The sequence below is a fragment of the Cupriavidus lacunae genome (assembly GCF_003353055.1).
GTDB lineage: Bacteria > Pseudomonadota > Gammaproteobacteria > Burkholderiales > Burkholderiaceae > Cupriavidus > Cupriavidus lacunae.
Window position 1 is genome coordinate 226175 of record NZ_QKWJ01000003.1, and the last position, 55755, is coordinate 281929.

Below are 55755 nucleotides of genomic sequence, written 5' to 3' on the forward strand. Positions count from 1 at the left end.
ATTGGCTGCCGCCAGGGTATCGCCCCGGTATTGACCCCATTCCCCAATGTTTAGTTTCTGGAAGAAGCGCAAGGCCGAGCCCGCGCCCGTCGAGGCGCCAGCCCCTGCCCCCGCTCAGGTCGAGGTCCCCGCACCCGCTCCCGCGCCGGCCCCCACGCCTGTGCCAGTCCCGGCGCCCGTGGCGGCTCCGATCCCTGCGCCGGTGCCAGCCCCTGAGACGCTCGAACTGGTGCCGCCACCCGCCCCCACCGCGGAATCGAAGCTGGGCTGGATGCAGCGCCTGCGTACCGGCCTGTCCAAGACCAGCCGCAACATCGGCACGCTGTTTGTCGGCGTCAAGGTCGACGAGGACCTGTTCGAAGAGCTGGAAACCGCGCTGCTGATGGCCGATGCCGGCGTCGAAGCCACCGAGTACCTGCTGGGTGAACTGCGCAAGCGCGTCAAGGCCGAGCGCATCGAGACCGCTGAAGGCGTCAAGGCGGCGCTGCGCGAACTGCTGACCCAGTTGCTGCGCCCGCTGGAAAAGACCATGGCGCTGGGCCGCGAGCAGCCGCTGGTGATGATGATCGCGGGCGTCAACGGCGCCGGCAAGACCACCAGCATCGGCAAGCTGTGCAAGCACTTCCAGAGTTATGACGAGAAGGTGCTGCTGGCCGCCGGCGACACCTTCCGCGCCGCCGCGCGCGAGCAACTGACGATCTGGGGCGAGCGCAACAACGTCACCGTGGTGGCGCAGGAAAGCGGCGACCCGGCGGCGGTGATCTTCGACGCCGTCAACGCGGCCAAGGCGCGCGGCATCGACATCGTCATGGCCGACACCGCCGGGCGCCTGCCGACGCAGCTGCACCTGATGGAAGAGCTCAAGAAGGTCAAGCGCGTGATCAGCAAAGCCATGCCGAGCGCGCCGCACGAGGTGCTGCTGGTGATCGACGCCAATACCGGCCAGAACGCCCTGCAGCAAACCCGCGCCTTCGACGACGCGCTGGGCCTGACCGGGCTGATCGTGACCAAGCTCGACGGCACCGCCAAGGGCGGCATCCTGGCGGCGATCGCGCGCCAGCGCCCGGTGCCGGTCTACTTCATCGGCGTGGGCGAGAAGGTGGAAGACCTGCAGCCGTTCAAGGCGGATGAGTTCGCCGAGGCGCTGTTGGGGTAAGCTCCCCGCACCGCGACAATGCAAAACGCCCCGGCAATGCCGGGGCGTTTTGCGTTGCGGTCCTGCCTGCGGCTATTCCGCGTCGGGCTGCGACTTCGGCTGCGCCTTCTGGAACGCCGGCAGTTCCATGCAGGCCTCATAGATCTTCGCGATCGCCGGGAATCTGCTCAGGTCGATATTGAAGCGCTTCGCGTTGAACACCTGCGGCACCAGGCAGAGATCTGCCAGTGTGGGCGTGTCGCCAAAGCAGAAGCGCCCGGCCTTGCCGCCACGCTCCAGGTTGGCCTGCAGCGACGCGAAGCCCAGCTCGATCCAGTGGCGGTACCACGCGTCCTTGACCTCGTCGGTCACGCCCACGGTGTGCTTCAGGTACTTCAGCACGCGCAGGTTGTTCAGCGGGTGGATCTCGCACGCGATCTCCTGGGCCAGGCCGCGCACATAGGCGCGATCCAGCGCCGTGCCGGGCAGCAGCTTCGGCTCGGGGTGGATCTCGTCCAGGTACTCGACGATGGCCAGCGATTGCTGCAGCACGTGTTCACCGTCGACGAACGCCGGCACCAGGCCGTCAGGGTTCACGGCACGGAATTCCGGCTTGAGTTGCTGGCCGCCATCCTTGAGCAGGTGCACCGGCACGTAGTCATAGGTCAGCCCCTTGAGCTCCAGCGCGATGCGCACGCGGAACGAGGCCGAGCTGCGGAAATAGCTGTAAAGCTTGAGCATCGGTTCAGACTACCTTGATGATGAGGTCGCCCACGCCGCCGACGTGGCACTGCATGACATCGCCCTTGACCACCGGGCCCACGCCCTCGGGCGTGCCGCTGTAGATCAGGTCGCCCGGCTGCAGCTCGAACAGCTTCGACAGGTAGGACACCATCTCCGGCACCGACCAGATCAGGTCGGACAGGTCACCGCGCTGCTTTTCCACGCCGTTGACCGCCAGCGTCACCTCACCCTTCTCCGGATGGCCGACAGCCGACACCGGGACGATCGGGCCGATCGGCGCGGACTGGTCAAAGGCCTTGCCAGTCTCCCAGGGGCGGCCGGTCTTCTTCGATTCGTTCTGCAGGTCGCGGCGGGTCATGTCCAGGCCCACGGCATAGCCGAACACGTGGCCGGGGGCCTGGTCGACCGGGATATCGCGGCCGCCCTTGCCGATCGCCACCACCAGCTCCACTTCATAGTGGCAGTTGCTGGTGCCCGGCGGGTACGGGAAGGCGCCTTCGGTGCCGTCGGCGACATAGCTGACCGCATCCGACGGCTTGCAGAAGAAGAACGGCGGCTCGCGGTCCGGGTCCGAGCCCATTTCACGAGCGTGAGCAGCATAGTTGCGGCCGACGCAATACACGCGCCGGACCGGGAAGCTAGCGTTGCTGCCGCGCACCGGCACGCCAACGGGCGCGGGCGGGGCGAACACGAATTCGGTCATGCATCTCTCCAGATTTGTTCTGATTGGTGCTGCGGCGCGCGGGATGCGGGGTTGCGGCATGCAGCCACTCGCGACGTCGCCAGCAGACGCGCCCGGCGCAGCAGGGCAACAGGATACACCGCGGGGGTTGGCTCTGCGTACGACCGCATACAATGAATCCAGGCATCCTCGCAGCGCCACCGCACCGGACTGGCGCAGGTGATCCGATACTTACCCGGCGCGAATCTTGCGTGGCGCACTGCAACAGAGCCTAGCCATGACACGACGCCATCAGCCCCCCGCGCCCACGACACCCGCCACGCCCGCCACCGGAGGCCGGGTGTTGCGCATCCTGCTCGTGCGCGACCCGCTTGACGTGGACCCGCTGAACGTCGAGACCATCCGCAGCGGGCTGGTGAACGCGGGCTTTACCGAGATCCAGATCGTCGATGCCGACCTGCGCCTGCCGGATGTGATCACGGCCACCCAGCCCGACATGCTGATCATCGCGTCCGAGTCCGCCGCGCGCGACACCATCGAGCATGTCTGCGTCTCGACCCAGCACGCGCCGCGCCCGATCGTACTGTTCACCGACAACGACGACAGCCAGCGCATCAAGGCGGCGCTGACCGCCGGCATCACCGCCTATATCGTGGACGGCCTGCGCGCCGAACGCGTCAAGACCGTACTCGACGTGGCCTACGCGCGCTTCGAACTGGACCAGCAGCTGCGCGCCGAACTCGACGCCACGCGGCTGAAGCTGGCCGAGCGCAAGGTGGTCGAGCGCGCCAAGGGCCTGCTGATGCAGGCGCGCGGCCTCAGCGAGGAAGAGGCCTACAAGCGCCTGCGCGGCATGGCGATGGAGCGCGGCCTGAAGTTGGTGGACGCCGCCCAGCGCGTGATCGACGTGATGGGCTGAGCCGCCTTCGCCAGCCAGTCGCGGTGCGCTGCCGCACACGGCTGGTGCATTGCACACTCCTGGCGCTACCCGCCTGAGCCGCCCCGCCTCCCCTGCCTCCCGAATGCGGCGGCGGCCTCTCCGCGCGCACCGCATCCGCCCATTTCGCCCCGATCCGGCACATGGCCGCCCGTAAATGTTGCACCGCACAGGCTGGCACACGCCTTGCGTCATGCAGGTATCGGCCAACGGCGGCCGATCGACAATTCAGGCGGACACGGCCAACGCGGGCCGCGCCACGCCACGGACAACGGCGTCCCTGCACCGCAGCGGTCTTCTGGCGAAGCCGGCTGCGCAAGGGGACGCCTTTTTTCTTGGAGCCATGCAATGCCCTCTCGCCTCAGGTTTGCCAAGCCGCTGCATGCAGCCGTCCAGGTTTCCGACTCGGCTGCCGACGCCGTGCCGGCCAGCACCGGCCGCCGCCGCGCGCTGGCCACCATCGCCGGCGCCAGCGTGATGACGCTGGTCGACCCGCTGGTGCGCGCCGGCGCGTGGGCAGCGGGCTCTGACGCGCCGGAGAAGACCGACGTGCGCATCGGCTTTATCCCGCTGACCGACTGCGCCTCGGTGGTGATGGCGGCCACGCTCGGGCTCGACAAGAAATACGGCATCAAGATCACGCCGAGCAAGGAAGCCTCGTGGGCCGGCGTGCGCGACAAGCTGGTCAATGGCGAGCTGGATGCGGCCCACGTGCTGTACGGCCTGATCTACGGCGTGCAGCTGGGCATCGGCGGCCCGAAGAAGGACATGGCTGTGCTGATGAGCCTGAACAACAACGGCCAGGCCATCACGCTGTCGTCCAAGCTGGCCGAGAAAGGTGTCAAGGACGGTGCCAGCCTGAAGGCGCTGATGATGAAGGAAAAGCGCGACTACACCTTCGCCCAGACCTTCCCCACCGGCACGCACGCGATGTGGCTGTATTACTGGCTGGCGGCCAACGGCATCAACCCGATGCAGGACGCCAAGGCGATCACGGTGCCGCCGCCGCAGATGGTGGCCAACATGCGCGTGGGCAATATGGACGGCTTCTGCGTGGGCGAACCCTGGGGCGCGCGCGCCATTGCCGACAAGATCGGCTTTACCGCCGAGACCACGCAGGCGATCTGGAAGAACCACCCCGAGAAGACGCTGGGCACCACCGCTGAGTTCGTCCAAAAGCATCCCAACACCGCGCGCGCGATGGTAGCCGCGGTGCTGGAGGCATCGAAGTTCATCGATGCGTCGGCCTCGAACCGCCGCAAGACCGCTGAGACCATTGCCGCCAAGTCCTACGTCAATACCGACATGGACATCATCCTGGACCGCATGCTGGGCCGCTACACCAATGGCCTGGGCAAGACCTGGGACGATCCCGACGCGATGAAGTTCTACCAGGACGGCAGCGCCAACTACCCCTACCTGTCCGACGGCATGTGGTTCCTGACCCAGCACAAGCGCTGGGGCCTGCTGAAGGAACATCCGGACTATCTCGCCGTGGCAAAACAGGTCAACCGCATCGACGTCTACAAGCAGGCCGCCACCGCCGCCCAGGTGCCGCTGCCCAGAAGCGACATGCGCAGCGCCAGGCTGATCGACGGCGTGGTCTGGGACGGCAAGGACCCCAAGGCCTACGCCGATGGTTTCAAGATCAAGGCCTGATGCAAACCTTTTCCACTGATCCGCAGTGCCCCTGACGAAAGGAGCCAGACGTGAATGCCATAGCCCACCCTACGCCCGATGGTGCAACCGTAGCCGCCAGCGCCGACCCCGACACCAAGGAGCGGGCGCGCCGCCGCGAGCAGGAAATCGCCGCGCAGGCCCGGCGCGCCGAACGCCGCGAGGCAGTCGCCGCGCTGGTGCTCAAGACCGTGCCGCCGGTGCTGGGCTTTGCCCTGTTCGTGCTGGCCTGGCACGGCATCGCCACGATGATCCCGGCCATCCCCACACCGGGGGCGACATGGAACGCCGCGGTGCCGCTGTTTGCCGACCCGTTCTACCGCAACGGGCCCAATGACCAGGGCATCGGCTGGAACGTGCTGGCGTCGCTGGCGCGCGTGGCGGCGGGCTTCGGCCTGGCCGCGGTGGTCGGGATCCCGGCTGGCTTCCTGATCGGGCGCTTTACCTTCCTGAACGCGATGACCGCGCCGGTGATCAGCCTGCTGCGCCCGGTCTCGCCGCTGGCGTGGCTGCCGATCGGGCTGCTGCTGTTCAAGGCGGCCAACCCGGCCGCGATCTGGGCGATCTTTATCTGCTCGATCTGGCCGATGGTGATCAACACCGCGGTCGGCGTCACGCGCGTGCCGCAGGACTACCTGAACGTGGCGCGCGTGCTCGACCTGTCGGAATGGAAGGTGTTCACGCGGGTGCTGTTCCCCGCGGTGCTGCCCTACATGCTGACCGGCGTGCGGCTGTCGATCGGCACTGCGTGGCTGGTGATCGTCGCCGCCGAGATGCTGACCGGCGGCACCGGCATCGGCTTCTGGCTGTGGGACGAATGGAACAACCTGAAGGTCGAGCACATCGTGATCGCGATCTTCGTGATCGGCATCATCGGCCTGCTGCTGGAACACGCGCTGCTGGCGCTGGCCCGGCGCTTCAGCTACGGCACCAACTGATACGCGGGGAGCAACGCCATGGACAAGTTCGTCAGCATCGAAAACGTCGGCCAGACCTTCAAGACCCGCAAGGGCCCATTCGTCGCCCTGCGCGATATCAACCTGCAGATCGCCGAGGGTGAGTTCATCACGCTGATCGGCCACTCCGGCTGCGGCAAGTCCACGCTGCTGAACCTGGTCGCGGGGCTGGCCACGCCCACCGCCGGCGCGCTGATCTGCGCCGGGCGCGAGATCGCCGGCCCGGGGCCGGAGCGCGCGGTGGTGTTCCAGAACCACTCGCTGCTGCCGTGGCTGACCTGCTTCGAGAACGTCTACCTGGGCGTGGAGCGCGTGTTCGCGGCCAGCGAGAGCAAGGCGCAGCTCAAGGCGCGCACGCACGACACGCTGGCGCTGGTGGGCCTGACGCACGCCGAGAACAAGTACCCGCATGAGATCTCCGGCGGCATGAAGCAGCGCGTGGGCATTGCCCGCGCGCTGGCAATGGCGCCCAAGGTGCTGCTGATGGACGAGCCCTTCGGCGCGCTCGATGCGCTCACGCGCGCGCACCTGCAGGACGAGCTGATCAAGATCGTGGCGCGCACGCGCAGCACGGTGGTGATGGTGACCCACGATGTCGACGAGGCCGTGCTGCTGGCCGACCGCATCGTGATGATGACCAACGGCCCGGCCGCGACCATCGGCGAGATCCTGAAGGTGGACCTGCCGCGCCCGCGCGACCGCGTGGCGCTGGCCGACGACAAGGCCTACCACGCCTGCCGCACCGCGGTGCTGGACTTCCTCTACCGCAAGCAGCGCAACCCGGCGTTGCAGGAAGCCGCGTAGTGCTTGCCCGCCGCGCCCCGGTTGGCGGCAATGGGCGCGGCGGCCCTGCTCCGCTATCATGAACCCAGAACAGACCACCCCCACACCGCCATGACCACACCAGCCGCCCCATTTCCCGCCGCCCGCTATATCAAGGAGATTGGCCGCGGCGTCAACGGCGCCCGGGCGCTGCCGCGCGAGGACGCGCAGGCCTTGTTCGACGCCATGCTGGCCGGGCGCGTCTCCGACCTGGAGCTTGGCGCCATCCTGATGGCCTACCGCATCAAGGGCGAGGCGCCGCACGAACTGGCCGGCATGCTGGAAGCCGCCCATGCGCACTGCCAGCCAGTGCCGGCACCGCCTGACCGCCAGGTGGTGGTGATCCCAAGCTACAACGGCGCGCGCAAGCAACCCAACCTGGTGCCGCTGCTGGCGCTGCTGCTGGCGCGTGAGGATATCCCCGTGCTGGTGCACGGCACGCGCCTGTTCAACGGCCGCGTGACCAGCATGACGCTGTTCGAGGCGCTGGGCGTGCCCTTGTGCGCAACCACCGCCGAGGCCGCGGCACGGCTGCATGAAGGAAATGGCAGCGACCACGGGCCGCTGGCGGTGCTGCCCGTGGATGTGCTGTCGCCCGGGCTGTCGCAGCTGCTGGAGCGGCGCACCGTGATCGGCCTGCGCAATTCGGCGCATACGGTGGCCAAGATGCTGCAGCCGGTTGGCGAGCATTCGCCGGCGGAAGGGTTGCGGCTGTACAGCTACACTCACCCCGAATACCGCGAGACGCTGACCGATTATTTCTCGCACGAACCCGCCAACGTACTGCTGGCACGCGGCACCGAGGGCGAAGTGGTGTCCGATGCACGCCGCACCAGCCGCATCGACTGGCTGCATGAAGGCCACCAGCAGACCCTGGTCGATCCGGCCGTGGGTTCGCTGGCCGAAGTGCCGGAACTGCCACCCGGCAGCGACGCCGGCCTGACCGTAGCCTGGATCCGGCGCGTGCTGGACGGCGCGGTGCCGGTGCCGGCGCCGATCGCGATCCAGGTCGAGGCCATCCGCGAATGCCTGCGGCAAGGCACCCGCGTGACCTGGGCCAGCCCGGTCTGAGCCAGCCCCGGGACGGCTGTCAGGGCTTGCGCGGGGGCAGCGGGATGCGCTCGGTCTCGCCCGGCACGTGCGGGAACTGGTCGTCCTCCCAGCGCTGGGCGGCGGCTTCGATCGCCACCTTGCTGCTGGCCACGAAATTCCAGTAGATGAAGCGATGCCCGTCGGTCGGGTCGCCGCCCAGCAGCATCACGCGCGACGGCGCCGTGGCCGTCAGCGTCGCCGGCTGGCCCGGGGTGAGCACCACCATATGCTCGGCCGGCAGCGGCTCGCCGTCGAGCGCCACCGCGCCGTCGACAGGATAGATGCCGCGCTCGGCATGGTCGGCCGGGATCTCCACGCTGGCGCCCGCGTCCAGCTCGATCGCCACGTACAGCGTGCGGCTGAAGACCTTGACCGGCGAGGTCTCGCCGAAGGCATCGCCGGCGATCACCACCATGCACACGCCGGGCCGCTCGATGCGCGGCAGCGTGGCGGCGGGATGGTGGAAGAACGACGGCTCGGCGCCCTCATGCTCCTGCGGCAGCGCCAGCCAGGTCTGGATGCCATGCAGGCGGGCACCGTCGGGGCGCACATGCTCTGGCGAGCGCTCCGAGTGCACGATGCCGTGGCCGGCGGTCATCCAGTTGACGTCGCCCGGGCGGATCGCCTGGTCACTGCCAAGGCTGTCGCGGTGGATGATCTCGCCTTCGAACAGGTAGGTGACGGTAGCCAGCCCGATATGCGGATGCGGGCGCACATCCGCGCCCTGGCCGGGCGGCAGCTGCACCGGGCCCATATGGTCGAAGAAGATAAACGGCCCGACGGTCTGGGTCGCCGCGGCCGGCAGCAGCCGGCGCACGGTGAAATCGCCCAGGTCGCGCACATGCGGCTTGAGCAAGTGTTCGATAGCAGACATAACTCCTCCGGTGGAATGAGAGAGGCTCGCAAGCATGCCAGCGCGCCGTCGCTTGGTCGAGTGTAGCCGCTGGTGCAACAAATCATTCCAGCAGCAGGCAGAACCCGCGTGCCCCGCGCCGCTCTAATATCCATTACGCCGTACCGTAGGTATCGTTCCCGGCGCTCGATGTGACGAATAGCTATGCCATTAGCAAAGGTCATCGACGGGAACTATCACGGCCATCGGGACTCCAATTAGCACTCAGCCGGCCAGAGTGCTAAGATGCGTTGCAGTGCCGCCGACCATTCCCAAGAGGAGGCGCGGCGCACCGGCAACTGAAGCGCCGGATGCGAAAGGAGCCATTGCGTGAACGCAGTCTTGTCTGCTGATCAAACCCCGACGAACAACCGTCTGCCGACGGCGCCCCGGAACCCGGGCAGCTTTGCGCTGACCTTCCCGGCGACCGTAGGCAACCTCGACAGCTATATCCAGGCTGTGCACCGGATTCCGCTGTTGACCGCGGAGGAAGAGCAACGCCTGGCGCGCGACCTGCGCGACCACGATTCCGTTGATGCGGCCCGCCGCTTGGTGATGTCCCACCTGCGCCTGGTGGTGTCGATCGCCCGCCAGTACCTGGGCTACGGCCTGCCCCACGCCGACCTGATCCAGGAAGGCAATATCGGCCTGATGAAGGCCGTGAAGCGCTTCGACCCCGAACAGGGCGTGCGCCTGGTGTCGTACGCGATGCACTGGATCAAGGCCGAGATCCACGAGTACGTGCTGAAGAACTGGCGCATGGTCAAGGTGGCCACCACCAAGGCCCAGCGCAAGCTGTTCTTCAACCTGCGCAGCCACAAGCAGGGCCCGCACACGTTCACGCCGGAGCAGGTCGAGGCCGTGGCGCGCGAGCTGAACGTGAAGCCCGAAGAAGTGATGGAGATGGAAACCCGCCTGTCGGGCGGCGACCTCGCGCTGGAAGGCCAGGTCGACGACGGCGAAGAGGAATTCGCCCCCATCGCCTATCTGGCCGACAACCACAACGAGCCCACCCGCGTGATGGAAGCCAAGCGCCACGACCGCATGCAGGTCGAGGGGCTGGAAGAAGCGCTGGGCAAGCTGGACGAGCGCAGCCGCCGCATCATCGAGGCGCGCTGGCTCAATGTCGAGGACGACGGCTCGGGCGGCGCCACGCTGCATGAGCTGGCCGACGAGTTCGGCGTGTCGGCCGAGCGCATCCGCCAGATCGAAACCGCGGCGATGAAGAAGATGAAGGGCGCGCTGCAGGCCTTCGCCTGATCCGCTCCCAGCCATGCAAAAGGCCGGTCCACTGGACCGGCCTTTTTGTTGCCCGCGAGGGAGTGAGTGCGACGTTATGCCGCACCCCTTCCCTCTGATTTACGTCACGACAGCAGCTGTTTCAGGTCGTGGGCGATGGGCTCCGGCCCCTGGCCATGGCGGATGAACAGCCGAAGCTTGCCCTCCGGATCGAAGACATAGCTGCCGGCGGAGTGATCCACCGTGTAGTTGTTGGGCGAGCTGCCAGGCACCTTGGCGTAGAAGACCTTGAAGTCCTTGGTCACCTTCTGCAGCGCGGCCTCGTCGGCCGGGCGCAGCCCCACGAAGCGCGCGTCGAAGGCGGGCACGTACTGGGCCAGCAGCGCCTGCGTGTCGCGCTCCGGGTCGACCGTGACGAACAGCACCTGCACGCGGTCGGCGTCCGGGCCCAGTTGTTCCATCACGGCCTTCAGTTCGGCCATGGTGGTGGGACAGACGTCCGGGCAGTGGGTGTAGCCGAAGAACATCAACACCGCCTTGCCCTTGTAGTCGGCCAGGGTGCGCACCTTGCCGGTGTGGTCGGTCAGCGAGAAGTCCTTGCCGAAATCAGCGGCGCCGCTGATATCGACATTGCGGAACGAGGCCTTCTGCTGCCCGCAGGCGGCAACGGCCAGCGCAAGCACGGCCAGCAGGGCAAAGCGGCGGAAGGCGGCGAACAGGCCGGAGGCGGGGCTTAGGCGGGGCATGCGGAGGAAACCGGTCAGCGGTGGAGGGATACAGCACGCAGTATCGCCGATCGTGCTGCTGCGCCGTGCCGGCCGCGACAAGATGCCGCAGCCGGCACGGCCCGGTGGCGCAGGTCAGACCTGCGGCACGAACTTGAAGTAGTGATCGACCAGCAGCGCGGCGAACAGCAGCGACAGGTACAGGATCGAGAAACGGAAAGTGCGCTGCGCCAGTTCGTCGGAATAGTTGCGGTACATCTTCCAGGCGTAGGCCAGGAAGCCGGCGCCCAGCGCCAGCGCGGCGGCCAGGTAGATGTAGCCGCTCATGCCGTAGACAAAGGGCAGCAGCGTCGCCGCGATCATGATCAGCGTGTACAGCAGGATATGCAGCAGCGTGTAGCGCTCGCCGTGCGTGACCGGCAGCATTGGCAGGCCGGACTTGGCGTAGTCGGCGCGGCGGTACAGTGCCAGCGCCCAGAAGTGCGGCGGAGTCCAGGTGAAGATGATCAGCACCAGGAACCAGGCCTCGGCCGGCACCTCGCCCGCCACGGCGGCCCAGCCCAGCGCCGGCGGCATCGCCCCGGACAGCCCGCCGATAACGATGTTCTGCGGCGTGGCCGGCTTGAGCAGGATGGTGTAGACCACCGCGTAGCCCAGGAAGGTGGCAAAGGTCAGCCACATCGTCAGGTCGTTGGCGTAGACGTGCAGCAGCCACATGCCGGCGCCGCCCAGGATGGCGGAGAACACCAGGGTCTGCGGCGTGGTGATCTCGCCGGTGGCCGACGGCCGCCACGCGGTGCGGCGCATCAGCGCATCGATCTTCTGCTCGACCAGGCAATTGATGGCAAAGGCCGCGCCGGCCAGCAGCCAGATGCCGGCGGCGCCACCGATCAGCACGCGCCACGGCACCATGCCGGGCGTGGCCAGGAACATGCCGATGATGGCGCAGAAGACGGCCAGCTGCGTCACGCGCGGCTTGGTCAGGGCGGCATACTGCCGGGCAAGGTGCCGCATTCGGCTCAATTTGCCCAGGGAATGGGGGTGTGTAGCGGTAACCACGGAAGGGGTCTTGTCTTTCATGTGGCGCGGGCGGCGTTCGGCGCGGCAGCGGGGGTGCCGGCGGCCCGCACCGTAAGCCCAGCGAGCCCCGTATTGTAGTGGAGGCGGACCAGCAGCAGCAGGAGCACCGCCGCGCCGCCGTTGTGCGCGACCGCGGCCACCAGCGGCCAGTCGAACACGATATTGGACATCCCGGTCGCCAGCTGCAGCACCAGCGCGGCCAGCAGCCAGCCGGCGGCGCGCTCCAGCCCTTCCAGCCGGCGCGCGCGCAGGCCGAACCACGCCAGGTAGCCCAGCACGACAAAGGCAAAGCCGCGGTGCACCCAGTGGATCGCCACCAGCGCGGCGTGCGGGATGTAGTCGCCATCAGCGGTCATGCCCAGCTGGCGCCACAGCGTGAAGCCGTGGCGGAAGTCCATTTCCGGCACCAGCTGGCCGTTGCACAGCGGGAAGTCGGTACAGGCGAGCACCGCGTAGTTGGTACTGACCCAGCCCCCCAGGAAGATCTGGATCACCAGAAGCAGCAGGCCGATGCGCACCGGCCAGCGCAGTTGCGCCGCCTGCGGCGCGACCGGGTGCGGCGGATCGTTGCGCGAGCCCAGCTGGATCAGCACCGCCAGCAGGGCCATGCCCAGCATCAGGTGCGTGACCACGATGACGGGCTGCAGCTTCAGGGTCACGGTAAAGGCGCCGAACGCTCCCTGCACGCACACCAGCAGCAGCACCCCGGTAGCGAACCACGGCGACTGCTTCAGCTCGCGCCGCCTGACCCACGCCAGCACCATCAGCGTGATGATCAGCACGCCCACCGCCATGGCGAAATAGCGGTGGATCATCTCGATCCACGCCTTGGCCAGCGTCACCGGGCCGCTGGGCAGCGCGGTCTCGGCCGCGCGGATCGGCTCCATCGCGGCGTGCGGATTGGAATGCCCGTAGCAGCCGGGCCAGTCAGGGCAGCCCAGGCCGGAGTCGGTCAGCCGCGTGAAGCTGCCGAACATGATCAGGTCCAGTGTCAGGAACGCCGTGATCCAGGCGAGCTTGCGGTACTTGTTGCGGTCCCCTTTCACCAGCACGTAGGACAGCGGGAACAGCGCGATCAGGATGCCGATAATGGCCAGTTGCAGCAGCATGCCGTCCCCTTCACCCGATGCGCGAGACCTTGAGCAGCTTCTTCAGGTCGCCGCTCAGCTTCTTGGGGTCCGGGTCCTGCGGGAAACGCATCATCAGGTTGCCCAGCGGGTCGACCAGGTACAGCGTGTCCTCGGCGCGCTTGCCCGGCTCGGCCGGCAGCCACTGCTGCGCGGCCTGGCGGTCGATGCGCAGGAAGCGCACGCCGGCGTAGGGCTCGTTGTAGGCCGCGGTGAGGCGCTCGTCGATCTTGCCGTCGTCGGTCACCAGCCACACCGGCACGATGCGCTCGCGGTCCTGCCCCTGCCCGGCGCGGATCTGGCGGATAGTGAAGAGCTTCTTCGCGCAGGCCTCGTCGCAGGCGGACGGATCGGCGCTCACCAGCAGCCACTTGCCGCGGAACTGTTCCAGCGGCACAGCCTGGCCCCGCTCGTCGGCGACACGCACCGGCGGCATCGGCCGCTGCGGTTCGACCAGCGCACCATAGTTGGTGGCGCCGCCGCGCGGCTTGATCACGTAGTAGGTGAAGTAGGAGGCGATCACCGGCGAGGCGCACACCAGCAGCAGCATCAGCATCTGCAGGCGGCCGCGGTGCGTGCGCGCGTCGATGCGGGGGTCCTGCGGCGAGGCCGCGGTGGCCGGAGCGGAGTCTTGCTGTGCCATGGGGTAAGTCTGTCCTTTGTCTTCGGCGAGCGCATGCGCCCGTTCGGGGCGCATGCGGTCATGTCATTCGATTACGGTGCCGCCAGCCGCCGCGCGCGGCGCCAGCCCAGCACGATCACCAGCACCACCGTCAGCGCGGCCAGCCCGAACCATTGGAAGGCATAGCCATAGTGCCGCTCGGCGCCCAGGTCGGCCGGGGCCCAGTCGCGCGCCAGGCCATCGCCGGTATCGCTGCGCTGCTCGAGCACCAGCGGATGCAGCGCCAGGCCCGATTCGGCGGCATAGGCGGCGATATCCACGTTCTGGCGGATCTTGCTGCCGGCGGCGTCGTTGCCCAGGCTATAGACCCGCGGCACGGCCGCCAGTGCCGTGCCTTCGATGGTCACCTCTGCGTCGGGCGTCGGGAACGGCGCAATCCGGGTGCGGTCCTGGGCATCGCGCGGCAGCCAGCCGCGCAGCACCAGCACCGCCTGGATGGCGCCCGGGGCACCTGCCGGCCCGGCCGGGGAGGCTGAAATCCGCAGCGGCGTCAGCACCAGGAAGCCGGCGCGGCTGTCTCCGGGCTGAGTGCCATTGCCGTGGGGGCGATTATCCAGCAATACGGTGCGGGCCGTGTCGAAGCGCCCGGTCACGCGGACCGTGCGGTCGGTCACGACTTGTGACAGCGGCACCGTGCCCAGCACCACCGGCGGCTGCGCCGACAGCGCCTGCAGCCGCGCGGCCCGGGCTTCCTTCTCGTGCGCGCGGTTGAGCTGCCAGTTGCCGAGCGCGCAGGTCACGGCGATCACCACAAGCGCGGCGGCCAGCGGCAGCGGGCTGAAGAAGCGGCGCAAGCTCATCGTCCCGCCGGCACTGCGAACATCGGCCCGATGCGATAATGGCTTTTTCCGCCGCTCTTTCCGCCAACCCGCCCCGCCATGCGCATTGTCATCATCATTGCCTTCATCCTGATCATCGCCAGCCTGGCCTCGGCCCTGTTCTTCATGATGCGCGACCGCGGCAAGACGCCCAACATGATGCGCTCGCTGATGCTGCGCGTGGGCTTCTCGGTGGCGCTGTTCCTGTTCATCCTGTTCTCGAACTGGATGGGCTGGATCCACAGCACGGGCATCCGCATGGCGCCCTGAGTCCCTGGTCGCTCCGGGCTCGCAAAAGACAAACGCCGCAGGCTGGACAACCGCTGCGGCGTTTCTCTTTTGCGTTGGCGCCGGCGGCCCGGGTCAGTCCCCTGGGCCCGCCGGCGGGTACGGCAGCCGGCTTTACAGCCAGTACACCACGACGTAGAGGAACAGCCACACCACGTCAACGAAGTGCCAGTACCAGGCGGCGCCTTCGAACGCAAAGTGATGATCGGGCGTGAAGTGGCCCTTCAGCACGCGGATCAGCACCACGGTCAGCATGATCGCGCCCATGGTCACGTGGAAGCCGTGGAAGCCGGTCAGCAGGAAGAAGGTGGAGCCGTAGATGCCCGAGGTCAGCTTCAGGTTCAGTTCCGAGTAGGCGTGCATGTACTCGTACGCCTGGAAGCACATGAAGATGGCGCCCAGCAGGATGGTCAGCACCAGACCCTGGATCAGCTGGCTGCGCTTGCCGGCCAGCAGCGCGTGGTGCGCCCAGGTCAGCGTCAGGCCGGACATCAGCAGCAGCGCGGTGTTGATGGTCGGGATCGGCCACGGCCCCATGGTCTGGAAGGTATCCACCACGCCGGCCGGGCCGTTGTTGGGCCACACGGCGGCAAAGTCGGGCCACAGGATCTTGTTGTTCAGGTCGCCCAGCCACGGCATGGCGATGGTACGGGCATAGAACAGCGCGCCGAAGAAGGCCGCGAAGAACATCACCTCGGAAAAGATGAACCAGCCCATCGACCAGCGGAACGACAGGTCGATGTTCTTGCCGTACTGGCCCCCTTCCGATTCGCCGATGGCGTCGCCGAACCAGCTCTTGAGCACAAACAGGAACCACAGCAGGCCAAAGCCGCACAGGTACGGCGCCCAGCTTTGTCCGTTCACCCAGCCGGCTGCGCCGGCGCCGGTCATCAGCAGGCCGAAGGCTGCCGTGATCGGGTGACGCGACGGGCCCGGTACGAAGTAGTACGGAGCGTTTGCGCGGTTCGCACTCATTCTTTTATCTCCAGCTCAGAGTCTTTGATTCAGTAATCGTTGTCCCCGCATTGGCACTGCAGGCCACCCGCCTCCTCTGGGCCGGCCCCGCCGCTGCGGTTGCTTTGTTCTGCGACTGCTTTTGTTTTCTGCCCTTCCTGCCCTGCTACGCTGCCGCGTGGCTTACCACCATGCGCACGATCACCACCAGGATCGCGATGAAGGCGGCAGCTGCGATCACCCCGGCGATCACCACGTGCACCGGGTTCAGCCGCGCCATGTCGCGCTCGTGCTCCGCGCCCTTGCGCAGGCCGATGAACGACCACAGCACCGCGCGCATGGTCTGCGCAAACGACATCTTGCGCCTGACCGCGTCCTTCATCTCATCCATCGCCCGTCCTCCGCATCGCCGGCCTGTGCCGGCGGCCCGCTTCAGATGCCCTTGCCCACCGGCGCCGGCGCCAGCTGGCCTTCAGGCGCCTGCGCCACCGGCGCGCCCACCTCGAAGAAGGTGTACGACAGCGTAATGCTCTTTACATCCTTGGGCAGCGCGGGATCGATCACGAACACCACCGGCATCTCGCGCGCCTCTTTCGCCTTGAGCGTCTGCTGCTTGAAGCAGAAGCACTCCAGCTTCTTGAAAAACTCGGTCGCCTGCTTGGGCGCGTAGCTCGGGATGGCCTGCGCGGAGATATCGCGCGACTGTCCGTTGGCCACCTCGTAGACGATTGTCGTCATCTCGCCCGGGTGCACTTCCATGCTGTTCTTCACCGGCCGGAAGGCGAATGGCCCGCGCGCGTTCGAGTCGAACTCCACCGTAATGGTGCGGCTCTTGTCGACCTGCGTGTTCTTGACCGAGCCGCCGTACAGGTCCCGCGTCGTCACCACGTTCAGGCCGGTGATGTCGCAGATCTTCTTGTACAGCGGCACCAGCGCGTAGCCGAAGCCGAACATCAGCGTCACGATCACGATCAGCCGCAGCATCATGCCGCGGTTGAAACGCTGCTCGGCTTCCCGGCTTGCCTGGTCCTGCTGGTCGACGTTCATCTCACTACCCTGCAGCTTCAGCCAAGAAACACCATCTTGGCGAAGAACCCCAAAAAGAAAACCACCACGATGGAAAACAGGATCAGACCAAGGCGCCGGTTGGCGGCCTTATGGTCCGGTCGGGATGGGTTTTTGTCTGGAGCCTGCGTCATTGCTGCTACTGCCTTCATCTGCCGGTTCAGGAGGCGGACCGGCGGTCCGCCTCCTGAACCTTGTTGCGTGGCGCGCCGCTTAACGGACTTGCGGCGGCACTTCAAAGGTGTGGAACGGCGCCGGCGACGGCACGGTCCACTCCAGGCCCTCGGCGCCATCCCAGGGCTTGTCCGCGGCCTTCTCGCCACCGCGGTACGACGGCAGCACCACGAAGAAGAAGAAATACACCTGCATCAGGCCGAAGCCCAGCGCGCCGATCGACGCGATCGCGTTGAAGTCCGCGAACTGGGTCGGGTAGTCGGCATAGCGGCGCGGCATGCCGGCCAGGCCCAGGAAGTGCATCGGGAAGAAGGTCACGTTGAAGAAGATCAGCGAACCCCAGAAGTGGATCTGGCCGCGGGTCTCGTTGTACATGAAACCGCTCCACTTCGGACCCCAGTAGTAGAAGCCCGCGAACAGCGCGAACAGCGAGCCGGCCACCAGCACATAGTGGAAGTGCGCCACGATGAAGTAGGTGTCCTGCAGCTGGATGTCGATCGGGGCCACGGCCGGCATCAGGCCGGTGAAGCCGCCGATGGTGAACACGAAGATAAAGCCGATCGCGAACAGCATCGGGGTCTCGAAGGTCATCGAGCCGCGCCACATGGTGGCGATCCAGTTGAAGATCTTCACGGCGGTGGGCACCGCGATCAGCATGGTCGCGTACATGAAGAACAACTGGCCGGTCACCGGCATGCCGGTCGTGAACATGTGGTGGGCCCACACGATGAACGACAGGATGGCGATCGAGGCGGTGGCGTACACCATCGAGCTGTAGCCGAACAGGCGCTTGCGCGCGAACGCCGGCACCACGTGCGAGACGATCCCGAACGCCGGCAGGATCATGATGTAGACCTCGGGGTGGCCGAAGAACCAGAAGATATGCTGGTACATCACCGGGTCGCCGCCGCCGGCGGCGGAGAAGAAGCTCGTGCCGAAGTGGCGGTCGGTCAGCACCATGGTGATGGCGCCGGCCAGCACGGGCATCACGGCGATCAGCAGGTAGGCGGTGATCAGCCAGGTCCAGCAGAACATCGGCATCTTCATCAGCGTCATGCCCGGGGCACGCATGTTGAGGATGGTCACGATGATGTTGATCGAGCCCATGATCGACGACGCGCCCATGATGTGCATGGCGAAAATGGCCATGTCCATGCCCGGGCCCATCTGCACCGACAGCGGCGCGTACAGAGTCCAGCCGGCGGCGGTGGCGCCGCCCGGGGCGAAGAACGAACCGGCCAGCAGCAGCGCGGCCGGCGGCATCAGCCAGAAGCTGAAGTTGTTCATGCGCGCGAACGCCATGTCGGATGCGCCGATCTGCAGCGGGATCATCCAGTTCGCGAAGCCGACAAAGGCCGGCATGATCGCGCCGAACACCATCACCAGGCCGTGCATGGTGGTGAACTGGTTGAACAGTTCGGGGCGGAAGAACTGCAGGCCCGGCTCGAACAGCTCCAGGCGGATCAGCAGCGCCAGCACGCCGCCCGACAGCAGCATGGTGAACGAGAACAGCAGGTACAGCGTACCGATGTCCTTGTGGTTGGTGGCAAACAGCCAGCGGCGCCAGCCATGCGGATGATCGTGGGCGTGATCATCATGCGCGTGGTCGTGCGGATGGGCGATCGCGTCCGGGGTAGCAGTACTCATCGCAAATGCTCCTCTAATCCTGTTCTTTCTTCAGCGAGTCAGCCTGCGGCGCGGTTGCCCGCGAGGCTGGCCTGCTTGTCCGCTGCCTGATCGGCGGGCTTGGCTTGCGCCTTCGGTGCGGCATCGCCGCCGGCGCCGCTGCCTTCCGGGAACTTGCCTGCGCGTGCGCCGACAAAATCGCTCGGCTGGATCACTTCGCCGGTCTTGTTGCTCCAGGCATTGCGGGTGTAAGTCATGACTGCCGCGAGTTCCGTGTCGGACAGCTGCTTCCAGATCGGCATGGCGTTCTTGCCTTCCAGCAGGATGTGCATCTGGCCGGCCTTCGGGCCGTTCACGATCTTGGAGCCGTCCAGCGCCGGGAACGCGCCGCCGCCCTTGCCGTTGGGCTGGTGGCAGACCGCGCAGTTGGCGGCGTAGACCTTCTCGCCGCGGACCTTCATTTCGTCCAGGGTCCAGGTCTTGTTGGGATCGTCGGCCTTGGCCGCCAGCTCCTTCTTCTTGCCGTCGACCCACTTGGTGTAGTCGGCGTCGGAAACCACGCGCACCACGATCGGCATGAAGGCGTGTTCCTTGCCGCACAGCTCGGCGCACTGGCCGCGGTACACGCCGATCTTCTCGGCCTTGAACCAGGTGTCGCGCACGAAGCCCGGGATCGCATCCTGCTTGACGCCGAAGGCCGGAATCATCCAGGCGTGGATCACGTCGTTGGCAGTGGTGACGATGCGGATCTTCTTGTTGACGGGCACCACCAGTTCGTTGTCCACCTCCATCAGGTAGGTGTTCGACTTGGGCTGCTCGTTGTTGATCTGCTCGCGCGGCGTGGTCAGGGTCGACACGAAGGAAATGCCTTCGCCTTCGCCCTTCAGGTAGTCATAGCCCCACTTCCACTGGTAGCCGGTGGCCTTGATGGTGAGGTCAGAGTTGGTGGTGTCCTTCATGGCCACCACGGTCTTGGTGGCCGGCAGTGCCATGGCGATCACGATGATGAACGGGACGATGGTCCAGATCACTTCGACCGTGATGCTTTCGTGGAAGGCAGCAGGCTTGGCACCCTTGGCCTTGCGGTGCTTGAAGATGGAATAGAACATCACGCCGAACACCGCGACGAAGATCACGGTGCACATGATCAGCATCATCCAGTTCAGCCAGTGAATCTGTTCGGCGATCTTGGTGACCGGCTCGGTCAGGTTGAGCTGGCGCACGGCGGGGCCGCCCGGCATGTCGCTGACCGCGGACGCCGCCTGGCTGGCAAGCAGGGACGCCCCGGCCAGACAAACTGCGGATGCCTTCTTCCACATTTTCATTTGTTATCTACCCAATTTACAGATTCAAATCTGTCCCCGCCGCCGCTCCCGCCGCCTCTCAGAGGCAGCGCAAGGCCGCTGCGAGCTCCTGCGCGAACTTGCGTCGCCGGTACGGGTCCACGTAACACCCCACCTGTACCGCACGCACGCCCGAGCGCAGCGTCACCAGCGCGCGGAACGATTCACCCAGTTCGATCCGCACCCAGTACGGATTGAATTCCTGGCGCGTCACCCGTCCGGCGCTGGCTGTCTCCACGACCAGCGTGCCGTCGGTGATGCTGACGCGCTCATAGTCTGTCGCATGGCGCGCATACACAAGCAGGGCGATCCCCAGCCCGATCAGCTCGATGCTGGCAAACGGCAGCACGAGCCACGACCCTTGCCACGCGAAAAACAACGCGATGGCAAGCGAAACCGTGAGGATCGAGAGGTAAAACCAGCCGACCTGGCGTGGACTCAGCGAGCAATTCCGCTTCATCAGCCAGTCGTGGGGCGAGGAGGGAGGTCCGTCGAGATTTCCGCCGGAGTCACCACCTGCCGTCTGGAATGCGATACCCAAGTCTTGCATCGCCAACCACTCTGCATCGGATGCACACCCGGGACGATGGCGTCCGGACCGCACAGTGCGTGCAAACCAGGACGTTCTTGTGCCAGGGGACCACTGCGACAAACTGGCGCATTATAGGGCGCTTCCCATACACGGACAAGGGCGCGCCTTGACCGCAAGGCTTGCGCGCCGCTCGATTCTGTGCATTGGCAAGAGCCCGGCCATCGCCCTGCCCGCCGCGCCGACGCTATGTTTGCGGCAATCCCGCACCGGCGCAAGTTAACTCTGTTTTAACTTGCGCGACGCGGTCTTGCACGGCCAATCTGGTCCAGCGGCACCACCGCGCGGCCCTGGTCGTCGACGGCCTGGCCGCCACGCGGGGCCAGCTTCCATGCGTGGCCGTAGACGATCTCGAAGGTCAGCGGGATCACGCCGTCGGGGTTGCGCCGCCGCTCCAGCGCCCGGGTCAGCGCCTGGTACCAGCCGCGGCCGCGCAGGCCCTGCGGCAGCGCCCCGGCCGGCCCGCGCAGGCCGCCGAAGGCCTGCACCTCGCGCAGCAGCGTGGCGGGCGACTCGTAGGTCACGGTCACTGTCTCCATGTCCATCACCGGGGTGGACCAGCCGCTGTGCACCAGCATGTCGCCGATGTCGTGCATGTCGACAAAGCGCAACGTATGGGGCAGATCGTCGACCTCGGCAAAGGCCGCGCGCAGCTCCTTCAGGGTATCCGGGCCGAACAGCGAGAACAGCACCAGCCCTTCGTCGCGCGCCACGCGGTGCCACTCCGGGAACACGCGGTGCGGCTCCGGATGCCAGTGCAGCGCCAGGTTGGACCACAGCAGGTCGAAGCTCGCGGGCGCAAAAGGCAGTGTGGCAAGATCGCCCTGGACCAGGTCGAACAGCGGCCGCTTGCCCAGCATGCGGCCGATCCAGCCAGGCCGGCGCTGGGGGTCGCGCTGGCCGGCCTCGGCCAGCATCGCGCCGGAGATGTCCAGGCCGGCGATCTGCGCATCCGGAAAACGGGCGCGCAGCCCGGCCAGGCCCTGGCCGTGGCCGCAGCCGATATCCAGCGCGCGCTGCGGCGCCAGCCGGATCACTTCCATGCGCTCCTGCATGCGGCGGCCGATCTCGCCCAGCAGGAACTCCAGCTGGCCGAAGCCACGGCTGCGCCGGTCGAAGGCGAGCCGGGTCAGGCGCGCGGGCGGCAGGAAGGCATCGGGAGAATCAGCGGCATGCAGGGACACGGGCAGACAGGGCAGCAAGAAAACCAGGAAGCGGCGCGGGGACAGATACGGGATCAGGCCCTGGCGCCGGACGAACGCGGCCGTCGCGCCCGATGGGCCGCGGCCGGACGGCAAGTATACGCGCGCGCCGCGCTGGCTGCCGGCGCCACCGGCCGTGCGCTGGCCGGCGCCCGCGAACTGCTGCTGCCAAGTGCCTGCGCACTGTGCGGGGCGGTGCAGCGGCAAGTGGTCTGCGCGGCCTGCGCCGCCGACGTGCTGCGCCCCGTGCGGCGCTGCCCCGCCTGCGCGCTGGCGCTGGGGCGCCACTTCCACTGCCCGGCCTGCGCCGCATCGCCCCCGGCCTTCGATCACGCCCACACGCTGGGCGACTACGCTTCGCCGCAGGACCAGCTGGTGCTGGCGCTCAAGTTCGGCCACGCCCTGCCGCTGGCGGGCTGGCTCGCGGCCAGGCTGGCCGCCGGACTACCAGCGGCCTGGGCCCAGGCCCGGCAGGCTGCGCCGGACCTGCTCGCGCCGATCCCACTGTCGCCTCAACGGCTGGCCGCGCGCGGCTTCAACCAGGCCTGGGAAATCGCGCGGCCGCTGGCGCGCCGCCTGGGCCTGCGCGCCGACCCCGTGCTGCTGCAGCGCCAGCGCGACACCGGCAGCCAGCGCGCGCTGGACCTGGCCGCCCGGCAGGTGAATCTGCGCGGCGCCTTCAGGCTGACCCGCGCCGCGCGGCCGGACGGCCTGCACGTGGCGCTGGTCGACGATGTGATGACCTCCGGCGCGACCCTGCACGAGGCCGCCGGCGTGCTCAAGGCGCATGGCGCGGCAAGGGTCAGCGTGATCGTCGCGCTGCGCACGCCCTAGCGCTCAGATGACAGGGGATGGTGCGCGCGGTAAGCTGCGCACCGTTCTGTCGAAGGGCGCAGCGCGCCCGCCATCCCTCCGCATCATGTTCAACGTCGTCCTGGTCGAACCGGAAATCCCGCCCAACACCGGCAATGTGATCCGCCTGTGCGCGAACACCGGCGCGCAACTGCATCTGGTCAAACCCCTGGGTTTTCCGCTGGAAGACGCGCGCATGCGCCGTGCGGGACTGGATTACCACGAATACGCCACCATGCGCGTGCATGAAAGCTGGGACGCCCTGATGACCAGCGAACAGCCCGACCCGACGCGCATGTTCGCGCTGACCACGCGCGGGTCGACGCCGTTCGGCCAGGTGGCGTTCCGGCCCGGCGACTGGTTCGTGTTCGGGTCCGAGACGCGTGGACTGTCGCCGGAACGGCGCGAGTGGTTCCCGCCCGCGCAGCGCATCCGGCTGCCGATGCGCCCCGACAACCGCAGCCTGAACCTGTCGAACACAGTCGCCGTGGTGGTGTTCGAGGCGTGGCGCCAGAACGGGTTCGAAGGCGGCAGCTAAGAACCCATCTCGGGCCTACTCCGGCTGCACGCCGGCCGCGCGGATCACCTTGTCCCAGCGCGCCTTCTCGCTCACCATGGTCTGGCGCAGCGAGGCCGGCGCAGTGCCGGCCGGCACGAAATACTGCGCACGCATCTTGTCGCGCACGTCGGCGCTGCCGATGATCGCCACCAGTTCGCGGTAGAGCCGGTCGATCACCGCCTGCGGCGTACCCGCCGGCGCCAGCACCGCCTGCCAGGAAATCGCCTCGAAGCCCGGATAGCCGGACTCCGCCACCGTCGGCACCGTCGGCAGCACGGCGGTGCGCCCCGTGGTGGTCACGGCCAGCATGCGCAGCTTGCCCGCGCTGACCTGCGGCATCGCAATCGCCGGCACCATGAAGCCCGCCTGCACCTGCCCGCCCACCATCGCCGTGGTGATCTGCGGGAAGCCGGGGTACGGCACGTGCTGCAGGTCGATGCCCGCCGCCGCCTTGAGCTGCTCCATCGCCAGGTGCGAGGCGCTGCCGTTGCCGGGCGAACCATAGTTCAGTTCCCCCGGCTTCGAGCGTGCCAGCGCGACGAACTCGCGCAGGTTGTGCACCGGCAGGCGCGCATCCACCACCAGCACATTGGGCGAGGTGGCCACCAGCGTGACCGGCGCCAGCTGGCGGAACGGGTCGTAGTTCAGGTTGCGCGACAGCGTCGGCGCGGTCACCAGCGGGCCGTTGATGGTGAACAGCAGCGTATAGCCGTCGGGCGCGGCGCGCGCCACCATGCCGGTGCCGACATTGCCGCCGGCCCCCGGGCGGTTTTCCACCACCACCGGCTGGCCCAGCGCGGTAGCCAGCTTTTCGGTCACGATGCGCGCGATCAGGTCGGGCGAAGAGCCCGGCGGAAACGGCACCACCATGCGGATCGGCCGCGCGGGCCAGGGTTGGGCGAAAACGCTGCCGGAAGTCCCGGCGGCGCAGGCGGCAGCCAGCGCGATCAGCGCTTGTCGTCGTGTGGGCATGCGGTGCAGTGGATCAGGAAGGTAGGTACGCGGGCGGTCATTCGTCGCGTGCGTCGCGCTGCAGCAGGTGCGCCACTGCATCGGCGGCGCTCAGCCCGTCGAACAGCACGGCGCAGACCGCGCGGGCGATCGGCATCTCAACACCGTGCGTGGCGGCCAGCTCGGCCACCGCCTGGGCGCAGCGCACACCTTCGGCAACATGCCCCAGCCCGGCCAGGATCTGTTCCAGGCTCTGCCCCGCCGCGAGCTGCTGGCCGACCTTGCGGTTGCGCGACAGGTCGCCGGTGGCGGTCAGGATCAGGTCGCCCACGCCGGCCAGGCCCATGAAGGTCTCGACCCGGCCGCCCAGCGCCAGTCCGAGGCGCGTCATCTCGGCCAGCCCGCGCGTCACCAGCGCGGCGCGCGCGTTCAGGCCCAGGCCGAGCCCGTCGCTGGCGCCGGTGGCGATGGCCAGCACGTTCTTGACCGCCCCGCCGACCTCCACGCCAGTCAGGTCGTCGCTGCCGTAGACGCGCATTGCATGATGGTGGAACGCCGCCTGCGCGCGATCGGCCAGCGACGGCTCATTGCCCGCCACCGTCAGCGCGCACGGCAGCCCCAGCGCCACCTCGCGCGCGAAGCTGGGGCCGGTCAGCACGCCGTAGGCGAAGCCCTCGGTGCGCCCGGCGGCGTCCAGTTCGGCCCGCACCATCTGGTGCGGCAGCAGGTGGGTGCCGGATTCGAAGCCCTTGCACAGCCACAGCATCGACACCGGCCTGGCGCTGCGCGTGGCCAGCCGGCGCGTCATCTCGCGCAGGCCCGCCACCGGCGTGGCCACCACCACGATGCCGTCGGGGTCGTCGGCGGCATGCGCCACGGCCAGTTCGAAATCCGCCTGCACCGCCAGCCGCCCGGACAGCGTCACGCCGGGCAGGTAGGCGGCGTTCTCACGCGTGGCCGCGATCGCCGCGAGCTGCGCGGGATCGCGTCCCCACAGCACCACGTCGTTGGTGGCCGCGGCATGGCTGGCGAGGGCGGTGCCCCAGGCACCGGCACCGAGGAAGGTCAGTTTCATGGCAGCTCGAACAGAAGATGGCGCAGAGGTTGACGCCACCCATGGTAGTCCAAAGTCAAAACGGGGCCGCAGCCCCGTTTCGATGATGGTTCAGGACGCCGGAATCAGTGGCGGGCCTGGCTGCCGTCGGGCATCAGGATGCCGCTGCTGCCGCCTTCGGCGCCCTGGGCTTCTTCCATGGCGGCCTGCAGGCGTTGCTCGTACAGCGCCTGGAAGTTGATTTCCGACAGGTGGATGGCCTGGAAGCCGGCGCGCGTGATCACGTCAGCGATATTGCCGCGCAGGTACGGGTACAGGATGGTCGGGCAGGCGATGCCCAGCAGCGGGTCCAGCTGCTCCACCGGCACGTTGCGGATATCGAAGATGCCGGCCTGATGCGCTTCCACCAGGAAGGCAACCTTGTCCTGCACCTTGGTCGTCACGGTGCCCGTCACCACCACTTCGAAGATCCCTTCCTGCAACTGCGAAGCGCCGACGTTGACCTGCACTTCCACCGACGGGGCTTCCGATTCCAGGAAGATGCCGGGCGAATTGGGCTGCTCCAGCGACATGTCTTTCAGGTAGACGCGCTGGATATTGAAGAAAGGTTGATCGTCCTGCTGGGTGTTTTGCTGGTCGCTCATGAAAGGCTTCCGGGAGGATGGGCGTTGGGCGTCGCGGCCGCAGTCCCTGCAAGGCGCAAGACTGGCCGGTGCCCGGTTCGAAAACGCATATGGTACATGACGCGGGTGGTGAATTCACCCGCGCCGGGGGTGCGCCGGAGCCAGCCCGGCCCGAAATCAGACGATTCCCAGCAAAGGCCGGCGCAAGCGCAAGGTCCGCAAGTGGCTCAGGCGGCCAGCAGCGGCACCAGGCCTCCCTGGCGGTCCAGCGCCGAGAGGTCGTCGAAGCCGCCCACATGGGTCTCGTCGATGTAGATCTGCGGCACGGTGCGGCGCCCGGTGCGGCTCATCATCTCTTCGCGCTTGCCGGGTTCGCGGTCGATCAGGATCTTCTCGATCGCTTCCACGCCCTTGGACTTGAGCAGGCGTTCTGCCATCAGGCAATACGGGCACACCACGGTGCTGTACATGACGACACGGGCCATGCGGGTTCTCCTTGAATGCAATGCGCGCGCGGCCGGCATGTGCGGGCCGCGCGCGCTGTGACGGATACGGCAGCGCTGCCGGTGCTTACTTCACCAGCGGCAGGCCTGCCTGCTGCCAGGCGGCGATGCCGCCCTCGAGCGCGTAGATCTCACTGTAACCGGCTTCTTTCAACGCTGCCTGGGCCTTGCCCGAGCGCTGGCCGTTCTGGCATACCACGATGATTGGGGCAGCCTTGTCCTTTGCAAGGCCGGCCGCGCGCGCGGGCAGGTCGGCCAGCGGCGCGCTCTTGGCTTGCGGCAGGTGACCCTTGGCATACTCGGCGGGCTCGCGGATGTCGACCACGACCGCGCCGCGCTTGTTGATCAGCTGGGTCGCGGCGGCCGTATTGACGGACTTGCCGCGGGTGCTGCGCGAGATCGCGGGCCAGGCCAGCAGGCCGCCCGAGACCACGGCAAGGGCGATCAGAGCGAGGTTGTTGTAGTCGGCGAAGAAATTCACGTTGGCATTCCGGTAGGTTGGGTCGGCGGCATTATAAAATACGCGGTTTGGCGTCCAGGCCCTGCTGTTGCATGGCCAACCGCCATTGTCGCCTGTCTGAGACATGAGATGTCCACAAGGAGCCCCTCGGCCCCCTCCAGGTGACGGCGCGGACGCATGCAGGTTACCTACTCTCTGGAAGCAGCAGCATGTACAAGCTCGTCCTCATCCGCCACGGCGAATCCACGTGGAACCTTGAAAACCGCTTTACCGGCTGGGTCGACGTCGACCTGACCGAAACCGGCGCCGACCAGGCGCGCCAGGCCGGCAAGCTGCTCAAGGAGGCCGGCCTGGGCTTCGACGTGGCGTACACATCGGTGCTCAAGCGCGCCATCCGCACGCTGTGGCACGTGCAGGATGAAATGGACCTGATGTGGATCCCGGTGCGCAACGAATGGCGCCTGAACGAGCGCCACTACGGCGCCCTGGCCGGCCTGAACAAGGCCGAGACCGCCGCCAGGTTCGGCGACGAGCAGGTGCTGGTGTGGCGCCGCAGCTACGACACGCCGCCGCCGGCACTGGAGCCGACCGATCCGCGTGCCTCGTACGACGATCCGCGCTACGCCAATGTGCCGCGCAACGAGATCCCGCTGACCGAGTGCCTGAAGGACACGGTGGCCCGCGTGATGCCACTGTGGAACGAATCCATCGCCCCCGACATCCAATCCGGCAAGCGCGTGGTCATTGCCGCCCATGGCAACAGCATCCGCGCGCTGGTGAAATACCTGGACCAGATTTCGGATGACGATATCGTCGGACTCAATATCCCCAACGGCACCCCGCTCGTCTATGAGCTGGATGCCGAGCTGCGCCCCCTGCGCCACTACTATCTGGGCGACCAGGACGCCATCGCCGCCTCGCTGGCGGCCGTGGCCAGCCAGGGCAAGGCACGCTGAAGCCCGCCGGGGCGGCCGGGGTGGCCGCCCGCAGATGTGCGGCCGCCCACCCTGAGCCGGGACGGGACAGACCCGTTTGACCACTCGCACTTATACTGTCGGACAAACCGCCCGGCGCCGGGCGGCCGCAGCCGGCATAATCCCCATACCGTACACCAGTACTTCCAGTACACGTTCAGGCAGCCCTCATGCGCAAGACGCTCAAGAACATCAGCCTAGTTTCTGTCGGCCTCGTCGCCGGCGTGCTCGCCACGCTGCAGATTTCAGCGACTGCCCAGAATTCATCGGGGCCCCTGCCGCTGGACCAGCTGCGGCTGATGGCCGATATCTTCGGGCAGATCAAGCGCGAGTACGTGGAGCCAGTCGATGACAAGAAGCTGCTGACCGAAGCCATCAAGGGCATGGTCGCCAGCCTCGACCCGCACTCGGCCTACCTCGACGAGAAGGACTTCAAGGAGCTGCAGGAAGGCACGCGCGGGCGCTTTGCCGGCCTGGGCATCGAGATCTCGCAGGAAGAAGGCCTGGTGAAGGTGATCAACCCGATCGAGGACACCCCCGCCTTCCGCGCCGGCATCCAGCCGGGCGACCTGATCACCCGCATCGACGACAAGCCCGTGCGCGGCCTGCCGCTGGAGCAGGCGGTCAAGCGCATGCGCGGCGAGCCCGGCACCAAGGTCACGCTGACCATCTACCGCAAGAGCGAGGAACGCACCTTCCCGGTCTCGATCACGCGCGCCGAGATCCGCGTGCAGTCGGTCAAGGCCAAGATGCTGGACAACAATATCGGCTGGGTGCGCCTGACCAGCTTCCAGGAACGCACCGTCTCCGACCTGGCCCGCAAGCTGGCCGAGCTGGCGCAAAAGAGCCCCAACATGAAGGGCCTGGTGCTGGACCTGCGCAACAACGGCGGCGGCGTGCTGCAGGGCGCGGTCGGCGTGGCCGCGGCGTTCCTGCCGGAAGACGCAACCGTGGTGTCCACCAACGGCCAGGTGCCCGATGCCAAGCGCGTCTACAAGGCGTCGTTCAGCAACTACCGCCTGTCGTCGCTGGAAGACGATCCGCTCAAGGACCTGCCCGCGCTCTACAAGAAGATCCCGATGGTGGTGCTGACCAACGCCTACTCGGCCTCGGCCTCCGAGATCGTGGCCGGCGCGCTGCAGGACCACCACCGCGCGCAGCTCATGGGCAAGACCACCTTTGGCAAGGGCTCGGTGCAGACCGTGCGCCCGCTGACCAACGACACCGGCATCAAGCTGACCATCGCGTACTACTACACTCCGAGCGGCAAGTCGATCCAGGCCAAGGGCATCCGCCCGGATATCCCAGTCGACCAGAACCCCGACGGCGATCCTGACGACGCGCTGATCACGCGCGAGATCGACACCGAGCGCCACCTGCACAACAAGCAGGAATCGGAAGAGCCGGAAATGACCGAGCGCGAACAGCGCCGCGTGGAAGAACTGCGCCGCCTGGAAGAAGATAACGCGAAGAAGACGCCGGAAGAGCGCGAGAAGGACCGCCGCAAGAAGCCGGTGGAGTTCGGCTCGGCCGACGACTTCATGCTGCAGCAGGCCATCGCCCAGCTCAACGGGCAGCCGATCAAGCGCTCCAAGTCGAAGCTCGAAACCAACCCGCCGGCCGACAACGGCAAGGCGGCCAAGCCGTCGGCCAAGAGCGGCGCCAAGGGCGCCAGCGCACCGGCAGCCAAGCCGGCCGCACCGGCCCCCGCCAAGCAGCCGCCGGCCAGCGCGCCGATCGGCGAGCCGCTGGGCACGCCGACGGGCAAGGCACCCTGAAGCCAGGGCCGGCGCCACACCAGAAGCGGCCCTGCGGGGCCGCTTTTTTCATGCCCGCCCGCGCGGCATGGGAAAGCAAGTTGGAGCACAATGCCAGGCGTGACCTGCCCGGCCCTGCCGCCCTCACCGGAACACGAAGCGCCGCACCAGCCCTGCGCCAGCCATCATGAACGACGACCAGAACGACGGCCTGAATGACGGCCTCAACGACGAACAACTGCTGCGCTACTCGCGCCACATCCTGCTCGACGAGCTCGGCATCGAGGGCCAGCGGCGCCTGCTCGCGGGCCATGCGCTGGTGATCGGCGCCGGCGGCCTGGGCGCGGCCGCCCTGCCCTTCCTGGCCTCGGCCGGCGTGGGCCGCATCACCGTGGTCGATAACGATGAGGTCGACCTGACCAACCTGCAGCGCCAGATCATCCACACCACCGCCAATGTGGGCCGGCCCAAGGTGGATTCGGCGCGCGAAGGCATGCTGCGCATCAACCCGGGGCTGGAGATCGTCACGGTGCCCGCGCGCGTGGGCGATGCGGAGCTTGACCACCTCGTCGCCACGGCCGACGTGGTGCTAGATTGCTGCGACAACTTCGCCACGCGCCAGGCGGTCAACCGCGCCTGCGTGCGCCACAAGGTGCCTCTGGTCTCGGGTGCGGCGCTGCGCTTCGATGGCCAGATCAGCGTGTTCGACCGGCGCCAGCCGGACGCGCCCTGCTACGCCTGCCTGTTTCCGCCGGCCGAACCCGCGCCCGAAGTGGCCTGCGCCACCATGGGCGTGTTCGCGCCGCTGGTCGGCATGGTCGGCACGGTGCAGGCGGCCGAGGCGCTCAAGCTGCTCGCCGGCGTCGGCGACAGCCTGGCGGGCCGGCTGCTGATGGTCAATGCGCTGTCGATGGAATGGACCACGATGCGGCTGGCGCGCACACCGGATTGCCCGGTCTGCGGCAGCCACTAGCCCTGCGCCGAGTGCGCCCGCAGCCAGTCGGTGACGGCGGCACGGTCGCCGCGGAAGACGATGCGCGCCTCGCGCTGCTCGCGCTGGAAGGCGTACATCGGATCGTAGTACTCGCGCAGCAGCACCTCGATCCAGCCTCGATGCAGTTCCACCTCGCCCTGTTCCGCCTGCTGCGCCAGCGCCTGGTCCAGCAGCGCTGACAGCTTGCCGTAGCGGGCGCCGCCCAGGCGCGGCGAGATACCTGCCATCGCCTCGCGCAGGCGCGTGGCATAGGCTTCGAAGCCTTCCGCACTGCCCTTCTCGGCAATGAACTCCGCCGCCAACCCCTGCACGTAGTCGCGCAGCACGCGCTCTACGCGTTGCTCGAACGACGCTTCCAGCCATACCAGCGGGCTGGCCTGCATGCGCTGCGTCAGCGCCTGCGGCACATCGCGGCTGCCAATGAAGCGGCCCTCATCCTCCACCACCAGCGCACGCCAGCCTGCGTCAATATGCCGCAGCATATCGATGGCCAGCGCGTTCTCGAAGCCGATCTGCGGCGGCTGCGCCTGCGCGCGCCGGCCGAAGGCCGAGCCGCGGTGCCGCGCATGGCCTTCCAGGTCGATCGCGGCGGGCACGTCGGCCAGCACATCGGTCTTGCCGGTGCCGGTCAGGCCGCCGAGCACGAACCACTGCTGCTGTGCCGCCGCCGTATCGATGGTCTCGATCAGGAAACCGCGCATGGCCTTGTAGCCGCCGGTCACGCGCGGGTAGTCGACACCGGCCGCATGCAGCCACTGCTGCACCAGCTGCGAGCGCAGCCCGCCGCGGAAGCAATACAGGTAGCCGTCCGGATGCGCGCGCGCAAACTCAGCCCAGGCGGCGATCCGCGCCGCCTTGCGCAGCCCCGATACCAGCTGGTGGCCCAGTTCAATCGCCGCCTGCTGGCCCTTCTGCGCGTAGCACAGGCCCACCTCGTGGCGCTCGACATCATCCATCAGCGGCAGGTTGACTGCGCCGGGGAACGCCCCGCGCGCGAATTCCAGCGGCGCGCGCACGTCCAGCATGGCCACGCCGCTGAGGAACACGGTGCGAAAGTCGGCGGTGTCAGGGCGCATCACTGGATTTCTACCGCCAGCGCCGCGCGCGCCACCATCTCGCCGATAGGGACCAGCGCCAGCCCGAGCCGCTGGCATTCAGCCAGGAACGCGGCTTCGCCGGCTGGCTCGACCGCCACCAGCAGGCCACCGCTGGTCTGCGGGTCGCACAGCAGGGCGCGCTGCCCGTCGGTGAGCGGCGCGATGCGGTGCCCGTAGCTGTCGAAGTTGCGCTGGGTGCCGCCCGGCACGCAGCCCTGGCCGATATAGTCGACCACATCGTCCAGCACCGGCACCGCCGCATAGTCGAGGCGCGCGGTCAGGCCACTGCCGTCGGCCATCTCCACCAGGTGGCCAAGCAGGCCGAAGCCGGTGACATCGGTCATCGCGCGCACGCCGGGCAGCCGCCCGAAGGCGCTGCCGGGGCGGTTCAGCACACACATCCAGTCGCGCGCCAGGTGGCGGTTATCGGCGCGCAGCAGTCCCTTCTTTTCCGCCGTGGTCAGCACGCCGATGCCCAGCGGCTTGGTCAGGTACAGCTGGCAGCCGGGCGTGGCGGTGTCATTGCGCTTCATGTGCGCGCGCTCGACCAGGCCGGTCACCGCCAGGCCGAAGATCGGCTCGGGCGCGTCGATCGAATGCCCGCCCGCCAGCGGAATGCCGGCATCGTCGCAGGCGCGGCGCCCGCCGGCCACCACCTCGCGCGCCACCTCGGGCGGCAGCACGTTGACCGGCCAGCCCAGGATGGCGATGGCCATCAGCGGATCGCCGCCCATCGCATAGATGTCGCTGATGGCATTGGTGGCGGCGATGCGCCCGAAGTCGAACGGATCGTCGACGATGGGCATGAAGAAGTCGGTGGTGGACACTACCCCGCGCTCGCCGTCCGCACCGTCCAGCGCATACACCGCGGCATCGTCGCGCGAGGCATTGCCGACCCACAGGCGCGGGTCCAGATGCTGTGCGCCGCTGCCGGCCAGGATCACGTCGAGCACTTTCGGGGAAATCTTGCAGCCGCAGCCAGCACCGTGGCTGTACTGCGTCAGGCGGATGGGACCGGTCATGTCGTGGGGCTCCGCGCGGCGCGCTGGCGGGTCAGGAGCCTTTGCCCCGTCAGCGACGCCTGGATGAAGACAGGAATTGGAATGAGAAGGGTTACTGCAAATCGACAAACGTTGTGGCAGCGCAGGATAGCGCCGCGCGCTGGGGCGGGCCGCCCGTAAAGAGCGGCCACGCCGGAGACGGCGGCTTACTGCTCGCCCGGCTCCATCTGCGACTGCAGGTAGTTCTGCAGCCCGACCTTATCGATCAGGTCCAGCTGCGTTTCCAGGTATTCGATATGTTCCTCGGTATCGGTGAGGATATCGACCAGAATTTCGCGGCTGACGTAGTCGCCGACCGATTCGCAGTAGGCAATGCCTTCCTTGACGGTCGTGTGCGCGGTCTGTTCCAGCTTCAGATCGCACTTGAGCATCTCGGGCGTGTCTTCGCCGAGCAGCAGCTTGTGCAGGTCCTGCAGGTTGGGCAGGCCGTCCAGCATCAGGATGCGCTCGATCAGGCGGTCGGCGTGCTTCATCTCGCCGATCGATTCCTTGTACTCCACGTCGCCGAGCTTCTTCAGGCCCCAGTGGCGATACATGCGGGCGTGCAGGAAATACTGGTTGATCGCGGTCAGCTCGTTCTTGAGCTGGGCGTTCAGATGCTGGATGACCTTCTTGTCACCTTTCATTGGCGGCTCCTGTTGCATCGGGCCCGCGCAAAAACACGAAACGGCGCCAAAGGCGCCGTGCAGTCAGGGAAAAAGTGAAAAGCGCGAAAGCGCGCCGTGAACCGGATCTTCAGTTCATGGGCGCGTTCAGGCCACCAGCGCCTTGCGCCGGTCGTTCGCGACTGCCGGGTCCCGAGTGTCCATTATGGTACATGGGCCCGATGCGGAACAGGAAGAAATCTCCACAACCTGGATGTTGGCGAGGGTCGCCACGGTGACGTTGCGCACCGCTGCCACGCCTTCCTGCAACACCTGCTGCGCGCAGTCGCGGCAGCGGCCACAGCACGTGCCGACGCCAAGCGTTTCAGCCAGTTCGTCGAGCGTCTCGACGCCCAGGTGCGCGGCACCGTGAATCTCACGATCGGTGATCTGGTTGCAGATACAGACGTACACAAGTCGCTCCGTTGGGGCGCGTGGCACCGGCATGCCACTGCGAATGAACGTCAGAATATCAGAGATCAATAATGATAACAATTCCCATTAAGCCACATGGAAGAAGGTCGGGTGAACGCCACAGGTCACAAAAAGAAGGCGGCTGGTGCAGCACTTTTCGACCCTGGAAAGTGGTGCGCCAGCCGCCTGCCTGACTCAGAAAACCCTGATGCCCTCAGGGTCGTGCGATCTGCCGCAAGGCTGCGGCCTGCTCCTCGGGATCGTAGGCCTGCAGGACTTGGTCGACCAGCGGCTCCAGCCGCTCGCAGTGCGCGTGCAGGATCTCCTGCTTGACCCGCAGCAGCTGCGCCGGGTGCATCGAGAACTCGCGCAGCCCCATGCCCAGCAGCAGCCGGGTCATCGACGGATCGCCCGCCATCTCGCCGCATACCGCCACCGGCACGCCGGCGCGATTGGCCTCGCGGATGGTGCGCGCCACCAGCTGCAGCACCGCCGGGTGCAGCGGGTCGAACAGGTGCGCCACCGCGTTGTCGGCGCGGTCGATGGCCAGCGTGTACTGGATCAGGTCATTGGTGCCGATGGACAGGAAGTCCATCTTGCGCAGGAACAGCGGCAGCAGCAGCACTGCGGCCGGGATCTCGATCATGGCGCCGACCTTCATGCCCGGGTCGTACGGCTCGCCGCGCTCGTCGAGCTGGCGCTTGGCCTTGGCGATCAGTGCCAGGGTCTGGTCGATCTCGCTGGCATGCGCCAGCATCGGCACCAGCAGCCGCACCGGGCCGAAGGCCGAGGCGCGCAGCAGCGCCCGCAGCTGGGTCAGGAACATGCCCGGCTCGGACAGCGACCAGCGGATCGCGCGCAGGCCCAGCGCCGGGTTCAGCGCGGTCTCGAAGTCATCGCCGCGGCCGTCGCCGCGCGCGTCGAGCGGCTTGTCGGCGCCGATATCGATGGTGCGGATGGTCACCGGCAGCCCGTGCATCGCGTCGACCGCACCGCGGTAGGCCAGGAACTGCTCGTCCTCGCCCGGCAGCTCGTCGCGCCGGTTCATGAACAGGAACTCCGAGCGGAACAGGCCCACGCCGACCGCGCCGGCGGTCAGCGCCGCGCCGGCGTCCTCGGACATCTCGATATTGGCCAGCAGCTCGATCTCGATCCCGTCCAGCGTCACCGCCGGGGTATGCCGCAACCGCTGCAGGCGCTTCTTCTCAAGCACGCGCTCGCTCTGCCGGTGGCGGTATTCCTCGAGGATGATGGCGCTCGGGTCGACGATCACCAGCCCGGCATCGCCGTCGATGATGATCCAGTCGTCCTGCCGGATCAGCTCGCTCGCGCTCTGGACCCCGACCGCGGCCGGGATGTCCAGGCTGCGCGCGACGATGGCGGTATGCGAGGTGCGCCCGCCCATGTCGGTGACGAAGCCGTGGAAGACGGTGTGGCGGAACTGCAGCATGTCGGCGGGGGCGATGTCGTGGGCCACCACGATCACCCCGGGCGCGGCCTCGCCGTCGGCGGCCAGCGCCGGCACCGGCGCGGGCACCAGAACCGGGGCGCCGGCCAGTGTCTTCAGGATGCGCTCCACCACCTGCCGGATATCGGCCTTGCGCTCGCGCAGGTATTCGTCCTCGATCTCGTCGAACTGGCGCATCAGCTCTTCGAGGCGCGTGGTGAGCGCCCACTCGGCGTTGTAGCGCCGGCCCCGGATCAGGGCCTCGGGCTCGCGCGCGAGCGCCTCGTCGTCGAGGATCATCGCGTGCACGTCCAGGAAGGCGCCCAGCTCTTCGGGCGCATCGCGCGGCAGGTCGCGCTTGAGCGCGGCCAGTTCCGCGCGCACCGCGGCGCGCGCGGCGCGCAGCCGTTCGACCTCGGCGTCGAGCTGGTCTTCATCGACGAGGTAGTGCGACACGTCCAGCGCCGCGGGCGCAAGCAGGTGCGCGCGCCCGATGGCGACGCCGCGCGAGACCGGGATGCCGTGCAGGGCGAAAGGCATGTACCGCTCCGTCAGGAACGTTTATAAATTCGGGTCGAGGCCGCCGGCCTCACTCTCCCTCACCAAAGCGATTGGCGATCAGCGCCATCAGCGCCTCCATCGCTTCCTGCTCGTCTGGCCCATCGGTCTCCAGCGTTACCGTCGAGCCGATCCCGGCGGCCAGCATCATCACGCCCATGATGCTCTTGGCATCGACCTGGCGTCCGTTGCGGGACATCTTGACCTGGCTGACAAAGCTGCCGGCGAGCTGGGTCAACTTGGCGGACGCGCGTGCATGCAGTCCGAGTTTATTGATGATGGTGGTGTCCCTCTGCAGCATATTTGTCGGGATGATTGGCGGTTTGGTTCTGGACGGTGGTGGTGCCGACCTGCAGCACGCCCTGCGCGCCGCCGGCCAGTGCCTTGGTGGCAAGCTGGTCCAGCTTTTCGGCCCGGTAGCAGATGGCGCGTACAAGCATGGGAAGGTTGACGCCGGCCAGTACGCGCACGCGGCCCGGCTCGGCCAGGCGCGCGGCGATATTGGCGGGGGTGGCGCCGAAAATGTCGGTGAGGACCAGCGCGCCGTTGTCTTCGCAGATGGCCGCCAGGCGCCGCCTGGCCTCGGCCAGCACGACGGCGGGGTCCGCGTCGGGAAGGACGTCGATGGCTTCCAGCCGCTGCGGCTGGCCGCAGTAGACGTGGGCGGCGCAATCGCGCAAGGCCGAAGCCAGCGGGGTGTGCGCGATGATCAGAATGCCTGCCATGATGGTGAATCCGTTGGATTGCCCCGATTGTAGCAGGCGCCCCCCGCGCCCCAGCTGCCGGCCAGAGCAGTCAGGCTCAGCGCCCGGCCGCGTTCACGGCGTGCTCCAGCGCGTCGATGAACATCGCCGCGACATGGAAGCCGGTCTGTTGGGTGATCTCCTGGAAACAGGTCGGACTCGTCACATTGACCTCGGTCAGGTAGTCGCCGATGACGTCCAGGCCCACCAGCAGCAGGCCCTGCTCCCACAAACCCGGCGCCAGCGCCTCGGCGATCTCGCGGTCGCGCGCGCTCAGTTCCTGCGCGCGGCCGGTGCCGCCGGCGGCCAGGTTGCCGCGCACTTCGCCGGCCATCGGCACGCGCGCCAGCGAATACGGCACCGGTACGCCGCCGATCAGCAGGATGCGCTTGTCGCCGTCCTTGATCGCCGGGATATAGCGCTGCACCATCAGCGTGCGGGCGCCGTCCTGGCCCAGCGTCTCGACGATCGCGGCCAGGTTCATGCCGTCCGCGCCGACGCGGAACACGCCCATGCCGCCCATGCCGTCCAGCGGCTTGACGATAATGTCGCGATGCTCGGCGTGGAAGTCGCGGATGCGCGCCAGGTCGCGCGTGACCAGCGTCGGCGTGATGTATTCCGGATACTGCGCAATGGCCAGCTTCTCGGAATGGTCGCGGATCGCACGCGGCTTGTTGAACACGCGCGCGCCCTGTGACTCGGCCAGCTCCAGCAGCCAGGTGCTGGTGACGTACTCCATGTCGAAGGGCGGGTCCTTGCGCATCAGCACGGCGTCGAAGGCCGACAGCGGCTCCAGCGCGCTGTTGCCCTCGCGGTACCAGGCGGCGTGGTCGCCTTCGCCGCTCTTGCCCGTCTCGCCGGTGAGATGCAGACGCGTGGCCAGGGTCTCGACCGTGCGCCCGGACAGGGCCAGCTGCGGCTGCAGGCACCAGTACAACTCATGGCCGCGCGCGGCGGCCTCGGTCATCATGGCGTAGGTGGAGTCCTTGTAGGTCTTGAAGGTCTCCAGCGGATCGGTGATAAAGAGGATGCGCATGGGGCTCAGATAATCGGGTTCGGGTCGGTCTTCTCGAGTTCCAGCGACGCCGCCAGCAAGGCCAGCCGGGCCACCACGCCATACATGTAGAAGCGGTTCGGCACCGCCGCGCCAGGCTTGGCATGGCTGTCCGGAATGCCGTTGGGCGCGAACGCCAGCGGCACGAAGTGCATGCCCGGCGCATTCAGGTTCTCGTCGTTGCCGCGGCCGGTGTGCACGCGGTAGAAGCCGCCGACCACGTAGCGGTCGATCATGTACACCACCGGCTCGGCCACCGCCTCGTTGACCTTTTCGAAGGTATGCACGCCTTCCTGGATGATGACGTCGCTGACCTCCAGGCCTTCCTTGACGACGCTCATCTTGTTGCGCTCCTTCCGGTTCAGGCCCTTGATCTCGGACGGATCGCGCACGGTCATGATGCCCATGCCGTAGGTGCCGGCATCGGCCTTGACCACCACATACGGGGTTTCCTTGATGCCGTACTCGCGGTACTTCTTGGCCACCTTCTTGAGCACGCCCTCGACCGCATCGGCCAGCTCTTCCTCGCCCACGCGCTCGTGGAAGTTCACGCCGGTGCAGCGGGCGAAGTACGGGTTGACCATCCACGGGTCGATGTCGATCAGCTTGGCGAACTTCTTGGCCACCTCGTCATAGGCGGCAAAGTGGCTGCTCTTGCGGCGCGTGGACCAGCCTGCGTGCAGCGGCGGCAGCAGGTACTGCTCGTTGATGTTTTCCAGGATCGGCGGAATGCCGGCCGACAGGTCGTTGTTGAGCAGGATCGAACAGGGATCGAAGTCCTTCAGGCCCAGCCGGCGGCTCTTGGTGCCCAGGCGCGCCAGCGGCTCGACCACCAGGGTCTGGCCGTCGGGCAACTCGATCGGGGTCGGTTCGGTGATTTCCTCCGAGAGCGAGCCCAGGCGCACGTTCAGGCCCGCCTGGCGCATGATCAGCGACAGCCGCGCCACGTTCTGCAGGTAGAACATGTTGCGCGTGTGACGCTCGGGGATCAGCAGCAGGTTCTTGGCGTCGGGGCAGATCTTCTCGATCGCCGCCATCGCCGCCTGCACCGCCAGCGGCAGCATTTCCGGGGCCAGGTTGTTAAAGCCGCCCGGGAACAGGTTGGTATCGACCGGCGCCAGCTTGAAGCCGGCGTTGCGCAGGTCCACCGAGCAATAGAACGGAGGCGTATGCTCCTGCCATTCCAGCCTGAACCAGCGCTCGATGGACGGGGTGGCGTCCAGGATCTTCTTTTCCAGTTCGAGCAGCGGACCGTTCAGCGCGGTGATGAGATGCGGGACCATATCCATCCTATAGATCGTCTTAATCGTTCGCCCCGATTGTAGAGGAACGGCCAACCAGGCGCTGGCACACCCTTTATAAGGATATGCAGTGCCTGGCATAAGGGATAACGATATGGGGACGGCCGGCGCGAAATAAAGAGCCGGGCCGAAGGCCGGGCAGCAGGCAAAAAAGAAAGCGCGACGATGCCGCGCTTTGAAATGGCCTGACAGATACGGGGAGCGTTCTGCAGGTGGAGGAAACTGCCTCAAGGGCAATGTATGTGCCCCGCACATTAAAGACAATTGAAGCTTTTTAAGATCGGAGTTAAGCACTTTGCGAAGAAACCGCGCGCGGGGCGGGGGGATCGCCAGCCAGCCCTTGCCGGGACTGCGCTGGCGGGTTTTGCCAGGCGCCACTGAAGTCCTGCCGAAGCGTTCGGCGTAGGCGTTGCCAGCCCCGCGCCAGCTACCAAATGTCTACCATCGCCCGCAACGCCGGAAAGAAAAAAGCCCGGCACGTGGCCGGGCAAAACTCCTGAGAGAAGATTCCCAATCAGCTCTCCAGCACAACACCTTGGCGGTCAGACTTCATAGGCGGTCTCGCCGTGCGAGGTGATATCCAGGCCCTCGCGCTCTTCGTCTTCCGGTACCCGCAGGCCGATCAGCATGTCCACCAGCTTGTAGGCCACGAAGGCGACCACGGACGACCACACGATGGTGGTCAGCACGCCTTGGAACTGGATCCAGAGCTGGCCGGCGATCGAATAGTCGTCCGCCACCTTGTTGGTCACATAATCATAGATGCCGGTGCCGCCCAGGCTCGGCGAAGCAAAGACGCCGGTCAGCAGCGCACCCAGGATACCGCCCACGCCGTGCACGCCGAACACGTCCAGCGAGTCGTCCATGCCCAGCAGGCGCTTCAGGCCAGTCACGCCCCACAGGCACAGCAGGCCGGCGACCAGGCCGATCACGATCGAGCCCATCGGGCCGACGAAGCCTGCCGCCGGGGTGATCGCCACCAGGCCGGCCACCGCACCCGAGGCACCGCCCAGCATCGACGGCTTGCCCTTGCCGATCCACTCGCCGAAGGTCCAGGCCAGCACCGCGGCGCTCGTGGCCAGCAGCGTGTTGACGAAGGCCAGCGAAGCCGAACCGTTGGCTTCCAGCGCCGAACCGGCGTTGAAGCCGAACCAGCCGAACCACAGCAGCGAGGCGCCAACCATGGTGAAGGTCAGGCTGTGCGGACGGATCGCCTCTCGGCCGAAGCCGATGCGCTTGCCGAACATGAAGGCACCCACCAGGCCAGCCACCGCGGCGTTGATGTGCACCACGGTGCCACCGGCGAAATCGAGCGCGCCCTTCTGGAACAGCCAGCCGCCCTTGGCCGTCGCGGCAGCGCCGGCGGCAGCATCGGTGTAGGAATCCGGACCGGGCCAGAACCAGACCATGTGGGCAATCGGGAGGTAGGCAAAGGTGAACCACAGCACGACGAAGACCAGCACCGCCGAGAACTTGGCGCGCTCGGCAAAGGCACCGATGATCAGGCCGCAGGTGATCGCCGCGAAGGCGCCCTGGAAGGCGAAGTACGCCAGCTCAGGCACCACGACGCCCTTGCTGAAGGTGGCTGCCACCGCGTCGGCGTTCAGCCCCTTCATGAAGAGCCGGTCCATGCCGCCGAAAAAGGCATTGCCCTCGGTGAAGGCAAAGCTGTAGCCGTAGATTGCCCATAGCAGCATCACCAGCGAGAAGATCACCAGGCACTGCATCAGCACCGACAGCATGTTCTTCGAACGCACCAGGCCGCCGTAGAACAGCGCCAGGCCCGGCAGCGTCATGAGGATGACGAGGGCCGTCGAGACCAGCAGCCAGGCGGTGTCGCCCTTGTTGGGAACCGGCGCCGCCGGAGCGGCGGCTGCCGGCGCGGCGGCGGGAGCTGCGGCGGCGGCCGCAGCCGGGGCCGCCGCCGGGGCTGCTGCAGGGGCGGCGGCAGCGGCCGGAGCCGAGGCCTCTGCCGCGGGCTTGTCCTGCGCTGCGGCCGGGGTGGACAGGCCCACGCCGGCCGTGCCGATGGCCAGCGCCATCGCGCCGGCGGTCAGGAATCGCTTGATCCAGGTTTTCATGTGATTAACCTCTGTCTCTATGCTGTCTTGGGTCACAGGGCATCGCCGCCGGTCTCGCCGGTGCGGATGCGGATGACCTGCTCGATCGGTGCCACGAAGATCTTGCCGTCGCCGATCTTGCCGGTACGGGCCGATTTCTCGACCGCCTCGATGGCGCGCTCGACCACATCGTCGGGCACCGCCACCTCGATCTTCACCTTGGGCAGGAAGTCGACGATGTATTCGGCGCCGCGGTACAGCTCGGTGTGGCCCTTCTGGCGACCGAAGCCCTTGACTTCGGTCACGGTGATGCCCGAGACACCAACGTCGGAAAGCGCTTCACGCACCTCGTCGAGCTTGAACGGTTTGATGACTGCGATGATCAGTTTCATCGGATTCTCCTGTGGGCAGGCCCACTGCGGCCCGCCCTCGCTAACGCCCAGTTAGAAAGTCTTGGTGAGGGAAGCCCACGCCGTGTTGTTGCCGACATTGTGGTTGTAGCTGTTCGTATAGAACGAGTCCTTGGCGTTGGTGCCGATATAGGCCAGTGCCAGCGAGAAGCCCTTGCCCAGGTCCTTGGTCAGGCCGAGCTTCCAGTCCAGGTAGGAGGCGCCGCTGACGTGCTGCACGGTCTGGTAGCCGACATGCGCGTTCAGGGTCAGGTCCCAGATGTTCAGCGGCCAGTTGACGCTCAGGTCGACGTAGTTGCTGTACTTGCTCTCCGGGATGCCGAACAGGTTGGTCAACGCCTGCGAGTACTTCAGGAACACCGGGCCGTAGCCGATGCCGGCATACAGTTCGGTGGTGTAGGGACGCGTGCTGGTGTAGCCGCCCGGATAGAAGTACTGCAGCGCGCCGACGTCGTAGTTGAACTCAAGCTCGTTCACCTTGAAGGTGTTCTTGTAGCCGCCGTAGAAATCCATTTCGATCGGCGCCGACACCGACTTGTCGGCATCCGAGATCCAGCTGATGCTGGAGTTCCAGTTGCCGACGTAGAAGCCGCTTTCGTGCGCGTAGTCGAAGCCGCCCTGAATGGCAGGACGGCGGTTCCCCTGGCTGAGACCGCGATAGCGGTAGTCCGAGACCACCGACACGTTGGCCGTGAACGTATGCGGCGATGCCGGCTCGGCGGCTGGCGCTGCGGCAGGCGCGGCAGCGGGCGCCGCCGCGTCCGTGCTCTGCGCCAGGGCGCCGGCGGCGGCGCTGGTCAGGACAACGGCGCTGACTGCTAGGGCCAACTTCTTCATGGATTCCTTCTCCTTTTCTTGGCTCGGATTTCGTTTGTTGGATTTCGGTGATTCTTTGAGGCAGTTCGGCATCACTACTGCAACTGCCGTGCCAACCCCTCGGAAAACAGTGATCCGTGCGGAGGGCCATGGCCCGGCCGTGACCAAAGCCAGACTTGAATCCGTGCTGCAGCGCAGCCAAATCAGGTTAAAAGGTGTGAACGCGGGGGCGCCGGAGCTTTCGCCCACGTGGCTCTGGGGCGATAATCGAGTCCTGACGGTGGTTGCGTACCGCCAACGCACACGGGGTTCGCCCGCATTCAGGGCGCCCAATTCCTGTGCGAAAGCGTGCTATACGCCAGATGCCCACCCGGATTGGCACCAGTTAGGTGCGCAAAGGAGAAACCATGAAACCGACCGATCTCTTCAACGACCTGCAGAACAAGGTCAGCGAGGCGCTGCGCAATTCGCCGGCAAGGGACATCGAAAAAAACGTGCGCAGCATGATGACCCAGGGCTTTGCCAGGCTCGACCTGGTCACGCGCGAGGAATTCGACGTCCAGTCGCAGGTGCTGGCCCGCACCCGCGCCCGCCTGGAGGAACTGGAGGGCCGCGTGGCGGAGCTTGAGCGCCGCGCCGGCATCCCGCCCGGCGCCGGTTCGGTGGACTCGACCGGGGGCGCGTGAGCACGCCGGTCCGGCACCCCAGCCTGTCTGAAGGCCGCCAGTCCTGGCGGCCTTTTTCGTTAACAGTTCTATGACATGAGCCTTGCCGTCCTTCGCAGCCGGGCACTGACCGGCATCGCCGCCCCGCCGGTGCGGGTCGAGACCCACCTTGCCAACGGCCTGCCGGCATTTACCATCGTCGGCCTGGCCGACACCGGCGTGCGCGAAAGCCGCGAGCGCGTGCGCGCCGCCATCCTCAACAGCGGCTACGAGTTCCCCAACCGCCGCATCACTGTCAACCTGGCCCCGGCCGACCTGCCCAAGGAATCCGGCCGCTGACCTGGCCATCGCGCTGGGCATCCTGGCCGCAAGCGGCCAGATCCCGTCCGAGGCGCTGGATGCGCACGAGTTCGCCGCCGAGTTGTCCCTGTCCGGCGAACTTCGCCCCGTGCGCGGCGCGCTGGCCATGGCCATGGGACTGGCGCGCGACAACGCCGCCGGCGAGGCGCCACGCGCCTTCCTGGTGGCCGAGGGCAACGGCACTGAAGCCGCGCTGATCGAAGACCTGACCGTGCACGCCGCCGCCGCCCTGCGCCAGGCCTGCGACCACCTCTGCCCCCTGCCCGACGCGCGGCTGCCCCGCGCCATGCCGGTCCTGCTGCCCGCCAGTACGGACCGCGGCCCCGACATGCGCGACGTGCGCGGCCAGGCCCAGGCGCGCCGGGCCATGGAAGTGGCCGCCGCCGGTCAGCACTCGGCGCTGCTGGTAGGCCCGCCCGGCACCGGCAAGTCGATGCTGGCCCAGCGCCTGCCCGGGCTGCTGCCGCCGATGTCGCTGCAGGAAGCCCTCGAGTGCGCCGCGGTCATGAGCCTGACACCGGGCGGCTTCCGCCCCGCGCTATGGGGCCAGCGCCCCTGCCGCGCGCCGCACCACACCGCCTCGGGCCCGGCCATGGGCGGCGGCGGCGGCAACCCGCGCCCCGGCGAGATCTCGCTGGCGCACCACGGCGTGCTGTTCCTCGACGAGCTCATGTTTTTCGACCGCAGGGTGCTGGAAGTCCTGCGCGAGCCGCTGGAATCCGGCCGCATCACCATCGCCCGCGCCGCCGGCCACGCCGACTTCCCCGCCTGCTTCCAGTTCGTCGCCGCGATGAACCCCTGCCCGTGCGGCTACCTCGGCCATCCCGACCGCCCCTGCCGCTGCACGCCCGACCAGGTGCGGCGCTACCAGTCCCGCATCTCCGGCCCCATGCTCGACCGCATCGACCTGCAGGTGGAAGTGCCCGCACAGGACCAGGGCGAGATGCTCGACGGCCCGCCCGGCGAACCCAGCGCCGCGGTGCGCGTTCGCGTGCTGGCCGCGCGCGAGCGCCAGCTGGCGCGCCAGGGCAAGCCCAACAATGAACTGGGCGGACACGAGATCGAACAGCACTGCGCGATGGAACCGCAGGCGCAGGCCTTGCTGCGCGGCGCGATGACGCGGCTGGCGTGGTCGGCGCGCTCTTACTTCCGTGTGTTGAAGGTGGCCCGCACCATTGCGGACCTGGACGGCGCGGAGGTCTTGACCGCCGCGCATGTGGGCGAGGCGATCCAGTACCGGCGGGCGTTGCGGATGGCGGGCGGGTGAAGGCGTCGACCTACCCCACCAGCGAAGCCAGCGTCGCCGCCGCCACCGGATCCATCTCCTTCGGCACCTCGCGCCGCGCCAGGCATGCCTGGATGTCCGACGCGATCGTCTTCCCCAGCTCCACGCCCCACTGATCATAAGCATGGATGCCCCAGATCGCGGCCTGCACGAAGACCTTGTGCTCGTACAGCGCGATCAGCGCGCCCAGCGATGCGGCGTCGAGCGTGTCGAGCCAGAGCAGGCTGACCGGTACGTTGCCGGGGAAAGTGCGATGCGGTGCCAGCCGCGCGGCCTCATGCGGCGGCAGGCCGGATGCCGACAGCGCGATCAGGGTTTCGTCCTGCGTGCGGCCGCAGGACAGGGCACTGGCTTGCGCCAGCAAGTTGGCCAGCACCAGTTGATGATGCGTCCGGGCCTGCGGCAGCGGCACCTCGCAGCGGCGCGTGCCGATCAGGTCGGCGGGAACCAGGTGGGTGCCCTGGTGCAGCAGCTGGAAGTAGGCGTGCTGGCCGTCCAGGCCCAGGCCGCCCCAGACGATGGCGCCGGTGGCGTGGTCCACTACCCTGCCGCTTGCGTCCACGCGCTTGCCGCACGACTCCATGTCCTGCTGCTGCAGATAGGCAGGCAGCTTTGCCAGTGGGGCCGCATAGGGCGCGACCAGTTGCGTGGGGGCGCCGAGGAAATTGCGGTTCCAGATGCCGCACAGTGCCATCGCCACTGGCAGGTTCTGCGCCAGCGGCGCGTTGCGGAAGTGCGTGTCCATGGCGTGCGCACCGTCCAGCAGCGCGCGGAACTGGTGCGGGCCGGCGGCAATCATCACCGGCAGGCCGATGGCCGACCACAGCGAATAGCGCCCGCCCACCCAGTCCCAGAAGCGGAACACCTGCTGCGGCAGGTAGCCCTCGGCCACGGCGCGCGCGGCGTTGGCGGTGATCGCGGCGAACTGCGCCGGCACTTGTTGCGCCGGGCAGCCATGGTCGAGCAGCCATTGCCGCGCCGAGGCCGCATTGATCAGCGTGTCGTGCGTGGTGAAGGTCTTGGACGAGACTAAAAACAGCGTGGTGGCGGGATCGGCCTGGCACAGCACGGCGTAGAGCTGTGCCGGGTCCGGATTCGAGACGAAATGCAGCTGCACGGCGTCGCTGGCGTGCGCGGCCAGCGCCTCGCAGGCCATGCGCGGGCCCAGGTCGGAGCCGCCGATGCCAAGGCTGACCACATGCCGGATCGGCGCGCCGCCGAAGCCGCGCACGCGGCCTTCGCGCACGGCATCGGCAAAGTCGCAGGTGCGCGCCAGTTCGGCATCGATTTCCGCCGCGAGTTGGCTGCCCCAGGGTGGGTGCGCGTCGGCGCCGCCGCGCAGCGCGACGTGCAGCACCGCACGGCCTTCGGTGGCGTTGACGGGCTCGCCCGCGAGCATGGCGTCGCGCTGGGCTTCGATGCCCGCGTCTTGCGCCAGGGCCAGCAGCGCGTCATGGACGGCGCGGTTGATGCGTTGCCGCGTGAAGTCCAGTTCAATGCCGGCTGCCGACAAGCGCGCGTAGTCGCCACGGCCCGGCTCGTGCACCAGTTCACGCAGATGCGGCAGCGGCTGCGCCGCCAGCGCGGCGAGGGCCCGCCATGCAGGGCGTTCGGTCAACCGCATCACGCCTCCTCCGACCACTGCACGCCCTCTCGCGCCATGAACGCCGACGACGCCGCCGGCCCCCAGGTACCGGCCGTATAGGGGCGTGGGCCTTCGTCCTGCTGGCGCCAGGCTTCGAGGATCGGGTCGACCCAGGTCCAGGCGGCCTGCAGCTCGTCGCGCCGCACGAACAGCGCCAGCCGGCCGCGGATCACGTCGAGCAGCAAGCGCTCGTAGGCTTCGGCGCGCCGGGTGGTGAAGGCCGAGTCCAGGTTCAGCGCGAGGCTCAGCGGCTTCAGCTTCATGCCCTCGCCCGGCTGCTTCACCATCAGCGTGAGCCGCACCGACTCTTCCGGCTGCAGCCGGATCACCATGCGGTTGGGCTGCAGCGTGCTGCCGGCATCGAAGATCGAATGCGGCACCTGGGCGAAGTTGATCACCACCTCGGTCACGCGCTCCTGCATGCGCTTGCCGGTGCGCAGATAGAACGGCACCTTGTTCCAGCGCCACGTGCCCAGCTCGGCGCGCATCGCGACGAAGGTCTCGGTGCGGCTGTCGGGCGGAATGCCCTCCTCCTGCAGATAGCCGCGCACCAGCTCGCCGGCGATGGCGCCGGCGGTGTACTGGCCGCGCACGGTATTGCGGCGCACGTCTTCGGGCGACATCGGCCGCAGCGAGCGCAGCACCTTGAGCTTTTCATCGCGCACCGCGTCGGAGGTCAGCGATGCCGGCGGCTCCATCGCCAGGATGCTGACCAGCTGCAGCAGGTGGTTCTGCACCATGTCGCGCATGGCGCCGGCCTCGTCGTAGAAGCCGCCGCGCGTGCCAACGCCCACGGTCTCGGCCACGGTGATCTGCACGCTGCACACGAACGGCGTACGCCACAGCGGCTCGAAAATCGAATTGCCGAAGCGCAGCGCCATCAGGTTCTGCACCGTTTCCTTGCCCAGGTAGTGGTCGATCCGGTAGGTGCGGTCCTCGCTGAAATAGCGGCTGACCACTTCGCCGATGCCGATGGCCGAGGCCAGGTCCACGCCCAGCGGTTTTTCCAGCACCAGCCGCGTGTCGTTGGCGATCAAGCCCTGGCTGGCAAGGTTGTCACAGGTGGCCGCGAACAATCCGGGCGGCATCGCCATGTAGTAGATGCGCAGCGCGTCCTGGCGCAACTGCGCGGCCAGCGCCGGATAGTCGCCGGACTGCGCGGCGTCAACGTGCACGAATTCCAGCCGCTGCAGGAAGGTCTTCCATTTGGCGGGCTCCAGATAGCGCGCATCGACAAAGGGTTGCGCGCTCTCGTCGGCAAAATTGACAAAGGCCTCGCGGTCCCAACGGTGCCGTCCCACGCCGATGATGCGGGTGCCGTCGGGCAGATTGCCATCGCGGTGGCACATATAGAGCGAGGGCAGCAGCTTGCGCGCCGACAGGTCGCCGGCGCCGCCGAAGATGACGAGGTCCAGCGGCCGCGCGTCGGCGGTGCCGGAGGAAGAGGCGGTACGGGTGGTTTGCATGACGGACTCCTTGCTTGCCGGGGGCGGCGTGGGCGGTATTGAGGCAGTATGGGCCGGGTCAGCGCGTCTCTGTCACCTTGCGCAGGTACTGTGGCTGGTCGGGGTTGCGCCCGCGCGCCAGCGCCAGCGCCTGCGCGGCGACATAGAAGCTCAGGATGGCGCAGACCGGATCGAGCAGCGGATGGCCGGCCGGCGCAAGTGGCAACTCCAGGGGCTGCCCCGCATCAACCGTGCCAGGGGGCGCCGCCAGCAGCACACGCGCCCCCCTTGCGCGCATCTCGGCGGCCAGCGCCAGCAGCCCGGCCTGTTCCGGTCCGCGCGGCGCGAACACCAGCAGCGGGTAGCCGTCGCCGATGATTTCCATCGGACCGTGCCGCACTTCGGCGCCGGAGAAGGCCTCGGCCTGGAGGCCGGAGGTCTCCTTGAGCTTGAGCGCCGCTTCCTGCGCGATCGCCAGGCCCGCGCCGCGGCCCAGCACGATCATGCGCTCGGTGCCCCGCAGCGCGGGCACCAGCGCCGACCAGTCCTGCGCGGCCGCTTCTGCCAGCGCGGCCGGCAAGCCTGCGCAGGCCTCGACCAGCTCGCGCTCGCCGCTGCGCGCGGCCTCGATATGTCCCACCAGCAGCGCCGACATCGACAGCATGGCGATATAGCTCTTGGTCGCGGCAACGCTCTGCTCGGGGCCGGCGAGCAATGGCAGTTCATGCGCGCACGCCTGCGCCAGCGGCGAATCCGGGGCGTTGACCAGCGCGACGGTGGCAGCGCCGCCGTCGCGCAGCGCCCGCATGGTCTCGACCAGGTCCGGGCTGCGGCCGGACTGCGAGAACGCCACCGCCAGTTGCCCGGCCACGCGCAGCGCACTGTCGTGCAATGTCACCGTCGACATCGGCAGCGAGGCCACCGGCACGCCCAGCCGGCGGGTGACCAGCGTGGCGAAGTAGCTGGCGGCGTGGTCCGAGCTGCCGCGCGCCACGGTCAGCACCGCGGGCCAGGCCTGCGCGGCGAGTTGCGCGGCCAGCGCCGCCACGCGCGGCGCGTCTGCCAGCTGCGCGGCCACCACGCCCGGCGCGCTCAGCGCCTCTTCAAGCATTCTCGACACAGCATTCTCCTTCGACATAAACGGTGCGCACCGACAGCGCGCGGTCAAGCACGGCCACGTCGGCCCAGCAGCCCTCTGCCAGCATGCCGCGGTCGGCCATGCCCAGGTATTGGGCCGGATACAGCGACACGCGCCGCGACGCATCGGCCAGGTCCAGCCCGATCGACACAAGGTTGCGCAACGCCTGGTCCATGGTCAGCACGCTGCCGGCCAGCGTGCCGTCGGCCAGGCGCACGCTGCCGTCGGCCTTGTAGACGGTCTGGCTGCCGAGGTGGTAGACGCCATCCGGCATGCCGGCGGCGGCGGTGGCGTCGGTGACCACGTACAGCCGTGGAATCGCGCGCAGCGCGGCACGGATGGCGCCGGGGTGCACGTGCAGCAGGTCGGGGATCAGTTCGGCGAACTCGGCGTGCGCCAGCGCCGCCGCCACCACGCCGGGCGCGCGGTGCTGCAGCGGCGTCATCGCGTTGAACAGGTGGGTAAAGCCGCTGGCGCCGGCGTCCAGCGCGGCCACCGCATCCTCATAGGTGCCCAGCGTGTGGCCCAGCTGCACGCGCACGCCGCGCGCGGCCAGCATGCGGATGATGTCGAGGTGCCCCGGCAGCTCGGGCGCCAGTGTCACCACCTTCAGCGGCGCGGCGCCCAGGTACTGCTCCAGTTCTTCCTGCGTGGCGATGACAGAGGTATCCGGCTGCGCGCCGAGCTTGCCGGGGTTGATATACGGCCCTTCCAGGTGCACGCCCAGCATGCGCGCCGCGCCGGCCGGGCGCTGCGCGCAGGCGCGGTCCAGCGCCTGCAGTGCGGGCAGCAGCACGTCGTGCGGCGAGGTCATGGTGCTGCCCAGCAGGCTGGTGGTGCCAAAGCGCACATGCGCGCGCAGGATCACCGGCACCGCGGCCTCGCCATCCATGAAGTCCTTGCCGCCACCGCCGTGGTTGAGCAGGTCGACAAACCCCGGCAGCACGTACGGGGCATCGTTGCCCTCGGGCGTGACCGGCACGCCCTCGATGCGCGCGATGCGTCCGTCCGGGCCGGCATGGATCTCTCCGAAGATCCAGCCGGCTGGCGTCAGGATGTTTCCTTTCATGGCAATGCTCTCCAATTCATCTCCATCACCGGCCAGCCACCGTCAGAACAGGTGGATGATGCCGGCATAGGCGCCCTGCTGGTTCGCCCCGGCGCGCGGCATGGTGTCCGGCGACGCCTCCACCGAGAAGGTGGCATTGCGCGAGTTGAACACCGACGCCACCGTGCCATACAGCGAGGTGCGCTTCGACAAGTCATACTTTGCGCCCAGTGTGACAAGCGTGCCATGCCCCCCGCTCTTGTTCAGGGTGGCGTAGTAGACGCCGGACAGCAGCGTCAGCGCCGGCAGCACGCGGTAGTTGGCGCCGACCCATGCCATCTGGCTGCGGGTGGCGGCATAGGGGTTCTCCGGCGTGGCCACGGTATCGCCCGAGGACACCGTCAGGTTGTAGCCGGCAAACAGGCGCAGGTTGTTCAGCGCATAGCTGCCCCCCAGCGTGTACTGGCGCGAGCTGGCGTACAGGTTGTCCATGCGGCCCTGCGCGTCGCGCAGTTCTTCATAGATGCCGGTCAGGCTCAGGTTGCCCTGCGCGTACTTGACGGCCGCGCTGAGCTGCTTGCCGCTGTTGAAGCTGCCCGGCACGCCGTCGCTGCCGGCCTGCGCGCGCACGCTCAGGCCGCCCCATACCGGCGAGTTGTAGGTCACGGCATTGGGCCGCGAGCCCCAGTTGCGGCCATAGACCAGCGTGGCGACCGAGCTGGCCTGCAGGCCCATCGGGTCGATCGCGCCGCTCTCGTCGTCGGTCAGGCTCATGGCCCGGCCCAGCAGCAGCGTGCCCCAGTCGTTGCTGGCCAGGCCCACCTGGGCGCGGCGGTTGAACAGCGGATCGGAGCGCCCGGTGCCGGAGGTGATCATGCCCTCCAGGTTGAACACCCCACGCAGGCCGCCGCCGAGGTCTTCGGCCCCGCGCATGCCCCAGAAGCTGACGCCGTACTGGTTGCTGCCGAAGCGGAAGGTATCGACGTCGCCGCCCGGGCGGGCGATGCCGTTGACATAGTCGAGGCCGGCCACGGCGCGGCCGTACAGGGTGATGCCGGTGCCGGCGGACTGGGCGCAGGCGCCCCCGGCCGACGCTGCGAGCAGCGCAGTCAATGCAATGCGTTTCACGATCAATGGCTCCTGGATAGGCAAACGGTATCCACCGGCGCGGCTGTCGTCGCGGCCGCCGTGGTGTTCTGGCCGATGGCTAAGGTCGACCGCAGCCGCGCACGGCGGCGGCGGCGGGGGTCAGGTGGGCATGGCTTGCAGGGCGCGCTCGAACGCGGCCGCGTGTCCGTCTGCCGCATGGCCGAAGGCGATATGCGCGGTGTCGTCGCCGATCCACATCAGCTGGCTGCCGGCAAGGCGGTCGGCACGCACCTGGCCGCGCTCGCGCACCACCACGCGCAGCCGCGTCAGTGCCACCACGCCGACCGAGGCGATATTGGCGGCGCCACCCAGCGCATCGATCCACCAGGCGGGATCGAAGGCAGCGGCAGCCGGCGCCTGGGATGCAACCGCGGGCGCGGCACTTGCGGCAGCGGCGACAGCCGTACCCTGCGGCACCTGCTGCAGCACCGCGCGGATGTCGCCGGCAATCTGCTCGGCCTGCGGCCCGATCACCACCTGCACCACATTGGGCGGACGCCTGAGCACCCCGCGCACGCCCAGCGCCTTGAGCTGCGGCTCGGACACCGCGCCGATATCGGCCACGTTCAGCCGCAGCCGCGTGGTGCAGGCATCGACCACGACCAGGTTGGCGGCGCCGCCCAGCGCCTCGACATAGCGTTGCGCCTCGCTGCCAGCGGCCGGCTGCGCGGCGCCGCCGGCGGCCGCCACGGGCGCGGCTTCGTCGCGGCCGGGCGTCATCAGGTTGAAGCGGCGGATGAAGAAGCGGAACAGACCGTAGTAGACCAGCGCATAGGCCAGCCCCAGCGGAATTGCCAGCCAGCCGCGACTGGACAGCCCGTAACCCAGCACATAATCGATGGCGCCCGCCGAGAAGGTAAAGCCCAGCCGGATATCAAGCGCATGGCACAGCGCCATCGACAGGCCGGTCATCAACGCATGCAGGCCGTACAGCACCGGCGCCAGGAACATGAAGCTGAACTCGATCGGCTCGGTGATGCCGGTCAGGAACGAGGTCAGCGCCATCGAGAACAGCATGCCGCCCACCAGCGCGCGCCGGGCCGGCGGCGTCTCGTGGTACATCGCCAGGCAGGCGGCGGGCAGGCCGAACATCATCACCGGGAAGAAGCCCGTCATGAACAGGCCCGCGCTGGGGTCGCCGGCGAAGTAGCGGTGCAGGTCGCCCGATACCGCCGCGCCGGTGGCCGGATCGGCGTAGCTGCCGAACACGAACCACGCCAACGTGTTGATCAGGTGATGCAGCCCGGTCACCAGCAGCAGGCAGCACAGCGCCGTGACGATGGGCACGAAGCGCTTGCCGGCAAAGAAGCCCAGGTAGGAAGGCAGGTTGATATTGCGGTAGCGGTTATACAGCCCGCCCGCCACCGCGCCGGCGACGATGCCGGCCAGCACGCCCATGTCGAGCGACTTGTCGATGGTCTTCATCACCGTGGTCAGCACCAGGTAGCCGATGGTGCCGGCCAGTGCCGCGGCGCCGTTGTTGTCGCGCGCAAAGCCCACCGCCACGCCGATCGCGAACAGCAGCGCCAGGTTGGCGAAGACCGCGTTGCCGGCCTCGGCCATCAGCTTGATGTCGAACACATCGGGCTGGCCCAGGCGCAGCAGCAGGCCGGCCACGGGCAGCACCGCAATCGGCAGCATCAGCGTGGCGCCCAGGCGCTGCACTCTGGGCAACAGGTCTATCTTCATTGGCGTTCTCCGAATTGGCTGAATGTTTTCTCCCTCTCCCCTCAGTGGGAGAGGGTCGGGGAGAGGGGTGGTTTAGCTAGGCACCACGCATCTGGATACTCCTGCCCTCTCCCCCGGCACAGCTCTCCCGCACGCGGGAGAGGGGAGCAAACCGGCGTCCTAATGGCGGGCGGGACGCTATGCCGGCCAGTAGCGGCGGCACGCGTCGCGCACCGCGGCGGCGGACGGCAGCCGCAGCAGTTCGCCTGCACGCTGCCGGCAGTCCGCGCGCGAGAGCGTGCGCACCCGCGCCTTGACCCCCGGCACCAGCCCGGCGTCGACGGAAAGCTCGGTCACGCCCAGCCCGACCAGCACCGGCACGGCCAGCGGGTCGCCGGCCAGCGCGCCGCACACGCCCACCCAGCACCCGTGGCGCGCGGCGCCCTCGGTGGTGGCCGCGATCATGCGCAGCACGGCGGGATGCAGGCCGTCCATGCGCGCCGCCAGTTCCGGCTGGCAGCGGTCCATGGCCAGCGTGTACTGGGTCAGGTCATTGGTGCCGATCGAGAAGAAGTCGGCGTGCTCGGCCAGCTGGTCGGCCAGCAGCGCGGCGGAAGGGACTTCGATCATCACGCCGACCTCGATGGCGGGATCGGCGCCCGCTTCTGCCGCCAGCGCACGGATGCGTTCGCGCCAGGCCAGCAGTTCGCCGACCTCGCTGACCATCGGCAGCAGGATGCGCAGCGGCGTCTTCGCGCGCACGGCCAGCAGGCCGCGCAGCTGGTCGTCCAGCAGTTGCGGGCGCACCTGCGCCAGGCGCACGCCGCGCAGGCCCAGCGCGGGGTTGTCTTCGGGGGGCAGGTGCAGCCAGGCAGCGTCCTTGTCGCCGCCGATATCGAGAGCGTGCGCACGATCGCGCTGCGGCCGTCCAGGGCATCGGCGATGGCCTGGCAGCTGGCGGTGTGGTCGGCCGCCACGGGCGCGGCTTCGCCATGCAGGAACAGCAGCTCGGTGCGCAGCAGGCCGACCGCGTCGGCGCCTTGCGCGACCGCATTGCGGGCGTCGTCGACGTTGCCGATATTGGCGACCACTTCAATGCGCACGCCGTCGCACGTGCTGGCCGCGGCGTGCGCGGCGCGCAGGTCGGCCTCGCGCTGCTGCGTGCGCAGCCTGACGGCGCTGGCGGCGGCAGCCAGCAAGTGCCGATCGGGGCTGGCGTGCAGGCGCGCGTTGTCGCCATCGGCGATGACCGGGGTGCCATCCTGCAAGCGCTCCAGCGCGCTGCCCAGCGCCACCAGGCATGGCATGCCGAGCTGGCGCGCGATGATGGCGGCGTGCGAGGTCGGGCCGCCGCGCACCATCACCAGCCCGGCAACACGGGTGCGGTCCAGCCCGGTCAGGTCCGAGGGGGTGAATTCTGCGGCGGCCAGCACGACGGGATGGCTATCGGCAGCCGCGGGAAGCTGGGCTGGAGCACTGCCCGCCGGGGCCAGCGCGCGCAGCACGCGCTTGCCGAGGTCAAGCAGGTCGCCAGCGCGTTCGGCCATGCGGTGGTCGGCCATGGCGGAGAGCATCGCGGCTTCGGCACGGGTGGCCTCGCGCCACGCAAAGCCCGCGCTCTTGCCGGCGGCGATCATGGTGTCGGCCGCCGCCTGCAGCGCCGGGTCTTCCAGCAGCGCGCGATGCATGGCGAGGATGCCGGCCTCGGCGCCGGCGCGGCGCGCGCTGGCGGCTTCGCTCTCATGCGCCAGCTGGGCGTCCACCGCCGCCAGCGCGGCGCGCAAGGCCGTACGCTCGGCTGCAGCGCCCTGGCCGGCCTCGTCCGGCTCCGGCGTCGCTTCGCGCCACCAGTGCAGCGGGCCGATGGCGATGCCGGGCGCGGCGGCCACGCCGCCAAGGCATCCCGGCGGCAGGTCTGCGCAAGGACCTGGCTGGGCCGGTGGCGCAGCAACCGCGGATGCCGCCGCTTCCACTTCCCCCACGCCGGCGCGCTGCAGTTCCCGCGCCGCCGCGTCGAGCGCGGCGCCAGCATCGCGCCCGCTGGCGACCAGCTCAACCGTGGCGCCCTCGCCCGCGGCCAGGCCCAGCAGTGCCACCAGGCTGGCCAGGCTGGCCTGGCGCCCGCCGTAGTGCAGCGCGACGGTGGCGTCCAGGCCGCGCACGGCTTCGCGCGCCCGTGCGGCAGGCCGGGCATGCAGGCCGCCGGGGCAGGCCAGCGTGACCGTGCGCCGCTGTTCGGCCGGGGCAGTGCCATTGGCTGGCTGCACAGGCGCCGCCGCGCCCGCGGCGCGCACTTGCAGCAGCACCGTGCGGCCCGCCTCGGCCTGGGTCGCGTCGGTGCGGCCAGTGACGGTGAAGGCATCGCCGTTGGCGATCGCCATGACCGTCACCAGGCTTGGCGCCCGCTGCGCGACGCGGTCGACATCGAAGCGGATCAGCGCCTCGCCCTGGCGCACGGCGGCGCCCAGCGCCACGCAAGGCGCAAAACCCTCGCCGCGCAGCGACACGGTGTCGATGCCGACATGCAGCAGCACCTGCGCCCCGCACGGCGCCTGCAGCGTCAGCGCATGGCCGGTCGCAGCCAGGTGCACGACCGTGCCGTCGCAAGGCGCCACCAGCGTATCGCCCAGCGGGTCGATGGCCAGGCCGTCACCGAACATGCCGTCGGCAAAGACCGGGTCCGGCACCGCCGCAAGGGGAAGCAGCACTCCACTCACCGGAGCCCGCAGCAACAGGGTTTCGCTCGTCTCAGCCATCTTGCTTCCAGGAATCGGGGCAGCCGGTGCGGGATTGCGACGGCGCCAGGGTCACGGGAAAGATAGACGGCCACTGACAATAAACATACCAGTTAAAACCATTACGCCAAATTTGTATCTAAGTGGCATCTTTATTGAGCCAACGCAAAGTGGCACTTACAGCCCTTGTAAAACAGCCGGATTCAGCACATAAATATCGGATAAATCTAGGATTTTTCTGGCCGATCAAACCATTTTCTCGCCTCATGGATCGTTAAACCTTTTCGATACCAATTGACGGAAAGCAAGCGCATGGCGAACTCGTAACACGGCCCACACAATTTCGCCCGTGTCGTCGAGAGATGTCCTAAAGTGGTATCATCAGATCCAAACTTTGGTACCTACGAGGATTCGCATGGATCAACGGCTGCAGACC

The 55755-nt window shown here is 67.9% G+C and carries 54 protein-coding genes and 2 pseudogenes (1 of these 56 running past the window's edge); 16 read left to right on the forward strand and 40 right to left on the reverse strand.

Annotation, left to right across the window (positions count from 1 at the left end; genetic code table 11):
- The first annotated feature begins 46 nt into the window (after positions 1-46).
- The gene (gene ftsY / locus DN412_RS04530) at positions 47-1156 is read left to right on the forward strand and encodes a signal recognition particle-docking protein FtsY (RefSeq protein WP_115013405.1); all 1110 of its coding nucleotides are present in this window, start codon (positions 47-49) and stop codon (positions 1154-1156) included.
- Between the two features lie 72 nt (positions 1157-1228).
- On the opposite strand, the gene maiA is transcribed toward ftsY, so the two are convergent.
- The gene (gene maiA / locus DN412_RS04535; protein ID WP_115013406.1) at positions 1229-1876 is read right to left on the reverse strand and encodes a maleylacetoacetate isomerase; all 648 of its coding nucleotides are present in this window, start codon (positions 1874-1876) and stop codon (positions 1229-1231) included.
- A gap of 4 nt (positions 1877-1880) precedes the next feature.
- Positions 1881-2582 (reverse strand): fumarylacetoacetate hydrolase family protein, encoded by a 702-nt coding sequence (locus DN412_RS04540; RefSeq protein ID WP_115013407.1) that lies wholly within the window; start codon positions 2580-2582, stop codon positions 1881-1883.
- A gap of 256 nt (positions 2583-2838) precedes the next feature.
- On the opposite strand from DN412_RS04540, the gene DN412_RS04545 reads away from it, so the two are divergent.
- The 5 genes from DN412_RS04545 to ybiB all read left to right on the forward strand — a co-directional run bounded on the left by DN412_RS04545 (position 2839) and on the right by ybiB (position 8024).
- Positions 2839-3480, forward strand: a complete 642-nt coding sequence (locus tag DN412_RS04545) for an ANTAR domain-containing response regulator (RefSeq protein WP_115013408.1) — start codon at positions 2839-2841, stop codon at positions 3478-3480.
- Between the two features lie 366 nt (positions 3481-3846).
- Complete coding sequence (locus tag DN412_RS04550) at positions 3847-5157, forward strand: CmpA/NrtA family ABC transporter substrate-binding protein (protein WP_115013409.1); 1311 nt, start codon at positions 3847-3849, stop codon at positions 5155-5157.
- Between the two features lie 50 nt (positions 5158-5207).
- Positions 5208-6113, forward strand: a complete 906-nt coding sequence (gene ntrB, locus DN412_RS04555) for a nitrate ABC transporter permease (RefSeq protein WP_115013410.1) — start codon at positions 5208-5210, stop codon at positions 6111-6113.
- An 18-nt stretch (positions 6114-6131) separates the two neighbouring features.
- Positions 6132-6935 carry an ABC transporter ATP-binding protein gene (locus DN412_RS04560; RefSeq protein WP_115013411.1) on the forward strand — a complete coding sequence of 268 codons (804 nt, stop codon included), beginning with the start codon at positions 6132-6134 and terminating at the stop codon, positions 6933-6935.
- Between the two features lie 90 nt (positions 6936-7025).
- Positions 7026-8024 carry a DNA-binding protein YbiB gene (ybiB, locus tag DN412_RS04565; RefSeq protein WP_115013412.1) on the forward strand — a complete coding sequence of 333 codons (999 nt, stop codon included), beginning with the start codon at positions 7026-7028 and terminating at the stop codon, positions 8022-8024.
- A gap of 19 nt (positions 8025-8043) precedes the next feature.
- Here the strand turns inward: ybiB and DN412_RS04570 are convergent, their stop codons facing one another.
- Positions 8044-8919 (reverse strand): pirin family protein, encoded by an 876-nt coding sequence (locus DN412_RS04570; RefSeq protein WP_115013413.1) that lies wholly within the window; start codon positions 8917-8919, stop codon positions 8044-8046.
- 348 nt (positions 8920-9267) lie between these two features.
- Between DN412_RS04570 and rpoH the strand changes: the two genes are divergently transcribed.
- Positions 9268-10197, forward strand: a complete 930-nt coding sequence (rpoH, locus tag DN412_RS04575; RefSeq protein ID WP_115013414.1) for an RNA polymerase sigma factor RpoH — start codon at positions 9268-9270, stop codon at positions 10195-10197.
- Positions 10198-10301: 104 nt separating this feature from the next.
- Here rpoH and DN412_RS04580 read toward each other — a convergent pair whose 3' ends face one another.
- The 5 genes from DN412_RS04580 to DN412_RS04600 form a co-directional block, all read right to left on the reverse strand.
- Entirely contained in the window at positions 10302-10922 is a 621-nt protein-coding gene (locus DN412_RS04580; protein ID WP_115013415.1) for an SCO family protein, read from the reverse strand.
- Between the two features lie 114 nt (positions 10923-11036).
- Complete coding sequence (gene cyoE / locus DN412_RS04585) at positions 11037-11981, reverse strand: heme o synthase (RefSeq protein ID WP_078195162.1); 945 nt, start codon at positions 11979-11981, stop codon at positions 11037-11039.
- On the reverse strand, positions 11978-13090 hold the full coding sequence (locus DN412_RS04590; protein ID WP_078195161.1) for a COX15/CtaA family protein: 1113 nt from the start codon (positions 13088-13090) through the stop codon (positions 11978-11980). The genes cyoE and DN412_RS04590 overlap by 4 nt, the downstream gene beginning before the upstream one ends.
- Before the next feature lie 10 nt (positions 13091-13100).
- The gene (locus DN412_RS04595) at positions 13101-13751 is read right to left on the reverse strand and encodes an SCO family protein (protein WP_078198444.1); all 651 of its coding nucleotides are present in this window, start codon (positions 13749-13751) and stop codon (positions 13101-13103) included.
- A gap of 71 nt (positions 13752-13822) precedes the next feature.
- Positions 13823-14590, reverse strand: coding sequence for an SURF1 family protein (locus tag DN412_RS04600; RefSeq protein ID WP_115013416.1), 768 nt, complete (start codon positions 14588-14590; stop codon positions 13823-13825).
- Positions 14591-14668: 78 nt separating this feature from the next.
- On the opposite strand from DN412_RS04600, the gene DN412_RS04605 reads away from it, so the two are divergent.
- On the forward strand, positions 14669-14878 hold the full coding sequence (locus DN412_RS04605; protein ID WP_078195159.1) for a twin transmembrane helix small protein: 210 nt from the start codon (positions 14669-14671) through the stop codon (positions 14876-14878).
- Positions 14879-15010: 132 nt separating this feature from the next.
- Here DN412_RS04605 and DN412_RS04610 read toward each other — a convergent pair whose 3' ends face one another.
- The 8 genes from DN412_RS04610 to DN412_RS04640 form a co-directional block, all read right to left on the reverse strand.
- The gene (locus tag DN412_RS04610) at positions 15011-15871 is read right to left on the reverse strand and encodes a cytochrome c oxidase subunit 3 (RefSeq protein WP_115013417.1); all 861 of its coding nucleotides are present in this window, start codon (positions 15869-15871) and stop codon (positions 15011-15013) included.
- Positions 15872-16016: 145 nt separating this feature from the next.
- Positions 16017-16241, reverse strand: a complete 225-nt coding sequence (locus DN412_RS04615; protein WP_115013418.1) for a DUF2970 domain-containing protein — start codon at positions 16239-16241, stop codon at positions 16017-16019.
- A 41-nt stretch (positions 16242-16282) separates the two neighbouring features.
- Positions 16283-16897, reverse strand: coding sequence for a cytochrome c oxidase assembly protein (locus tag DN412_RS04620; protein WP_115013419.1), 615 nt, complete (start codon positions 16895-16897; stop codon positions 16283-16285).
- A gap of 17 nt (positions 16898-16914) precedes the next feature.
- A complete protein-coding gene (locus DN412_RS43350; protein WP_161563978.1) occupies positions 16915-17067 on the reverse strand; it encodes a cytochrome oxidase small assembly protein in 153 nt (50 codons plus the stop codon).
- A gap of 61 nt (positions 17068-17128) precedes the next feature.
- The gene (gene ctaD / locus DN412_RS04625; protein ID WP_078195155.1) at positions 17129-18736 is read right to left on the reverse strand and encodes a cytochrome c oxidase subunit I; all 1608 of its coding nucleotides are present in this window, start codon (positions 18734-18736) and stop codon (positions 17129-17131) included.
- 38 nt (positions 18737-18774) lie between these two features.
- Entirely contained in the window at positions 18775-20040 is a 1266-nt protein-coding gene (gene coxB, locus DN412_RS04630) for a cytochrome c oxidase subunit II (RefSeq protein WP_115013420.1), read from the reverse strand.
- Between the two features lie 58 nt (positions 20041-20098).
- The gene (locus tag DN412_RS04635; protein ID WP_115013421.1) at positions 20099-20608 is read right to left on the reverse strand and encodes a DUF2244 domain-containing protein; all 510 of its coding nucleotides are present in this window, start codon (positions 20606-20608) and stop codon (positions 20099-20101) included.
- Between the two features lie 269 nt (positions 20609-20877).
- Entirely contained in the window at positions 20878-21831 is a 954-nt protein-coding gene (locus DN412_RS04640; protein ID WP_208647563.1) for a methyltransferase domain-containing protein, read from the reverse strand.
- On the opposite strand from DN412_RS04640, the gene DN412_RS04645 reads away from it, so the two are divergent.
- Positions 21820-22683, forward strand: a complete 864-nt coding sequence (locus tag DN412_RS04645; RefSeq protein ID WP_244222558.1) for a ComF family protein — start codon at positions 21820-21822, stop codon at positions 22681-22683. The genes DN412_RS04640 and DN412_RS04645 overlap by 12 nt on opposite strands.
- Positions 22684-22768: 85 nt before the next feature.
- Positions 22769-23239: a tRNA (uridine(34)/cytosine(34)/5-carboxymethylaminomethyluridine(34)-2'-O)-methyltransferase TrmL gene (gene trmL / locus DN412_RS04650; RefSeq protein WP_115013423.1), complete on the forward strand. Its 471-nt coding sequence runs from the start codon at positions 22769-22771 to the stop codon at positions 23237-23239.
- A gap of 15 nt (positions 23240-23254) precedes the next feature.
- Here trmL and DN412_RS04655 read toward each other — a convergent pair whose 3' ends face one another.
- The 5 genes from DN412_RS04655 to DN412_RS04675 form a co-directional block, all read right to left on the reverse strand.
- Positions 23255-24232, reverse strand: coding sequence for a Bug family tripartite tricarboxylate transporter substrate binding protein (locus DN412_RS04655; protein ID WP_115013469.1), 978 nt, complete (start codon positions 24230-24232; stop codon positions 23255-23257).
- Between the two features lie 37 nt (positions 24233-24269).
- Positions 24270-25286, reverse strand: a complete 1017-nt coding sequence (locus DN412_RS04660) for an NAD(P)H-dependent glycerol-3-phosphate dehydrogenase (protein ID WP_115013424.1) — start codon at positions 25284-25286, stop codon at positions 24270-24272.
- A 104-nt stretch (positions 25287-25390) separates the two neighbouring features.
- Positions 25391-25909, reverse strand: a complete 519-nt coding sequence (secB, locus tag DN412_RS04665; RefSeq protein WP_115013425.1) for a protein-export chaperone SecB — start codon at positions 25907-25909, stop codon at positions 25391-25393.
- A 206-nt stretch (positions 25910-26115) separates the two neighbouring features.
- Positions 26116-26373, reverse strand: a complete 258-nt coding sequence (grxC, locus tag DN412_RS04670) for a glutaredoxin 3 (RefSeq protein ID WP_078195150.1) — start codon at positions 26371-26373, stop codon at positions 26116-26118.
- A gap of 85 nt (positions 26374-26458) precedes the next feature.
- Complete coding sequence (locus DN412_RS04675; RefSeq protein ID WP_078195149.1) at positions 26459-26872, reverse strand: rhodanese-like domain-containing protein; 414 nt, start codon at positions 26870-26872, stop codon at positions 26459-26461.
- A 188-nt stretch (positions 26873-27060) separates the two neighbouring features.
- On the opposite strand from DN412_RS04675, the gene gpmA reads away from it, so the two are divergent.
- The 3 genes from gpmA (at position 27061) to DN412_RS04690 (ending at position 30555) form a co-directional block, all read left to right on the forward strand.
- Positions 27061-27807 carry a 2,3-diphosphoglycerate-dependent phosphoglycerate mutase gene (gene gpmA, locus DN412_RS04680; RefSeq protein ID WP_078195148.1) on the forward strand — a complete coding sequence of 249 codons (747 nt, stop codon included), beginning with the start codon at positions 27061-27063 and terminating at the stop codon, positions 27805-27807.
- A 188-nt stretch (positions 27808-27995) separates the two neighbouring features.
- Complete coding sequence (locus DN412_RS04685) at positions 27996-29603, forward strand: S41 family peptidase (RefSeq protein WP_115013426.1); 1608 nt, start codon at positions 27996-27998, stop codon at positions 29601-29603.
- Positions 29604-29769: 166 nt separating this feature from the next.
- Positions 29770-30555 carry a HesA/MoeB/ThiF family protein gene (locus DN412_RS04690; RefSeq protein ID WP_115013427.1) on the forward strand — a complete coding sequence of 262 codons (786 nt, stop codon included), beginning with the start codon at positions 29770-29772 and terminating at the stop codon, positions 30553-30555.
- On the opposite strand, the gene mnmH is transcribed toward DN412_RS04690, so the two are convergent.
- The 12 genes from mnmH to DN412_RS04750 form a co-directional block, all read right to left on the reverse strand.
- Positions 30552-31652, reverse strand: a complete 1101-nt coding sequence (mnmH, locus tag DN412_RS04695; protein ID WP_115013428.1) for a tRNA 2-selenouridine(34) synthase MnmH — start codon at positions 31650-31652, stop codon at positions 30552-30554. The two genes, DN412_RS04690 and mnmH, sit on opposite strands and share 4 nt — an antisense overlap.
- Positions 31652-32695 carry a selenide, water dikinase SelD gene (selD, locus tag DN412_RS04700; RefSeq protein WP_115013429.1) on the reverse strand — a complete coding sequence of 348 codons (1044 nt, stop codon included), beginning with the start codon at positions 32693-32695 and terminating at the stop codon, positions 31652-31654. Before selD ends, mnmH begins: the two co-directional genes overlap by 1 nt.
- Positions 32696-32880: 185 nt before the next feature.
- The gene (gene bfr, locus DN412_RS04705; protein ID WP_078195143.1) at positions 32881-33360 is read right to left on the reverse strand and encodes a bacterioferritin; all 480 of its coding nucleotides are present in this window, start codon (positions 33358-33360) and stop codon (positions 32881-32883) included.
- A 126-nt stretch (positions 33361-33486) separates the two neighbouring features.
- Positions 33487-33792 (reverse strand): (2Fe-2S)-binding protein, encoded by a 306-nt coding sequence (locus DN412_RS04710; RefSeq protein WP_208647564.1) that lies wholly within the window; start codon positions 33790-33792, stop codon positions 33487-33489.
- A gap of 214 nt (positions 33793-34006) precedes the next feature.
- Positions 34007-35779 carry a phosphoenolpyruvate--protein phosphotransferase gene (gene ptsP / locus DN412_RS04715; protein ID WP_078195141.1) on the reverse strand — a complete coding sequence of 591 codons (1773 nt, stop codon included), beginning with the start codon at positions 35777-35779 and terminating at the stop codon, positions 34007-34009.
- Positions 35780-35828: 49 nt separating this feature from the next.
- Complete coding sequence (locus DN412_RS04720; protein ID WP_115013431.1) at positions 35829-36098, reverse strand: HPr family phosphocarrier protein; 270 nt, start codon at positions 36096-36098, stop codon at positions 35829-35831.
- A complete protein-coding gene (locus DN412_RS04725; protein WP_115013432.1) occupies positions 36067-36522 on the reverse strand; it encodes a PTS sugar transporter subunit IIA in 456 nt (151 codons plus the stop codon). Before DN412_RS04725 ends, DN412_RS04720 begins: the two co-directional genes overlap by 32 nt.
- Before the next feature lie 76 nt (positions 36523-36598).
- Positions 36599-37576: a glutathione synthase gene (gshB, locus tag DN412_RS04730; protein ID WP_115013433.1), complete on the reverse strand. Its 978-nt coding sequence runs from the start codon at positions 37574-37576 to the stop codon at positions 36599-36601.
- A gap of 5 nt (positions 37577-37581) precedes the next feature.
- A complete protein-coding gene (gene gshA, locus DN412_RS04735) occupies positions 37582-38877 on the reverse strand; it encodes a glutamate--cysteine ligase (protein WP_115013470.1) in 1296 nt (431 codons plus the stop codon).
- 560 nt (positions 38878-39437) lie between these two features.
- Entirely contained in the window at positions 39438-40976 is a 1539-nt protein-coding gene (locus DN412_RS04740) for an ammonium transporter (RefSeq protein WP_115013434.1), read from the reverse strand.
- 32 nt (positions 40977-41008) lie between these two features.
- Positions 41009-41347, reverse strand: a complete 339-nt coding sequence (locus DN412_RS04745; RefSeq protein ID WP_010814843.1) for a P-II family nitrogen regulator — start codon at positions 41345-41347, stop codon at positions 41009-41011.
- Positions 41348-41398: 51 nt separating this feature from the next.
- The gene (locus DN412_RS04750) at positions 41399-42202 is read right to left on the reverse strand and encodes a TorF family putative porin (RefSeq protein WP_115013435.1); all 804 of its coding nucleotides are present in this window, start codon (positions 42200-42202) and stop codon (positions 41399-41401) included.
- Between the two features lie 386 nt (positions 42203-42588).
- Here DN412_RS04750 and DN412_RS04755 point away from each other — a divergent pair, with 386 nt between their 5' ends.
- Complete coding sequence (locus tag DN412_RS04755; protein ID WP_018313129.1) at positions 42589-42867, forward strand: accessory factor UbiK family protein; 279 nt, start codon at positions 42589-42591, stop codon at positions 42865-42867.
- Positions 42868-42942: 75 nt separating this feature from the next.
- Positions 42943-44473: pseudogene (locus DN412_RS04760) on the forward strand (YifB family Mg chelatase-like AAA ATPase).
- Positions 44474-44483: 10 nt separating this feature from the next.
- Here DN412_RS04760 and pgi read toward each other — a convergent pair.
- From pgi to ptsP (DN412_RS04795), 7 genes and pseudogenes are all read right to left on the reverse strand, one after another.
- Positions 44484-46115, reverse strand: coding sequence for a glucose-6-phosphate isomerase (gene pgi / locus DN412_RS04765; protein WP_115013436.1), 1632 nt, complete (start codon positions 46113-46115; stop codon positions 44484-44486).
- Positions 46115-47602 (reverse strand): glucose-6-phosphate dehydrogenase, encoded by a 1488-nt coding sequence (gene zwf, locus DN412_RS04770; protein ID WP_115013437.1) that lies wholly within the window; start codon positions 47600-47602, stop codon positions 46115-46117. Before zwf ends, pgi begins: the two co-directional genes overlap by 1 nt.
- A 58-nt stretch (positions 47603-47660) precedes the next feature.
- Entirely contained in the window at positions 47661-48692 is a 1032-nt protein-coding gene (locus DN412_RS04775; RefSeq protein ID WP_115013438.1) for an SIS domain-containing protein, read from the reverse strand.
- Positions 48685-49788 (reverse strand): N-acetylglucosamine-6-phosphate deacetylase, encoded by a 1104-nt coding sequence (gene nagA / locus DN412_RS04780; RefSeq protein ID WP_115013439.1) that lies wholly within the window; start codon positions 49786-49788, stop codon positions 48685-48687. The genes DN412_RS04775 and nagA overlap by 8 nt, the downstream gene beginning before the upstream one ends.
- 42 nt (positions 49789-49830) lie before the next feature.
- Positions 49831-50895, reverse strand: a complete 1065-nt coding sequence (locus tag DN412_RS04785; RefSeq protein WP_115013471.1) for a porin — start codon at positions 50893-50895, stop codon at positions 49831-49833.
- Positions 50896-51015: 120 nt separating this feature from the next.
- Entirely contained in the window at positions 51016-52605 is a 1590-nt protein-coding gene (locus tag DN412_RS04790) for a PTS sugar transporter subunit IIBC (RefSeq protein ID WP_115013440.1), read from the reverse strand.
- Between the two features lie 177 nt (positions 52606-52782).
- A pseudogene (ptsP, locus tag DN412_RS04795) lies at positions 52783-55340 on the reverse strand (phosphoenolpyruvate--protein phosphotransferase).
- A gap of 394 nt (positions 55341-55734) precedes the next feature.
- Here ptsP (DN412_RS04795) and DN412_RS04800 point away from each other — a divergent pair.
- On the forward strand, positions 55735-55755 hold the beginning of the coding sequence (locus DN412_RS04800) for a GntR family transcriptional regulator (RefSeq protein ID WP_115013441.1). It continues 702 nt past the right edge of the window; 21 of the gene's 723 nt are visible here — the first part of the coding sequence; the start codon lies at positions 55735-55737; its stop codon lies off the right edge, out of view.

What these genes read in the sequence shown, in the direction of transcription:
- bfr (WP_078195143.1), bottom strand. Translation starts at nt 33,360, where the DNA reads ATGAAAGGTGACAAGAAGGTCATCCAGCATCTGAACGCCCAGCTCAAG.
- zwf (WP_115013437.1), bottom strand. Translation starts at nt 47,602, where the DNA reads ATGCAAACCACCCGTACCGCCTCTTCCTCCGGCACCGCCGACGCGCGG.
- DN412_RS04600 (WP_115013416.1), bottom strand. Translation starts at nt 14,590, where the DNA reads ATGAGCTTGCGCCGCTTCTTCAGCCCGCTGCCGCTGGCCGCCGCGCTT.
- gshA (WP_115013470.1), bottom strand. Translation starts at nt 38,877, where the DNA reads ATGGTCCCGCATCTCATCACCGCGCTGAACGGTCCGCTGCTCGAACTG.
- grxC (WP_078195150.1), bottom strand. Translation starts at nt 26,373, where the DNA reads ATGGCCCGTGTCGTCATGTACAGCACCGTGGTGTGCCCGTATTGCCTG.
- DN412_RS04550 (WP_115013409.1), top strand. Translation starts at nt 3,847, where the DNA reads ATGCCCTCTCGCCTCAGGTTTGCCAAGCCGCTGCATGCAGCCGTCCAG.
- DN412_RS04610 (WP_115013417.1), bottom strand. Translation starts at nt 15,871, where the DNA reads ATGAGTGCGAACCGCGCAAACGCTCCGTACTACTTCGTACCGGGCCCG.
- DN412_RS04690 (WP_115013427.1), top strand. Translation starts at nt 29,770, where the DNA reads ATGAACGACGACCAGAACGACGGCCTGAATGACGGCCTCAACGACGAA.
- selD (WP_115013429.1), bottom strand. Translation starts at nt 32,695, where the DNA reads ATGACCGGTCCCATCCGCCTGACGCAGTACAGCCACGGTGCTGGCTGC.
- DN412_RS04655 (WP_115013469.1), bottom strand. Translation starts at nt 24,232, where the DNA reads ATGCCCACACGACGACAAGCGCTGATCGCGCTGGCTGCCGCCTGCGCC.
- DN412_RS04615 (WP_115013418.1), bottom strand. Translation starts at nt 16,241, where the DNA reads ATGGATGAGATGAAGGACGCGGTCAGGCGCAAGATGTCGTTTGCGCAG.
- DN412_RS04540 (WP_115013407.1), bottom strand. Translation starts at nt 2,582, where the DNA reads ATGACCGAATTCGTGTTCGCCCCGCCCGCGCCCGTTGGCGTGCCGGTG.
- DN412_RS04660 (WP_115013424.1), bottom strand. Translation starts at nt 25,286, where the DNA reads ATGAAACTGACCTTCCTCGGTGCCGGTGCCTGGGGCACCGCCCTCGCC.
- DN412_RS04720 (WP_115013431.1), bottom strand. Translation starts at nt 36,098, where the DNA reads ATGCTGCAGAGGGACACCACCATCATCAATAAACTCGGACTGCATGCA.
- DN412_RS04605 (WP_078195159.1), top strand. Translation starts at nt 14,669, where the DNA reads ATGCGCATTGTCATCATCATTGCCTTCATCCTGATCATCGCCAGCCTG.
- DN412_RS43350 (WP_161563978.1), bottom strand. Translation starts at nt 17,067, where the DNA reads ATGAAGGCAGTAGCAGCAATGACGCAGGCTCCAGACAAAAACCCATCC.
- pgi (WP_115013436.1), bottom strand. Translation starts at nt 46,115, where the DNA reads ATGCGGTTGACCGAACGCCCTGCATGGCGGGCCCTCGCCGCGCTGGCG.
- DN412_RS04725 (WP_115013432.1), bottom strand. Translation starts at nt 36,522, where the DNA reads ATGGCAGGCATTCTGATCATCGCGCACACCCCGCTGGCTTCGGCCTTG.
- gshB (WP_115013433.1), bottom strand. Translation starts at nt 37,576, where the DNA reads ATGCGCATCCTCTTTATCACCGATCCGCTGGAGACCTTCAAGACCTAC.
- trmL (WP_115013423.1), top strand. Translation starts at nt 22,769, where the DNA reads ATGTTCAACGTCGTCCTGGTCGAACCGGAAATCCCGCCCAACACCGGC.
- ptsP (WP_078195141.1), bottom strand. Translation starts at nt 35,779, where the DNA reads ATGCCTTTCGCCCTGCACGGCATCCCGGTCTCGCGCGGCGTCGCCATC.
- DN412_RS04590 (WP_078195161.1), bottom strand. Translation starts at nt 13,090, where the DNA reads ATGCTGCTGCAACTGGCCATTATCGGCATCCTGATCGCGCTGTTCCCG.
- gpmA (WP_078195148.1), top strand. Translation starts at nt 27,061, where the DNA reads ATGTACAAGCTCGTCCTCATCCGCCACGGCGAATCCACGTGGAACCTT.
- DN412_RS04570 (WP_115013413.1), bottom strand. Translation starts at nt 8,919, where the DNA reads ATGTCTGCTATCGAACACTTGCTCAAGCCGCATGTGCGCGACCTGGGC.
- DN412_RS04635 (WP_115013421.1), bottom strand. Translation starts at nt 20,608, where the DNA reads ATGCAAGACTTGGGTATCGCATTCCAGACGGCAGGTGGTGACTCCGGC.
- DN412_RS04560 (WP_115013411.1), top strand. Translation starts at nt 6,132, where the DNA reads ATGGACAAGTTCGTCAGCATCGAAAACGTCGGCCAGACCTTCAAGACC.
- DN412_RS04750 (WP_115013435.1), bottom strand. Translation starts at nt 42,202, where the DNA reads ATGAAGAAGTTGGCCCTAGCAGTCAGCGCCGTTGTCCTGACCAGCGCC.
- DN412_RS04745 (WP_010814843.1), bottom strand. Translation starts at nt 41,347, where the DNA reads ATGAAACTGATCATCGCAGTCATCAAACCGTTCAAGCTCGACGAGGTG.
- DN412_RS04740 (WP_115013434.1), bottom strand. Translation starts at nt 40,976, where the DNA reads ATGAAAACCTGGATCAAGCGATTCCTGACCGCCGGCGCGATGGCGCTG.
- ybiB (WP_115013412.1), top strand. Translation starts at nt 7,026, where the DNA reads ATGACCACACCAGCCGCCCCATTTCCCGCCGCCCGCTATATCAAGGAG.
- maiA (WP_115013406.1), bottom strand. Translation starts at nt 1,876, where the DNA reads ATGCTCAAGCTTTACAGCTATTTCCGCAGCTCGGCCTCGTTCCGCGTG.
- DN412_RS04620 (WP_115013419.1), bottom strand. Translation starts at nt 16,897, where the DNA reads ATGAACGTCGACCAGCAGGACCAGGCAAGCCGGGAAGCCGAGCAGCGT.
- coxB (WP_115013420.1), bottom strand. Translation starts at nt 20,040, where the DNA reads ATGAAAATGTGGAAGAAGGCATCCGCAGTTTGTCTGGCCGGGGCGTCC.
- DN412_RS04685 (WP_115013426.1), top strand. Translation starts at nt 27,996, where the DNA reads ATGCGCAAGACGCTCAAGAACATCAGCCTAGTTTCTGTCGGCCTCGTC.
- DN412_RS04790 (WP_115013440.1), bottom strand. Translation starts at nt 52,605, where the DNA reads ATGAAGATAGACCTGTTGCCCAGAGTGCAGCGCCTGGGCGCCACGCTG.
- DN412_RS04775 (WP_115013438.1), bottom strand. Translation starts at nt 48,692, where the DNA reads ATGCTTGAAGAGGCGCTGAGCGCGCCGGGCGTGGTGGCCGCGCAGCTG.
- DN412_RS04755 (WP_018313129.1), top strand. Translation starts at nt 42,589, where the DNA reads ATGAAACCGACCGATCTCTTCAACGACCTGCAGAACAAGGTCAGCGAG.
- DN412_RS04580 (WP_115013415.1), bottom strand. Translation starts at nt 10,922, where the DNA reads ATGCCCCGCCTAAGCCCCGCCTCCGGCCTGTTCGCCGCCTTCCGCCGC.
- mnmH (WP_115013428.1), bottom strand. Translation starts at nt 31,652, where the DNA reads ATGCGCCCTGACACCGCCGACTTTCGCACCGTGTTCCTCAGCGGCGTG.
- secB (WP_115013425.1), bottom strand. Translation starts at nt 25,909, where the DNA reads ATGAGCGACCAGCAAAACACCCAGCAGGACGATCAACCTTTCTTCAAT.
- DN412_RS04645 (WP_244222558.1), top strand. Translation starts at nt 21,820, where the DNA reads ATGCAGGGACACGGGCAGACAGGGCAGCAAGAAAACCAGGAAGCGGCG.
- DN412_RS04545 (WP_115013408.1), top strand. Translation starts at nt 2,839, where the DNA reads ATGACACGACGCCATCAGCCCCCCGCGCCCACGACACCCGCCACGCCC.
- DN412_RS04595 (WP_078198444.1), bottom strand. Translation starts at nt 13,751, where the DNA reads ATGGCACAGCAAGACTCCGCTCCGGCCACCGCGGCCTCGCCGCAGGAC.
- ftsY (WP_115013405.1), top strand. Translation starts at nt 47, where the DNA reads ATGTTTAGTTTCTGGAAGAAGCGCAAGGCCGAGCCCGCGCCCGTCGAG.
- cyoE (WP_078195162.1), bottom strand. Translation starts at nt 11,981, where the DNA reads ATGAAAGACAAGACCCCTTCCGTGGTTACCGCTACACACCCCCATTCC.
- ctaD (WP_078195155.1), bottom strand. Translation starts at nt 18,736, where the DNA reads ATGAGTACTGCTACCCCGGACGCGATCGCCCATCCGCACGACCACGCG.
- nagA (WP_115013439.1), bottom strand. Translation starts at nt 49,788, where the DNA reads ATGAAAGGAAACATCCTGACGCCAGCCGGCTGGATCTTCGGAGAGATC.